At 74.4% G+C, this 57171-nt stretch carries 47 protein-coding genes and 1 riboswitch (2 of these 48 running past the window's edge); of the genes, 15 read left to right on the top strand and 32 right to left on the bottom strand.

Features of this window, described 5'->3' with window-relative positions:
- The 5 genes in view from AC1Q5D_RS09625 to AC1Q5D_RS09605 are tightly spaced (at most 2 nt apart) and all read right to left on the bottom strand, a layout consistent with a single transcriptional unit that may run on beyond the window.
- Window positions 1-88: the 5' portion of an ABC transporter substrate-binding protein gene (locus AC1Q5D_RS09625; RefSeq protein WP_481738375.1), read on the bottom strand. Its footprint begins 869 nt before the window's first position; 88 of the gene's 957 nt are visible here — the first part of the coding sequence; the start codon lies at window positions 86-88; its stop codon lies beyond the left edge, outside the window.
- On the bottom strand, window positions 85-792 hold the full coding sequence (locus AC1Q5D_RS09620; protein WP_481738374.1) for an ABC transporter permease: 708 nt from the start codon (window positions 790-792) through the stop codon (window positions 85-87). Before AC1Q5D_RS09620 ends, AC1Q5D_RS09625 begins: the two co-directional genes overlap by 4 nt.
- The gene (locus AC1Q5D_RS09615; protein ID WP_481738373.1) at window positions 789-1526 is read right to left on the bottom strand and encodes an ABC transporter permease; all 738 of its coding nucleotides are present in this window, start codon (window positions 1524-1526) and stop codon (window positions 789-791) included. The genes AC1Q5D_RS09620 and AC1Q5D_RS09615 overlap by 4 nt, the downstream gene beginning before the upstream one ends.
- A 2-nt stretch (window positions 1527-1528) precedes the next feature.
- Complete coding sequence (locus tag AC1Q5D_RS09610; RefSeq protein ID WP_481738372.1) at window positions 1529-2524, bottom strand: ABC transporter ATP-binding protein; 996 nt, start codon at window positions 2522-2524, stop codon at window positions 1529-1531.
- Entirely contained in the window at window positions 2521-3021 is a 501-nt protein-coding gene (locus AC1Q5D_RS09605) for an NUDIX hydrolase (RefSeq protein ID WP_481738371.1), read from the bottom strand. Before AC1Q5D_RS09605 ends, AC1Q5D_RS09610 begins: the two co-directional genes overlap by 4 nt.
- Window positions 3022-3087: 66 nt before the next feature.
- Between AC1Q5D_RS09605 and AC1Q5D_RS09600 the strand changes: the two genes are divergently transcribed.
- The 5 genes from AC1Q5D_RS09600 (at window position 3088) to AC1Q5D_RS09580 (ending at window position 8341) form a co-directional block, all read left to right on the top strand.
- Window positions 3088-3576 (top strand): Lrp/AsnC family transcriptional regulator, encoded by a 489-nt coding sequence (locus AC1Q5D_RS09600; RefSeq protein ID WP_481738370.1) that lies wholly within the window; start codon window positions 3088-3090, stop codon window positions 3574-3576.
- A 90-nt stretch (window positions 3577-3666) separates the two neighbouring features.
- Window positions 3667-5658 (top strand): hypothetical protein, encoded by a 1992-nt coding sequence (locus AC1Q5D_RS09595; protein WP_481738369.1) that lies wholly within the window; start codon window positions 3667-3669, stop codon window positions 5656-5658.
- Between the two features lie 106 nt (window positions 5659-5764).
- Window positions 5765-6202 carry a hypothetical protein gene (locus tag AC1Q5D_RS09590; protein WP_481738368.1) on the top strand — a complete coding sequence of 146 codons (438 nt, stop codon included), beginning with the start codon at window positions 5765-5767 and terminating at the stop codon, window positions 6200-6202.
- The gene (locus tag AC1Q5D_RS09585; RefSeq protein ID WP_481738367.1) at window positions 6199-7701 is read left to right on the top strand and encodes a sensor histidine kinase; all 1503 of its coding nucleotides are present in this window, start codon (window positions 6199-6201) and stop codon (window positions 7699-7701) included. The genes AC1Q5D_RS09590 and AC1Q5D_RS09585 overlap by 4 nt, the downstream gene beginning before the upstream one ends.
- Window positions 7679-8341 (top strand): response regulator transcription factor, encoded by a 663-nt coding sequence (locus AC1Q5D_RS09580; RefSeq protein WP_481738366.1) that lies wholly within the window; start codon window positions 7679-7681, stop codon window positions 8339-8341. Before AC1Q5D_RS09585 ends, AC1Q5D_RS09580 begins: the two co-directional genes overlap by 23 nt.
- A gap of 211 nt (window positions 8342-8552) precedes the next feature.
- Here AC1Q5D_RS09580 and AC1Q5D_RS09575 read toward each other — a convergent pair whose 3' ends face one another.
- From AC1Q5D_RS09575 to AC1Q5D_RS09560, 4 genes are all read right to left on the bottom strand, one after another.
- Window positions 8553-9224, bottom strand: coding sequence for a hypothetical protein (locus tag AC1Q5D_RS09575; protein ID WP_481738365.1), 672 nt, complete (start codon window positions 9222-9224; stop codon window positions 8553-8555).
- Between the two features lie 239 nt (window positions 9225-9463).
- Window positions 9464-10693, bottom strand: a complete 1230-nt coding sequence (locus AC1Q5D_RS09570) for a phosphotransferase (protein WP_481738364.1) — start codon at window positions 10691-10693, stop codon at window positions 9464-9466.
- Between the two features lie 5 nt (window positions 10694-10698).
- A complete protein-coding gene (locus AC1Q5D_RS09565; RefSeq protein WP_481738363.1) occupies window positions 10699-11592 on the bottom strand; it encodes a hypothetical protein in 894 nt (297 codons plus the stop codon).
- 103 nt (window positions 11593-11695) lie between these two features.
- On the bottom strand, window positions 11696-12313 hold the full coding sequence (locus tag AC1Q5D_RS09560; protein ID WP_481738362.1) for a GNAT family N-acetyltransferase: 618 nt from the start codon (window positions 12311-12313) through the stop codon (window positions 11696-11698).
- 54 nt (window positions 12314-12367) lie between these two features.
- Here AC1Q5D_RS09560 and AC1Q5D_RS09555 point away from each other — a divergent pair, with 54 nt between their 5' ends.
- From AC1Q5D_RS09555 to cpaB, 3 genes are all read left to right on the top strand, one after another.
- Window positions 12368-13036 (top strand): 5-formyltetrahydrofolate cyclo-ligase, encoded by a 669-nt coding sequence (locus AC1Q5D_RS09555; protein ID WP_481738361.1) that lies wholly within the window; start codon window positions 12368-12370, stop codon window positions 13034-13036.
- 90 nt (window positions 13037-13126) lie between these two features.
- Window positions 13127-13411, top strand: coding sequence for an FmdB family zinc ribbon protein (locus AC1Q5D_RS09550; protein ID WP_481738360.1), 285 nt, complete (start codon window positions 13127-13129; stop codon window positions 13409-13411).
- Window positions 13412-13504: 93 nt separating this feature from the next.
- Window positions 13505-14197 carry a Flp pilus assembly protein CpaB gene (gene cpaB, locus AC1Q5D_RS09545; RefSeq protein WP_481738359.1) on the top strand — a complete coding sequence of 231 codons (693 nt, stop codon included), beginning with the start codon at window positions 13505-13507 and terminating at the stop codon, window positions 14195-14197.
- Window positions 14198-14234: 37 nt separating this feature from the next.
- Here cpaB and AC1Q5D_RS09540 read toward each other — a convergent pair whose 3' ends face one another.
- The 6 genes from AC1Q5D_RS09540 to AC1Q5D_RS09515 all read right to left on the bottom strand — a co-directional run bounded on the left by AC1Q5D_RS09540 (window position 14235) and on the right by AC1Q5D_RS09515 (window position 23300).
- Window positions 14235-18461, bottom strand: a complete 4227-nt coding sequence (locus AC1Q5D_RS09540; RefSeq protein ID WP_481738358.1) for a DNA helicase — start codon at window positions 18459-18461, stop codon at window positions 14235-14237.
- A gap of 154 nt (window positions 18462-18615) precedes the next feature.
- The gene (guaA, locus tag AC1Q5D_RS09535) at window positions 18616-20202 is read right to left on the bottom strand and encodes a glutamine-hydrolyzing GMP synthase (protein ID WP_481738357.1); all 1587 of its coding nucleotides are present in this window, start codon (window positions 20200-20202) and stop codon (window positions 18616-18618) included.
- Window positions 20203-20228: 26 nt separating this feature from the next.
- Window positions 20229-20696, bottom strand: coding sequence for a DUF3817 domain-containing protein (locus AC1Q5D_RS09530; protein ID WP_481738356.1), 468 nt, complete (start codon window positions 20694-20696; stop codon window positions 20229-20231).
- Window positions 20693-21574, bottom strand: a complete 882-nt coding sequence (locus tag AC1Q5D_RS09525) for an SURF1 family protein (protein WP_481738355.1) — start codon at window positions 21572-21574, stop codon at window positions 20693-20695. Before AC1Q5D_RS09525 ends, AC1Q5D_RS09530 begins: the two co-directional genes overlap by 4 nt.
- A gap of 72 nt (window positions 21575-21646) precedes the next feature.
- Window positions 21647-22147: a PTS sugar transporter subunit IIA gene (locus tag AC1Q5D_RS09520; protein WP_481738379.1), complete on the bottom strand. Its 501-nt coding sequence runs from the start codon at window positions 22145-22147 to the stop codon at window positions 21647-21649.
- A gap of 4 nt (window positions 22148-22151) precedes the next feature.
- Window positions 22152-23300, bottom strand: a complete 1149-nt coding sequence (locus AC1Q5D_RS09515) for a GuaB3 family IMP dehydrogenase-related protein (RefSeq protein WP_481738354.1) — start codon at window positions 23298-23300, stop codon at window positions 22152-22154.
- A gap of 223 nt (window positions 23301-23523) precedes the next feature.
- Between AC1Q5D_RS09515 and AC1Q5D_RS09510 the strand changes: the two genes are divergently transcribed.
- Window positions 23524-26223, top strand: a complete 2700-nt coding sequence (locus tag AC1Q5D_RS09510) for an SH3 domain-containing protein (RefSeq protein ID WP_481738353.1) — start codon at window positions 23524-23526, stop codon at window positions 26221-26223.
- Window positions 26224-26486: 263 nt separating this feature from the next.
- Here the strand turns inward: AC1Q5D_RS09510 and AC1Q5D_RS09505 are convergent, their stop codons facing one another.
- From AC1Q5D_RS09505 to AC1Q5D_RS09465, 9 genes are all read right to left on the bottom strand, one after another.
- Complete coding sequence (locus AC1Q5D_RS09505; protein ID WP_481738352.1) at window positions 26487-27869, bottom strand: BtrH N-terminal domain-containing protein; 1383 nt, start codon at window positions 27867-27869, stop codon at window positions 26487-26489.
- A 64-nt stretch (window positions 27870-27933) separates the two neighbouring features.
- On the bottom strand, window positions 27934-29439 hold the full coding sequence (guaB, locus tag AC1Q5D_RS09500; protein WP_481738351.1) for an IMP dehydrogenase: 1506 nt from the start codon (window positions 29437-29439) through the stop codon (window positions 27934-27936).
- A gap of 115 nt (window positions 29440-29554) precedes the next feature.
- Window positions 29555-31711: an acyltransferase family protein gene (locus tag AC1Q5D_RS09495; protein ID WP_481738350.1), complete on the bottom strand. Its 2157-nt coding sequence runs from the start codon at window positions 31709-31711 to the stop codon at window positions 29555-29557.
- A 245-nt stretch (window positions 31712-31956) separates the two neighbouring features.
- Window positions 31957-33564, bottom strand: coding sequence for a chaperonin GroEL (gene groL / locus AC1Q5D_RS09490; protein ID WP_481738349.1), 1608 nt, complete (start codon window positions 33562-33564; stop codon window positions 31957-31959).
- A 63-nt stretch (window positions 33565-33627) separates the two neighbouring features.
- On the bottom strand, window positions 33628-33924 hold the full coding sequence (gene groES, locus AC1Q5D_RS09485) for a co-chaperone GroES (RefSeq protein WP_481738348.1): 297 nt from the start codon (window positions 33922-33924) through the stop codon (window positions 33628-33630).
- A 232-nt stretch (window positions 33925-34156) separates the two neighbouring features.
- Window positions 34157-35512 carry a hypothetical protein gene (locus tag AC1Q5D_RS09480; protein ID WP_481738347.1) on the bottom strand — a complete coding sequence of 452 codons (1356 nt, stop codon included), beginning with the start codon at window positions 35510-35512 and terminating at the stop codon, window positions 34157-34159.
- A complete protein-coding gene (locus AC1Q5D_RS09475; RefSeq protein WP_481738346.1) occupies window positions 35509-36009 on the bottom strand; it encodes a hypothetical protein in 501 nt (166 codons plus the stop codon). Before AC1Q5D_RS09475 ends, AC1Q5D_RS09480 begins: the two co-directional genes overlap by 4 nt.
- Before the next feature lie 38 nt (window positions 36010-36047).
- On the bottom strand, window positions 36048-37418 hold the full coding sequence (locus AC1Q5D_RS09470; protein ID WP_481738345.1) for a hypothetical protein: 1371 nt from the start codon (window positions 37416-37418) through the stop codon (window positions 36048-36050).
- A complete protein-coding gene (locus AC1Q5D_RS09465) occupies window positions 37418-37771 on the bottom strand; it encodes a DUF6507 family protein (protein ID WP_481738344.1) in 354 nt (117 codons plus the stop codon). The genes AC1Q5D_RS09470 and AC1Q5D_RS09465 overlap by 1 nt, the downstream gene beginning before the upstream one ends.
- A 120-nt stretch (window positions 37772-37891) precedes the next feature.
- Between AC1Q5D_RS09465 and AC1Q5D_RS09460 the strand changes: the two genes are divergently transcribed.
- On the top strand, window positions 37892-39139 hold the full coding sequence (locus AC1Q5D_RS09460; protein WP_481738343.1) for a class I SAM-dependent methyltransferase: 1248 nt from the start codon (window positions 37892-37894) through the stop codon (window positions 39137-39139).
- 403 nt (window positions 39140-39542) lie between these two features.
- Here AC1Q5D_RS09460 and AC1Q5D_RS09455 read toward each other — a convergent pair whose 3' ends face one another.
- Window positions 39543-40394 carry an endonuclease domain-containing protein gene (locus AC1Q5D_RS09455; RefSeq protein WP_481738342.1) on the bottom strand — a complete coding sequence of 284 codons (852 nt, stop codon included), beginning with the start codon at window positions 40392-40394 and terminating at the stop codon, window positions 39543-39545.
- A 346-nt stretch (window positions 40395-40740) separates the two neighbouring features.
- Between AC1Q5D_RS09455 and AC1Q5D_RS09450 the strand changes: the two genes are divergently transcribed.
- Window positions 40741-42396, top strand: coding sequence for a sensor histidine kinase (locus AC1Q5D_RS09450; protein ID WP_481738341.1), 1656 nt, complete (start codon window positions 40741-40743; stop codon window positions 42394-42396).
- Between the two features lie 327 nt (window positions 42397-42723).
- Here AC1Q5D_RS09450 and AC1Q5D_RS09445 read toward each other — a convergent pair whose 3' ends face one another.
- The 3 genes from AC1Q5D_RS09445 to AC1Q5D_RS09435 form a co-directional block, all read right to left on the bottom strand.
- Window positions 42724-45354, bottom strand: coding sequence for a helix-turn-helix transcriptional regulator (locus AC1Q5D_RS09445; protein ID WP_481738340.1), 2631 nt, complete (start codon window positions 45352-45354; stop codon window positions 42724-42726).
- 160 nt (window positions 45355-45514) lie between these two features.
- Window positions 45515-46576: a FecCD family ABC transporter permease gene (locus AC1Q5D_RS09440; protein WP_481738339.1), complete on the bottom strand. Its 1062-nt coding sequence runs from the start codon at window positions 46574-46576 to the stop codon at window positions 45515-45517.
- Window positions 46573-47604 carry a FecCD family ABC transporter permease gene (locus tag AC1Q5D_RS09435; RefSeq protein WP_481738338.1) on the bottom strand — a complete coding sequence of 344 codons (1032 nt, stop codon included), beginning with the start codon at window positions 47602-47604 and terminating at the stop codon, window positions 46573-46575. The genes AC1Q5D_RS09440 and AC1Q5D_RS09435 overlap by 4 nt, the downstream gene beginning before the upstream one ends.
- 136 nt (window positions 47605-47740) lie before the next feature.
- Here AC1Q5D_RS09435 and AC1Q5D_RS09430 point away from each other — a divergent pair, with 136 nt between their 5' ends.
- Window positions 47741-48739: an ABC transporter substrate-binding protein gene (locus AC1Q5D_RS09430; protein ID WP_481738337.1), complete on the top strand. Its 999-nt coding sequence runs from the start codon at window positions 47741-47743 to the stop codon at window positions 48737-48739.
- A gap of 513 nt (window positions 48740-49252) precedes the next feature.
- A complete protein-coding gene (locus AC1Q5D_RS09425; protein ID WP_481738336.1) occupies window positions 49253-50395 on the top strand; it encodes a glutamate--cysteine ligase in 1143 nt (380 codons plus the stop codon).
- 27 nt (window positions 50396-50422) lie between these two features.
- On the opposite strand, the gene AC1Q5D_RS09420 is transcribed toward AC1Q5D_RS09425, so the two are convergent.
- Window positions 50423-51679: a fatty acid desaturase family protein gene (locus AC1Q5D_RS09420; protein ID WP_481738335.1), complete on the bottom strand. Its 1257-nt coding sequence runs from the start codon at window positions 51677-51679 to the stop codon at window positions 50423-50425.
- Window positions 51680-51726: 47 nt separating this feature from the next.
- Window positions 51727-52791, bottom strand: coding sequence for a ferredoxin reductase (locus AC1Q5D_RS09415; protein WP_481738334.1), 1065 nt, complete (start codon window positions 52789-52791; stop codon window positions 51727-51729).
- Between the two features lie 93 nt (window positions 52792-52884).
- On the opposite strand from AC1Q5D_RS09415, the gene AC1Q5D_RS09410 reads away from it, so the two are divergent.
- Entirely contained in the window at window positions 52885-54072 is a 1188-nt protein-coding gene (locus AC1Q5D_RS09410; RefSeq protein WP_481738333.1) for a PucR family transcriptional regulator, read from the top strand.
- 51 nt (window positions 54073-54123) lie between these two features.
- On the opposite strand, the gene thiC is transcribed toward AC1Q5D_RS09410, so the two are convergent.
- Both thiC and AC1Q5D_RS09400 read right to left on the bottom strand, forming a co-directional pair.
- On the bottom strand, window positions 54124-55848 hold the full coding sequence (gene thiC / locus AC1Q5D_RS09405) for a phosphomethylpyrimidine synthase ThiC (protein WP_481738332.1): 1725 nt from the start codon (window positions 55846-55848) through the stop codon (window positions 54124-54126).
- A riboswitch (TPP riboswitch) is annotated at window positions 55845-55954 on the bottom strand. It overlaps the preceding gene by 4 nt.
- Window positions 55955-56000: 46 nt before the next feature.
- The gene (locus AC1Q5D_RS09400) at window positions 56001-56906 is read right to left on the bottom strand and encodes a D-alanyl-D-alanine carboxypeptidase family protein (RefSeq protein WP_481738331.1); all 906 of its coding nucleotides are present in this window, start codon (window positions 56904-56906) and stop codon (window positions 56001-56003) included.
- A 176-nt stretch (window positions 56907-57082) separates the two neighbouring features.
- Between AC1Q5D_RS09400 and AC1Q5D_RS09395 the strand changes: the two genes are divergently transcribed.
- Window positions 57083-57171 carry the start of a hypothetical protein gene (locus AC1Q5D_RS09395; RefSeq protein ID WP_481738330.1) on the top strand. Its footprint extends 535 nt past the window's final position, so the window shows 89 of its 624 coding nt (coding positions 1-89); the start codon lies at window positions 57083-57085; its stop codon lies off the right edge, out of view.

The following is a 57171-nucleotide window of genomic DNA, read 5'->3' as shown; positions in this document are numbered from 1 at the left end:
CGGAGCAGGCGGCGAGCGCGAGGGTGGCGGCCGCGCCGAGGGCGGCGAGCGCGGTGCGGCGGGTGGTGCGGGCGGGGGGACGGTTCATCGTTGACCTCCTGTGGTGGTGGCGAGTCCGGGTGAAACCAAGAGCCGTTGGACGATGGCCAGCGCCCCGTCGACGGCCATGGCCAGGCCGGCGATCAGCAGGGCGCCGCCGAGGACCTGGCCGTAGTCGCGGAGGGCGAGCCCGTCCATGAGGTAGCGGCCGAAGCCGCCGAGGTTGATGACGGAGACGACGGCGGCGGTCGCGATGACCTGCAGCACGGCGAGCCGGAAGGCGCCCATGAGCACGGGCAGGGCGTGCGGGACCTCGACGCGGGAGAGGACCTGCCACTCGGTCATGCCCATGGCCCGCGCGCCGTCGACGACGCTGTGCGGCACGGCGTCGATCCCGGCCGCGGTCCCGGCCAGCAGGGGCGGCACGGCCAGCAGCACGAGGGCCCAGACCGGCGGCATGACCCCCAGCGTCCCGGACAGCAGGATGAATAGGGTCGCGAGCCCGAGCGTGGGCAGGGCGCGCAGCATGCCGGCGAGCGCGACGGCGGCGACCCGGCCCCGCCCCGTGTGCCCGATGTACAGGCCCGCGGGCACGGCCAGGGCCACGGCGATGCCGACGGCCAGGCCCGTGAACCCGAGGTGCTCGGCGAGGCGCACCCAGATCCCCCCGGGGCCGGACAGCGTGCCGGGTTCGGCCAGCCAGGCGCCGAGGTCGGCCAGCGGCCCGGCGGGGAGGACGACGGCGGCGCTCACGGCCGGGGCCCCTTCGCGCCGGCGTCGGCGGCCCCGTGGGCCGCGGGCGCTGCCGGCGCGGCGGACACGGCGGCGCGGTCCCGCCCGGCGGCCCGCGCCCACGGCGTGAGCACGCGCTGGAGCACGACGAGCACCAGGTCCATGGCGACGGCCAGGATCAGGGTCGCGACGATGCCGACGCCGATCTCGAACGGGAAGTCCCGGCGCAGCCCGTCCATGAACAGGGTGCCCAGGGACTCGACGCCGATCAGGGCGCCGACGCTGACGAGGGAGATGTTGGAGACGGACACGACGCGCAGCGCCGGGAACAGCACGGGCAGGGACAGGGGCAGGTCCACGGCCGCGAACCGGCGCACCGGGCGGTAGCCCAGCGCGTCGGCGGCCCGCAGCACGGCGGGGTCGACGGATTCGAGCGCGTCGGCGGCGCTGCGCACGAGCAGGGCGACGGCGTAGATGGTCAGTGCGACCACGACGTTGGCCGGGTCGAGGATCTGCGTGCCGAGCACCGCCGGCAGGGCCACGAACAGGGCCAGCGACGGGATCGTGTACAGCAGGCCGGAGGCCTGGACGACCGCCCCGCGCGCCAGGGCGCGCCCGCGGCCGGGGCCGGGCCGGATGAGCCGGGCCACCGGCACGGAGACGAGCGCGGCCAGGACCAGCGGCAGGACCGCCTGCCACAGGTGCTCCCCGGCCAGCTCCACCACCCGGTCCAGGTTCCGGCCGAGCCACTCCACGCCTAGGCCTCCGCCCCGGCGGCGGCGGGCGCGGGGCCGTCCCCGCGCGGCAGGGCCTCCAGCACCGCGGCGGTGTCGATGGCGCCGAGCTCCCCGCCGGCCTCGTCCACGGCGACCGCCACCCCGGCCGGGGAGGCCAGCACGGCATCCAGCGCGCCGCGCAGGGACCCGGCCGCCCGGAAGCGGGGTGCCCCGGCGAGGGCGCCGCCGTCGTAATCCCCCAGCGGCCGCAGCGGCAGCTGCCGCGCGTCCACGAAGGACAGGGCGCGGAAGCCGCGGTCCCGGCCGACGAAGCGGGCGACGAACTCGTCGGCGGGGCGAGTGAGCAGTTCTTCGGGCGTGGCGAACTGGTGCAGCCGCCCGCCGGTGCCGAACACGGCGATCCGGTCCCCGAGCGTGGTGGCCTCGTCGATGTCGTGGGTGACGAACACGATCGTCTTGGACAGCTCGGCCTGCAGGCGCAGCAGCTCGGCCTGCAGGTCGGCCCGGACGACGGGGTCCACGGCGCTGAAGGGCTCGTCCATGAGCAGGATCGGCGGGTCGGCGGCCAGCGCGCGGGCGACCCCGACCCGCTGCTGCTGCCCGCCGGAGAGCTGCGACGGGTAGCGGGTGGCGAGCGCGGGGTCGAGCCCGACTCGCTCGAGCAGCCCGGCGGCCTCGGAGCGGGCGCGCCGGCGGGGCACGCCGTTCAGGCGCGGGACGGTGGCGATGTTGTCGGCGACGGTGCGGTGCGGCATGAGGCCGCCGGCCTGCATCACGTAGCCCATGGAGCGGCGCAGCACGTGCGGGGCGGTGGCGGCGACGTCGCGGCCGTCGACGGCGACCGTCCCGGCGGTGGGCTCGACCATCCGGTTGACCATCCGCAGGCTGGTGGTCTTGCCGCAGCCGGAGGGGCCGACGAAGACGGTGGTCTTCCCGGGCGGCACGGCCAGCGTCAGGTCCGCGACGGCGACGGTCCCGCCGTCGTACTCCTTGCTCACGGAGCGGAACTCGATCACGCGGCGCCCCCTCCCCCGCGGCCGGGCAGGCGCAGGGTGTGCTGGTGCTCGCGGTGCAGGCCGATGCCGGTGTCGACGCGCGTGGTGCGCTCGAGGCGGGGCACCTCGTCCAGGTCGAACCAGGCGGCCTCGGTGGTGGTGCCGTCCAGCTCGTGGGCCAGGGACCCGCCGACGATCTCCGCCGCGTAGTACACGCCAACGGTCTGCAGCGGCAGGCGCTGGCCGTGCAGGCGGCTGGTCGCGGGGACGTGCCCGTTGTCGACCCCGAGCAGCCCGGTCAGGCGGACGTCGAAGCCGGTCTCCTCCGCGACCTCTCGCACCGCCCCGTCCTCGATCGACTCGCCGAGCTCGATGCCGCCGCCCGGCAGCGTCCAGCGGGGCTTGAAGTCCGGCCGGCGCATGTCCCAGAGCGCGAGCAGGATCCGGCCCTCGCGGACGACGACGCAGTAGGCACCGAGGCGCGTGTCGAACCCCCGGCCGCCGTGATCGCTGCTCATTGCCCCAGACTATAGGGCGGCCGGAGCAAAAATCACCGGCCCGCCGCCCTGTGGTGGAATGTCCCCATGCCCGCCGCGCAGCCCCAGCCCCAGGTCCCGCTCGACGACGTCGACCGGAGGATCCTCGCCGAGCTGCTGGCCGACGCGCGCGTCAGCAACGCCGAGCTGGCCAAGCGCGCGGGCGTCGCCCCGTCGACCGCCCTGCTGCGGACCCGCTCGCTCGTGGAGCGCGGCATCATCGAGGGCTACCACGCCACGGTGTCCCTGCCCGCGGTGGGGCGCAGCGTGCAGGCGCTCATCGCCGTGAAGCTGCGCGTCCACGACCGGGACCGGATCGACTCCTTCACCTCGCGGATCCCGGGCCTGCCGGAGGTCCTGTCGATGTTCCACGTCTCGGGCGCCACGGACTACCTGCTGCACGTGGCCGTGCCGTCCACGGAGGCCCTGCGGGACTGGGTCCTGGACCACCTGGCCACGGACGAGGCGGTCGGGCACACCGAGACGACGCTCGTGTTCGAGCAGCTCAAGGGGCAGTCGGGGCCGCTGCTGCCGTAGCGGCCCGCGCGCCGTCCCGGTCCGGGGCCAAACCGTCGGGGCCAGCCACTAGGCTGGGTCGCATTCCAGGCCGCCCGCGACCCCGAGGAGGTGCCCGACCTGTCCGCCCTCGCCGAAAGGCTCCGCGGCATCCTCGCCGCCGCCCCGCCCAGCCCCTTCGCGGCCCCCTCCACGCCCCGCGGTTGGCTGGAGCTGGCCTACGAGCGCGCCTACGCGGAGGACCACGCTGGCGCCGCCCGGGCGGCCCGGGCCGGGCTCGACCTGGTGGCCGGGGACCCGGCCCTGGAGCCCGAAACGGCCCTGGCCCTGTGGGGCGTGGCCGCCTCGGTGCGCCAGCTCGACGGCGACGAGGCGGCGGCGCGGGAGTGCGCCGCGCGCCGCGTGGACCTGCTGCGGGCGATGGGGCGGACCGAGCAGGCCGACCTGGAGGAGCAGCTGGGCCCGCTGTTGTACCGCGAGCCGCGCCCGGAGGAGGCCGCGGTCCTGGAGGCCGCCGTCGCGACGCACGCCGCCGCCGGGACCGACGCCGGCGTCTTGGCCGACGCCCGCCTGCCGCTGGCCGTGGCCCGGTTCGAGGCCGGGGACGAGTCCGCGCTGGAGGACCTCCTCGCGTGCGCGGACGCCTACGCGGCCGCCGGCCGGACCGAGAGCGAGGCCGGAGCCCTGCTCTACGCGGCGCACGCCTACACGAAGGCCGGGAACTACCGCGGCAGCCTCGACGCGGCCGAGCGGCTGCTGGAGCTGGACGTCAACCGGGCGATGCGGGCGTCCGTGTGGATGGTGAAGGCGACCGCGCACACCGCAGTGGACGAGCCGATCAAGGCCGAGGGCTGCGCCGTGCGCTCCCTCGAGCTGTACGCGGCGGCCGGCGTGCGCCGCGGGGCCGTCAGCGCGGCGGCGCTGGTGGCGAACCTGGCCTCCGCCGGCCTGGACCAGGAGGCGGCGGTCCTCGCCTGGCGGATCGCGGTCGACCAGGCCGAGCGCGGCGAGTTCGACGAGACCTGGGCCGTGCGCCTCGCGCTGGGCAACCAGCTGCTCGAGGCCGGCGAGCACCTCTTGGCCGAGGAGGTCCTGGAGCGGCTGGCCGCCCACCTCGAGGGGGCCGGGCGCCCTGCGGACCGCGCCCGCACCCTCGTGACGCTCGGACACTGCTACCGGCACCAGGACCGCCCGGAGCAGGCGCGCCGCGTGTGGGACGAGGCGACGGCGGTGTTCGTCGCCGAGGACCTGCCCGGCGAGGCCGCCCGGACGCTCCTGGCCGCCGGGACGCTCGAGGCACAGCGGGCTGCCCGTGCGGACGCCGGGGCCGCGGACGAGGCGTCCGGCGGCGCGGGGCCCGACGATGTGGCACCCGACGGCGTGGCGCCCGACGGCGCCGGGGGGCCTGAGGCCGCGCCCGGCGCCGGGGACACGGCCGGGGACGGGCCCGAAGGCGGTCCCCTGGCCGAGGGAGCGCGGGGCCCCGAGGGCGGGCCGGGCCCGGCGCCCGGCCCCTCGCACACCGAGTACTTCGAGCGGGCCGTCGCCCTGGCCCGGGCGGCCGCCGAGTCGGACCCCGGGGCGCTCCCGCAGGCCCTGCACGCGCTCGGCCACGCCCTCTGCGAGGACGGGGACGCCGACGGGCTCGGCGTCCTCGACGAGGCGATCCGCCTCGCCGACGACCACGGCGCCGACTGGCACGCCGCGGACTTCCGGGACACGCGGGCCCGCGGCCTGTGGTCGCTGGGGCACGGCCCCGAGGCGGTGGCGGCCGCCCTGGAGGCCGCGGACCTCTTCCGCGAGGCCGACGACCCGGACGCGGGCGGCAACGCGGAGCTCTTCGCTGCGCACGTGCTCGCCGAGCTGCGCCGGGACGACGAGGCCGCGCGCCTGTTCCGGCTCATCGCGACCGAGCACAGCGACAGCATCGCCCACTTCTACGCCGCCCAGCGGGGACTGTCCGGCGTCCTCACCCGGATGGGCCTGCCCGCCCAGGCAAAGGAGGCGTCCGACACCGCCGAACGGGCCCTCCGCGAGGCCGGGGCCCCGCCCGCGGACCCCACGCTCCCGCCGGGGCCGTGGGACGCCGCCGGGGACGAATGACGCCCGGGGCGGCGGTCCGGAGGAACGCTCCGGGACCACCGGTCCGCCGCCGCACCGGCGCCGCTGCTCTCATGTTTGTCTCATGTCGCCGCCGGATAATGGTCGCATGTTGCCCCGTTCCGCGCGGTCGGTCCTGATGGCCGCCGTCGTCACCGCCCTGGCGGCCATCGGCGTGCTGCTGGCGTTCACGCTGGCCGCCCCGGCGCCGGCCGAGCTCGGCCCCGCCGTCGTCCAGACGGAGCCGCCCACCGACAGCGGCGGCAACGCGCCGATCGGGCCCGCCCAGCCGCCCACGGCGTCGTCTTCCGCCCCGTCGTCCGCGACGTCGACCACGGCGGCCCCGTCGCCCACGCGCACGCAGCGGCCGACCCGCACCGCGGCGCCGGCCCCGGCGCCCACCACCCGGGCGCCGGAGCCGCCGCAGACGGTCCGTCCCGCGCCCCCGGTGCCCCCGTCGTTCGACGATGACGACGACGAGGACGACGACCACGGACGCAACCGGGGCCGCGGCGGCGACGACGACAGCGGCGAGGACGACGATTGAGCCGCCCCGCCGCCCGGCGTCCGTGGCGCCTGCCCCGCCCCTGGCGCGACCGGCACCTGTCCGTCGGCGCCAGGATCCTCATGGCCATGGTGCTGCTCGCCCTGTTGACGCTGCTCGTGGCCGGCACGACGTCCTACGCCGTGCAGCGCGAGCAGGTCGCCAGCCGCGTCGACGCCACCCTGACCCGTTCCGCGCAGGAGTTCCGCAGGCTCGCCGAGGTCGGCGGCGACCCGGAGACGGGCGAGCCCTTCACGACCGCCGCGCGCCTCATCTACATCTCCATGCAGCGGACCCAGCCCGCACCCAACGAGGGGCTGTTGGCCCTGACGTCGGAGGGCGTGCGGTGGCATGCGACGACGTCCGTGCCGCTGCGCCTCGAGAAGGACAAGCAACTGGTCGCGGACCTGCTCGCCGCCGGCCCCCCGGACGCGATCGTCCTGCACAACCACACGACGGCGACCACGACCTACCGCATGGTGCTGATCCCGGTGCGGCTGGCCGACGACACGGAGCCGATGCTCTACGTGCTCGCGTACGACATGGACGCGGAGCTGAGCGAGCTGAACTCCACCTACGTGGTCTTCTTTGCGGCCGGCCTCGGCTCGCTGCTGCTCTCGGCGCTGCTCGGCTGGGTGCTGGTCGCGCGCCTGCTCCGTCCGCTGCGGCAGATGCGCCGCACGGCCGAGAGCATCACCGAGCACGACCTCGACGAGCGCCTCAGCGTCGAGGGGACGGACGACCTGTCCGACCTGTCGCGCACCTTCAACAACATGCTCGACCGGCTCCAGCTGGCGCTCGGCTCCCAGCGGCAGCTGCTGGACGACGTCGGGCACGAGCTGCGCACGCCCATCACGATCGTGCAGGGCCACCTCGAGCTGCAGGACAGCCACGACCCGGAGGACGTCCAGCAGACCCGGACCATCGCGCTGGACGAGCTGGACCGGATGGGCCTGCTCGTCGAGGACCTCGTCACGCTCGCGAAGTCGGACCGCGCGGACTTCGTGGTCCGCCGGCCGGTCGACCTGGGCCTCCTGCTGGAGGACACCCTGGGCAAGGCCTCCGCGCTCGGGGACCGGACCTGGGTCGTCGACGAGTGCCCCCACGGCACCGCGGACCTGGACCCGCGGCGCATCGCGCAGGCGCTGCTGCAGCTGTGCCAGAATGCCGTCAAGTTCTCCCCGCCGGGATCCACGGTCGCACTCGGGTGCTCGGCGGACACGGAGCGCGTCCGGATCTGGGTGCGCGACCAGGGCGTCGGCGTGGCCCCGGACGACCAGGCGACGATCTTCGACCGGTTCGACCGCGGCCGGAACGGCCGGCGCGCGGAGGGTTCCGGGCTCGGGCTGGCGATCGTGCGTGCGATCGCCACCGCCCACGGGGGCACCGCTGGCGTCGACTCCACGCTGGGCGTCGGATCGGTGTTCTACCTAGACCTGCCGCGGCACGCCGGTCCGCGGCCCAACCCGGGGGGTGCAGATGAGCCAGATTCTGATCATTGAGGACGAGGAGCGGATCAGCTCGTTCGTGGCGAAGGGGCTCCGCTCCGCGGGGTTCGAGCCGGCGACCGCCGCCACGGGCGCCGAGGGCCTCTTCCTGGCCCAGACCGGGGACTTCGAGCTGGTCATCCTGGACCTGGGGCTGCCCGACGTCGACGGGTTCGAGTTGCTGCGCAGGATCCGGGACGGCCACAACCACGTGCCCGTCATCATCCTCACCGCCCGCTCCAGCATCGACGACACGGTTGCCGGGCTCGAGGGCGGGGCGGACGACTACATGTCCAAGCCGTTCCGGTTCGAGGAACTGCTCGCCCGCGTGCGCCTGCGGCTGCGCCCGGACGCGAACGGGTCGGACCTGGACCGGCTCGAGCACAACGGGTTGGCCCTGGACCTGCGCGCCCGCCGGGTCACCGTGGACGGCCACGGCGTGGACCTCTCCGCGCGCGAGTTCGCCCTGGCGGAGGCCTTCCTCCGCAACCCCGGCCAGGTCCTGACCCGCGAGCAGCTGCTCTCCCGGGTGTGGGGCTACGACTTCGACCCGGCCTCCAACGTGGTGGACGTGTACGTCCGCTACCTGCGCAACAAGCTCGGCGCCGGGCGCTTCGAGACGGTGCGCGGCATGGGCTACCGGCTCGCCACCTAGGAGTTCCGCCGCCCGGGGAGGATGCGCCGCGGGCCCGGCGCACCCCGGCCCTCGGTCCAGACTGTGCCCCCGGTCGCCGGCGCGCCAAAAAACCCGGGCTCCGTTGGGGGGACGGAGCACCGGGTCCTTTGGGGATGGCCGGGGGGCGCGGTCGGAAGTGGGGGGCTTCCGGCCGCCTGGACCTCGGCCGTGGGTGGGGCTGCGGCCAGGCCTAGTCGCCCGACGGCGCGCTGGGCGCCGACTGGGGGCTGGGCGGTGTTGCGGGCGTGGCCGCGGAGACCGGCGAGAGGGGGCTCACCGGAGTACCGGGGGTTGGCGGCGTCGCGGGCGTCGCGGGCGTCGGCATCGTGGCGGGGGTCGGGGGCGTCGGGGCCGTGGCCGCGGAGCCGCTCGTGTTCGCCGAGCCACTCGTGTTCGCCGAGCCACTCGTGTTCGCGGAGCCACTCGTGTTGGTCGAGCCGCTGGTGTTCGCCGAACCACTCGTGTTCGCCGAGCCGCTCGTGTTCGTGGTCAGGGCCGACATGCCCCGCTGGGTGAACGCGGCCCGCTGCAGCTCCGACGGGCCGGGGTTGGACATCTGGACCCCGTCCTCCAGCCGCAGGTGGTCAGCGCCGTGGCGGCCGTGGTCGTCGGCGTGCATGTCGTCGCCGCCGTGGCCGTGGCCGCGACCATGCCCGGACTCCTCGCCGTGGCCGCGGCCATGCCCGTTCCCGTGTCCGGAGTCGTCGCCGCCTGCGGCCATGGGGCCCTGTTCGACGCCGGCGAGCACCCGGACGTCATCGTCCTGGCCGGCCGGGAAGACGGTCGCCACCGCGGTCCCGGCCCCGACGGCGAAGACGCCGACGGCCCCCGTGATGGTCCAAAAAGCCCGTTGGTTGCTCATGACGGCTCCTCCTGTGGGGCCCCGGGGGTCCGGGTGGGTTGGTCTGGTTCCACCAGTGTGGTGCGGCTGCATGAGACCAGCAGGAGAACAGCGTGAGAGTCCTCTCATCCGCGTGCCGGAGGGTTGCGGGGCCGGCGGGCAGACGACTCCCGGGGCCGCCGGGCGGCGCCGCGGCGGCCCCGGGGCGCCTGCGCGGGCGGCGCTAGCGCGGCGGCGGTGGGGCGCTGGCGGTTGCGCGCTCAGCCGAGGCGTTCGAGCAGGTGCTCGGCGGCAGTGAGGCGCCCCTCCGCACCGCGCCGCCACGGGCCCTCCCCGCCCGGCGGGCGCGCCCCGGCCACGAGGGAGACGGCGACGCCGGCGGCCCTAGCCCAGAGCGCCCGGCGGTCGACCCCCGCCTCGAACGAACCGCCGAAGTGGTCCAGGGCCTGGGGCACGCGCGTGTACCGGATGTCGACGGCCGGCAGGACGGCCACATGGCCCAGGAAGCACGCCAGGTCGTCGACCCTGTAGCCCGGGCCAACGGAGTCCACGTCCAGCAGGCCGGCGACCCGGGTCCCGTCCATGAGCAGGTTCGCCTCGTAGAAGTCCCCGTGGCTCGGCACGCGCGGGCCGCGGTCGGAGGCCTGGAGGACGCGCTGGATCGACCGCCGCAGCCGGTCGACGCGCCCCGCGTGTTCGGGCACCGTGGCCGCCGCGGCGGAGGCGTACCGGCCGAGCCGGTCGTTCCAGGCGGGGCGCTCCGGCAGCTCCAGTGCCTCCGCCGGGATGCGGTCGAGCAGTCCCGTCAGGTCGGCGGGGTCCACGCCGACGCCGCCGTCGCGCTGGATCAGCCGCGCCAGGCCCTCCCCGGCGACCTCGTCGAGCGCCAGCACGTCCTCGACCGGCTCGCCGAGCGGCCGCGGCACCGGTAGCCCGGCGTCCGCGAGCATGCGGTGGCGCCGGTGCAGCCCCGCGGCCAGGCCGGAGCGCATGACCTTGAGGTAGACGCGGCGCGTGGTCACCAGTGGTGCCGGGGTGGAGAAGTCGGCCGTCAGCACGGCGCGGCGCAGCGGGCGGTAGGCGACCATCTCCAGGTGGCTGATCGCCTCTCCCCGCCCCCACTCGCGCTCGACCCGCTCGGGGTTGGCGGCCAGCGGCAGGCCAGGAAGCTTGGGGTCGTGCGGGTGCTGCCACACCGTGACGGCCAGCGGGCCCCGCCCGGACTCCCCGGGGACCTCGATACGCACCGTGTCCGGGCCCTCGGGCAGGCGCTCGGTGGTCACGCCGAGAAAGGCCCCGCCGTCGGCCGCCGAGAGCTCGTAGAGCGCACTCACTCCGGCCCCGGGACGGTGCTGGTGCTGGACCTGGCGGGGGGCCGCAGCGAGGTCGCGCCCGGGCGGCAGGCCCGCGGCGGCGGCCAGCAGCTCGTCCGCGTGCTTGGCCAGGAAGGCCAGCTGCTCCGCCTCGGGCCAGTCGGGCCGCGCCCCCATGGACGCTAGGCCCGGCGACGCTGGAGGACCGCGTCCAGGTTGATGCCGCCGGGCACGGGCCGCGTGCTGTCGGCGGTGGGACGGGACCCGGGGCGTGCCGCGCCGGCCGCGGCGGTGTCCCGCTCGCCCGGACGCCCGGCTCCGCCCCCGGCCGTCGCGGGGGCCACCTCGGCGGTGCGCTCGGCGGCCTCCGCCGCGGCCGCGGCCTCGGCCTTGCGGATGCTGGTGACGGTCTGCGGTTTCTTGGGCTCCGGTGCGGCCAGCGGCTCCGGCTCGGGCCGTTCGGCCTTGGGCGCGTCCGCGTACGTGGGCCGGGGAACGTCGACGGGCCGCCACTCGGCCGGCCGGCGCGGGGCGGGCGGGCCGGCCGGCGCCGGCTCCTGCGTCCGGGCCGGTGCCTGGGCGGCCGCGTAGTGGCGTCCGGGCTGGGCGTCGAAGACCTCGGTCGCCCGCTGCCGGGGCCGGGGCGGCGCGGCCGGGGCCATGGCCTCCGCGAACGCGGCCTCCATCCGGGCCAGGCGCTTGCGGCGGCGGGCGCGGACGGCCAGGTACCGCAGGCCCACGAAGCTGGCGACCAGGACCGCCACACCCGTGAGGGGCACCGACGCGGGGACGGCCCCGAACGGGGCCAGGACCCCGCCCACGACGAGGGCCAGGGCGCCCGCCAGCCCGGCCGCGGCGACGGCGAGGCGGCCGTAGTTCAGCCGCAGGGGTGCCGGACGCGGCGCCGGCGCGTTCGTCGGACGAGTGGCCATCGTGTTCCTCCGTGGGCGGTTCTGGTCTGCGCGCCGGGGCCGGAAGGTCTCCGTCACCCATCGCAACAGGGTCGGGACAACGAAAACGATCAGCAGGGCCACCATGATGACGAAGAGGGCCGAACTCTCGATTTGGACGTCCACGGAATCGACGCTAGTGCGCCGCGGGGCACGCGCCGCGCATTGCTCCCGGTGTGTCCCGTAAATCCATGACCGTGTCCGTGGAATCCCTCCCTGAGGTGGGATTTCATGGGCGCTCGGCCCACCGGGCGAGCAGCCCCCCGGGCACCTCGTCGGACGTGAGCGCAAACGTCCGGTGGTCGGCCCAGACGCCGTTGATGTGCAGGTACCGGCGGCGGAGCCCCTCGTCCCGGAAACCGAGCTTTTCGACCACGCGGAGGCTGGCCGCGTTCTCCGGCCGGACGTTGATCTCCATCCGGTGCAGCCCGAGTTCGCGGAAGCAGTGGTCGGTGGCGAGCGCGACCGCCGCCGGCGCCAGGCCCCGCCCGGCGCGCCGCCGGTCGACCCAATAGCCGAGCGAGGCCGTCAGGGCCGACCCCCAGAGGATGCCGGAGACGGTGAGCTGGCCCGCCATGACGGGCCGCCGGGCCCGCGGCTCGCGGACCGCGATGACCCAGGGAAGCGCCAGCCCGTCGCGGGCCTGGCGGTTCAGCGACGCGACCATGCCGAAGTAGCTGGGCAGTCCCCCGGACGGGTCCGGCTGCGTGGCCTCCCACGGGCGCAGCCACTCGGCGTTGGCCCGGCGCAGCTCCATCCACTCGGACTTGTCGCGGTGGCGCAGCGGACGCAGGACCAGGTCGCCGTGCTCCAGCGTGGTCGGCCAGATCCGCTCTCCGTATCCCATGGGCCACAGATTAGCCCCGCCCGCCGCCGCCGGCCCCATGCATAGGATGGGGCCATGCAGACGCTGTCGAAGGAGTCGGCCCGGGACAGGTTCCGCGCGTTGCGCCGCGGCATGGCGCCGGAGCAACGCCAGGAGCAAATGGACGCCATCCAGGGGCACCTGGTGCCGTGGCTCGAGCAGCACGCGCGGGGGCGGACGACGACGGCCTTCCTCTCCTACGGGGCCGAGCCGCCGACGGGGCGGCTGCTCGAGGGCCTCTGCGACGCCGGATTCCGGATCTTCGTGCCGATCTGCGAGCCGGCGCGGCAGCTCTCGTGGACGGAGTGGTACCCCGGTGTGCCCATGGGCCGCAGCGCCTACGCGTCCATCGACGAGCCGGTCGGGCATCGCCACGGGGTCGACGTCATGGAGGCGGTCGACACGGTGCTCGTGCCCGCCCAGGCCGTGGCGACGGACGGCTCGCGCCTGGGCCAGGGCGGCGGCTACTACGACCGGTTCATCGCTTCCCTCGATCCCCTGCCGAACCGGCCGCGGCTGCTCTCCCTCGTCTTCGCCCACGAGTTCGTGGAGCAGGGGAGCTTCGAGACCGATCCGCTGGACCGGCGCGTCGACGGCGTCGCGACGCCCGACGGGCTGACGTGGTTCGACGGCGGCGGCCTCGCCTCCCGGCGCATGCCCCCCGACGCCGGTCGCACGGACGCGAGGGAGGCGGACGCCCTGTAGTAGAATTGGCACTCGGGGACACCGAGTGCCATGTGGACCGCAGGTTCCGGCCCGGGTGTCTCCCGACCCGAACGTTCCGGAAGGAAGCCCATGCCCACGTACTCCTACGCCTGCAAGGACTGCCAGCACGCCTTCGACATCGTCCAGTCCTTCTCCGACGACTCGCTGACGGTCTGCCCGGAGTGCCGGGGCGCGCTGCGCAAGAAGTTCAACAGCGTCGGCGTGGTCTTCAAGGGCTCCGGCTTCTACCGCACCGACTCCCGCGGGGGCTCGACCTCGGGCGCCCCGGCGTCGCCCGCCCCGGAGGCGAAGCCCTCCGGCGGCGAGTCCGCCGCCCCTGCCGCCGCGCCCGCGCCGGCGGCGGCGGCCAGCTAGCACCTCCCCTCCACAGGCGACCTCCCGCAGGGGCCGTCCACAACCAGGCGTTGTGGGCGGCCCCTGCGGCGTCCGGCGTGCGCTACTGGTGGCATGGCCCCCTGGTTCAGCCCGGTCCGCGCGCGGCGCGGCCCCCGCCCCGCAGTCCACCGGCGCACGCCGCGCGAATGGTTGGCGCTCTACCGCAGGCCCCTGGCCGCCGGGTGCGCGGCCCTCTCGGTCGCCGCGTGCCTCGCCGTCCTCGCCCCGGAGCGGGCCCCCACCCGCTCCGTGGTGGTCGCCGCCGCCGACCTGCCCGCGGGGTCGCTGCTGGCGGCGGGCGACCTCGACGTGGCCCGCGTCCCGGCCGGCGCCCTGCCCGGGGATACGTTCGCGGCCGCGGCCGAGGTGGCCGGGCGCCAACTCGCGGTGCCCGTGGCGTCGGGGTCCCCCGTCTACGGCGCCGGCCTGGTGGGCCCCGGCCTGCTCACGGGCACGGCGCCGGGCACGGTGGCCGTACCGGTGCGGCCCAGCGACGCGCAGGCGGTGTCCCTGCTCTCGCCCGGTCAGCTGGTCGACGTCGTGCTCAGCGAGGGCAACGGGTACGAGACGCCGTTCGCGGCCCGGCGCATCGCCCGGTCCCTGCCCGTGCTCTGGGTGCCCGCGGAGTCCGGCTCCGGCGGGTGGCTGGGCGGGGACGACTCCCCCGGCGTCGTGGTCCTGGCCGCCCCCGCCAAGGAGGCGGAGGCCCTCGCCGGGGCCGCCGGGCGCGGACGCCTCTCCCTCGTCCTCGTGGGCGCGGCGTGAGGGACGCCGCGGGCCCGCGCGGTGGCGCCCTGGAGGGCTACCCCCAGTGCGGCGGCCGCTGCTCGCGCAGCCAGCGGTCGCGGTCGCCGCCTCCGCCGGACTCCCCGTCGCCCCAGGCCTGCGGGTCGTCCTCGCGGGCGCGGCGCGGAATCAGGCTCTCCGCGAGGCGGCGCAGTCCGCCGCGCTGCTGCCCCGGCTCGTCCCGCGCGGGGTCCGAAGCGCCCTCGTCGCCATCGGCGGTTCCGCCGTCAGCGGCGCCGCGATCGGCGGAGGCGTTGTCGGTGGAGCCGGCACCGCCGGACGCCCCATCGGTGGAGGCGGGAGCGGTGGAGTCGGGAGCGGGGTGGGCCCCGGCGTCGCCGGGTGCTTCCGGAGCGCCGGCATCGGCGGCCGCGGCCTGGCGGCCCTCCGGCTGCCCGCCGTCCTGTCCGTCGCCGTCCGACTGCGCCTCGTCCTGCTGCGCCTCGTGCCGCTGCTCGTCGTGCTGGTGCCCCATGGCTGCTGCCTCCTGGCCTTCGGTCCCTGCATCGGCACCGGACGGCGCCGCACCGTCCAGCGGGCCCGCGGCGCGTCGGCCGGAGGCGGCGCTCCCGGAGCGGTCGGCCCGCTCCGGCTCCTCCTCGGGCAGGCCGAGGTAGGCGGCCATCGAGCGGGCGATGGCGGCCGGGTCGCTGAACACCTCGATGGTCCACAGCGGAACGTACCGCCAGCCCAGTTCCTCGAGGAGCTGCGGGCGCAGGCGGCTGCGCTCGCGCACGGTCATGGCGCGGTAGGTCTCCGTGCCGTCGGAGACCACGGCCAGCGGCGGCTTGCCCGTTCCGTCGGCGTTCGGCGCCTGGACCGCGAGGTCGAGGACGCCGCGGTAGTGCTGTTCGACGCGCGCGCCGCGCGCGTCGAGCCGCTGCTTGAGGTCGGCGACGAGCGGATCGGCCAGCGGCGCGCCCTCCCCCTCGACGCCGGAGCGGCCCGCGAGGACCCGGCCGACGAGGTCCATGAGGTGCCGGGCCCCGCCGGCGAGGCGGTCGCGGTCCAGGTCGGCCGGGCGGACGGCCGTGACGATGTGGAGCAGGTCCCGGGAGCGGGTGACCGCGGTGGCGAACAGCTCGTCGCCCCGGGAGCCGGACAGGGCCCCGAAGTCGTGGACGGTCTTGCCGTGCGGCGTGCGGCCGTAGCCGAGCGCGAAGATCACGGCGTCCCGGACGAGTCCGTGCGCGCGCTCGACCGAGGAGACCTGGAACGGCTCGGTGCGCTTCTTGAAGAAGTCGGTCGCCCACGGGTAGTTCGGCAGCTGCAGCTGGATGGCCTCGGCGATCCGGTGGGCGTGCCGCTGGTTGCCAGCCACCACGGCCAGCGACCGGTTCGGGCGGCGCCGGATGTGCCCGAACACGAGGTCGACGACGCGGTTGACCTCCGCGACGGTCGTCTCGACGGCCTCGCCGCCCGCGCCGGGCATGCCGGTGCCGTCGTCGACGTAGTCCACGGACAGCGAAGGCGTCCCGCCGGACAGGGCCCGGGCGGCCGGCAGGCGGTGCAGGGAACCCTCGTAGTAGGCCTTGCCGAGGGCCTCGGTGAGGCCCTCGTCGACGCCGCGGTAGACGTGCGTGAGCCGGCGCACCGGCAGGACGGACGCCAGGGACGCGAACGTGCTCACGGGCTCCACTGGCGGGCGGGTCGAGGCGGTCGGGTCCACGGAGACCTGGAACGGGCGGGGCGCGCCGAGCATCGTGTCCCCGAACGCGACGACCTGCGTCGAGCGGGAGATCGAGCCGATGGCCGAGCGCAGGGAGAGCGCGTCCGCGTCCAGCAGCAGGACCGCGTCGAAGCCCATCTCCGGCGGGACGACCGCCGGGATCAGCAGCGGCGAGCCGATCCAGAGGGGCACGAGCGAGTTCACGAGCCCGGTCCCGAGGCCCGCCAGGCCCTCGACGGAGGGCTCCCCGTCCTTGAGCACGGCGCGCAGGTCGCGGGACGCGGCGCGGTGGTCGGCGAGGGCGCCGCGCCAGCGCTTGGCCAGCAGCCAGCGCAGGCGCGCGGCCCCGGACTCGATGTGCGCGTCGTCCGCGGTCCGGTACTCGGCCTCCAGGCGGCGCAGGTGGGCCCCGTCGGACATGGCCAGGAAGTCGTCGCCGCTGATCATGGCCTCGAGCGCCGACTGCCACCAGGCGAGTTCGAGCTCCGCGGCAACCGCCTCGGAAGACACCTCGCGGTCGCCCAGGTCCTCGAGCAGCTCGGCCAGCCCCAGCTCGCGCAGCTGTTCGAGCAGCAGCGTGCGCTCCGGCAGGATGCCCAGCGAGCCGGCGTCGTCCACGAGCGACTGGATGCGCGCGATCATCCGCCCCACGGGCTGGCGCGTCAGGGCGTCCTTCTTGTCGCCCGGCGCCAGCGCGTCCTCGAGGCGGGCCAGCCGGGCGGCCGCGTCGCGGTAGGCCCGGTCCAGGTCCAGCAGCCCGGTCGGCACGAGGGGGTGCCGCTGGCTCGTGGCGTAGCGGCCCCACATGCCGCGCTGGACCTGCACCTCCTGCAGGGACTCGTGGAGGTCGGCGATGTGGACGCCGGGGCGCACGTACTCCTTGGCGACGCGGCGCAGCCGCGAGCGGGCGATGGAGCTCATCTCGATGCCCCGCTCGCGCCGCCAGGCGCCGGAGGCGGTGGCGCTGATGAGGTCCTCGACGGAGCGGTCGAAGATGTCGGGCTCGAACTTGTCCAGGCTCCCGCGCACGGCGACGAGCAGCTCGAGCTGCTCGCCCCACTCGACGAAGGTCTCGCCGAGCTTGATCTCCGAGTGCTCCGCGGTCCTGAGCATGTCCTGGTGCAGGCCGGGAAGGTCCGCGGCGAGGGAACGGGCCAGCTCCAGCGCGTCCTGGGTCTCCTGGCGGTGGCGCAGGCGGGCCCCGTACCAGGGGCTGGACGTGGTGGCGCGCGTGAAGGCGCCGACTTCGGCGGCACGCTGCAGCTTCTCGGCGGCCTCCTCCCGCGTGGCCAGCCGGTCCAGGACGCTGCGCTTGAGGCGCACCGTGGTCGCCGGCGCCGGGTCCAGGGACGTCAGGCGGGCCAGCTCCTGCATGGCCTGGTACGGCGAGCAGCCCCAGCGGCTGCGGATGCTGTGCAGGGAGTTCGTGTGGTCCAGGAGCGCGTGCCGGTGGCGGACGAGGGACTGGTGCAGCTTCTCCAGCTGCGGCTCCTCGGCGCGCTCGTTGCGCAGGATGGCGCGGGTCAGCTGGGTGCGCAGCTCGTCCGGGCCGAGCTCCGGGACCAGGCGCAGCGCCAGGGACCCGAGGCCGAGCTCGTCGAGCCGGGAGACGAACCCGTCGGCGGCCTGGCGGCGCTCGGCGACGATGAGGACGCGCTTGCCCTGGCCGGCGAGGATCGCGGCGGCGTTGATGGCCGTCTGCGTCTGCCCCGTCCCCGGGGGGCTGGCCACGGCGACGGACTCCCCCGCCTCGACGAGGTCCAGGACCTCCTGCTGGCTGGCGTCGGCGTCCAGGACCAGCAGCTCGTCGGCGGGCTTGCGCTCGTCGCTGCTCAGGACGGCGACCTTCGGCTCCGGAACCTCGGGCTCCCCGCCGGCGTCCCGCTGGAGCAGGCGCGCGATGACGGGGTGTTCGGGGTCCAGCCGGGCCGGGTCCGCCGGGTCGGCCAGGTCCGCGAACGTGGAGACCAGCAGGCCGTGCTGGATGACGGTGCCGGTGATGCCGGAGACCTGTTCGCGGAGGGTGTCCATGGCCTGGCGCGGGTCGAACCGGGCGGTCATGTAGGCGGCGGCGCCCAGGGCCTCGGTGTCGATGTCGAAGCGGTGGACCTCGCGGAAGTAGCGCACCAGGGCCGGGTTGACCTCGGAACGGCCCATGAGCTGCAGCTCGTAGTCGTCCTGGCCCTCGCGCATGAGCAGGGCGATCCGGCCAAGCATCACGGGGGCGCTGAACTGCTCGCTCCGGCCGTCCTGGAGGGCCCGCCAGGACGCGGTCCCGGAGGCCAGGTAGCCGACGTCGATGCCGCGGTCCTCGGAGAGCTCCTGGATGCGAGCACGGAGGGCCCGCGCCGTGCGCCGGGCGGTCGCGTAGTGGTCGGCGTCGCGCAGCAGCATGGACAGGCGGGTGCGCCGCCCGGCGAGGAACTGGGCGAGCCCGGAGGGATGCGCGTGGGTGATGTCGATGCTGTTGCTTGAGGAGCCGGCGAAGCGCAGCAGCGTGTCCGTGCCGGCCCCGGGGCCGAGCTTCTCCAGCCAGTCGGCCAGGGCCGTCTCGCTCTCGTGGGTCCCTCTCACGGAACACCGCCTTCCTCGCACTCGCAGGCCCCCGGCGGTCGCCGGCCGGGCACCGGTATCTAACGTACTGGACGCGGCCCGGCGACCGGGCCACAAACACGGGCGGGGAGGCCCGCCGCAGCGCTCCTCCCCGCCCTGGGGCCGCGGGTGCGGCCTACTCCCACTCGATGGTTCCCGGGGGCTTGCTGGTCACGTCGACGACCACGCGGTTCACCCCGTCGACCTCGTTGGTGATGCGGTTGGAGATGCGCGCGACCAGGTCGTACGGCAGGCGCGACCAGTCGGCCGTCATGGCGTCCTCGCTGGAGACCGGGCGCAGCACGATCGGGTGGCCGTACGTGCGGCCGTCGCCCTGGACGCCCACGGAGCGCACGTCGGCGAGCAGCACGACCGGCATCTGCCACACCTCGGTGTCGAGGCCGGCGGCGGTCAGCTCGGCGCGGGCGATCGCGTCGGCGCGGCGCAGCAGCCCCAGGCGGTCCTCCGTGACCTCGCCGATGATCCGGATGCCCAGGCCGGGGCCGGGGAACGGCTGGCGCTGGACGATCTCGGCGGGCAGGCCCAGCTGGGCGCCGACGGCGCGGACCTCGTCCTTGAACAGGGTCCGCAGCGGCTCGACGAGGTCGAACTGCAGGTCCTCGGGCAGGCCGCCGACGTTGTGGTGGCTCTTGATGTTGGCCGCGCCCTCGCCGCCGCCGGACTCGACGACGTCCGGGTACAGGGTGCCCTGGACGAGGAAGCGGACGGGCTCGCCCTCGTCCGCGGCCTCCGCCATGATCTCGGCCTCGGCGGCCTCGAACGCGCGGATGAACTCGCGGCCGATGACCTTGCGCTTCTCCTCCGGGTCGGTCACCCCGGCCAGGGCGGAGAGGAAGCGCTCCTGCTCGTCGGCGACGTGCAGCTTCGCGCCGGTGGCGGCGACGAAGTCGCGCTCGACCTGCTCGGCCTCGCCCTCGCGCAGCAGCCCGTGGTTGACGAAGACGCAGGTGAGCTGGTCGCCGATGGCGCGCTGCACCAGGGCGGCGGCGACGGCGGAGTCCACGCCGCCGGAGAGGCCGCAGATGGCCCGGCCCGTTCCGACCTGGGCGCGGATCCGCTCGACCTGCTCCTCGACGATGTTGCCGGTGGTCCAGTCCGGCTCCAGGCCGGCGCCGTTGAAGAGGAAGTTCTCCAGCACGCGCTGCCCGTAGACGGAGTGCTTGACCTCGGGGTGCCACTGGACGCCGAAGAGGCGCTTGTCCTCGTTGGCGAACGCGGCGACGGGCGCCCCGGCGGTGCTGGCCAGGACGTCGAAGCCGGCGGGGGCCTCGGAGACGGAGTCGCCGTGGCTCATCCAGACGTTCTGGCTCTCGGGCAGGCCCGCCAGGATGGAGCGGCCGGGTCCGGCGGCGGTCGCGTCGGTGGCGCCGTACTCGCGCAGGCCGGTCTTCGCGACCGTGCCGCCGAGCGCGTTGGCCATGGCCTGGAAGCCGTAGCAGATGCCCAGGACCGGCACCCCGGCCTCGAACAGGTCGGCGCCGACGCTGGGGGCGCCGTCGGCGTACACGCTGGAGGGGCCGCCGGAGAGGATGATGGCCGCGGGGTCCTTGGCCAGGATCTGCTCGGTCGAGTACGTGTGGGGCACGATTTCCGAGTACACGTTCGCCTCGCGGACGCGGCGGGCGATCAGTTGGGCGTACTGGGCCCCGTAGTCGACGACCAGGACCGGACGGTGGTCTGGGGTGTCGGATGCTTTGGTCACCGGACCAGCTTACGCGACCGGCGGGGTCAGTACCGCTGGACGGCCTCCGGGTGGGCGGCCAACTCCCGCTCCACCTCGCGGTGGACCTTGGCCTCCATGATGAATGAGAGCAACGGCACAACGCCGCCGAGGGCGATCGTGATGAAGCGGGCGAACGGCCAGCGCATCAGGGACCAGAGCCGGAAGTCGGCGATGAGGTACGCGACGTACATCCAGCCGTGCACGATCAGGATGATCGTGGACAGGTTCACGCCGCCCTCGAAGGAGTCCTCGGGCAGGAAGCCGAACCCGTTCGCGGCGCCCTCCGCCGTCGTGCCGCCCACGACGATTTCCGCGCCGAAGCCGTACTTGGCGACCATCTCGACGACGACGAGCAGCAGCATCACGCCGGTCGCGTACGCCAGGACCCTGTACATGGAGGCGGCGGAGGAGATCTGGGCGCGCGTGCCGGCGAACCGGCGCTTGCGGGGGGCGGGGCTGGGCTGCTGGGTCACTGCTGGTCCTTGCTGCGGGTCGTTCCGGCCCCGGTGGGGGCCGGCGGGGTGCGGTTCGGGTCGGGGTCGGGGGCGCCCGCGGATCCGGGGGCGTCGTAGAGGCGGGCGCGCTCGGCCGCCTCCGCGGCGTCCTGCTCGTCCTCGCGCTGGCGGCGGTAGTCGTCGACGACGAGGCGCCACCACAGGAACACGGCGAAGCCGGCGAAGACCACCCACTCGATGCCGTAGAAGACGTTGAGCCAGTTGACCTGGCGCTCCTGCGGCTGGGGCCCGACGTCGACCTGCACCAGGCCGGACGGCGCGGCGCCCACGTCGCGCCCGCCGGGCGTGTGGGCGTCGAAGGCGACGACGAAGCCGCTGTAGGAGTGCACGTCCCAGACGTTGATCAGCTGCGCCACGGACAGCGAGGCGAGGGCCCCGTCGGGCGTCGCGCCGTCGATGGGCGCCTCGGTCGGCAGCAGCCGTCCGGTCAGCTCCACCTCGCCCTCGGGCGCGGCGGGCGGCGTGGTCGGTTCGGGCTGCCAGCCGCGCACGACCGGGACCGCCGCGCCGTCGGGGGCGCCCTCGACGGCGAACGGGGCGACGACCCAGTATCCGGTCCGGCCGTCCTCGACGCGCTCGCGGACGAGGACCTGGCGGCCGGGCAGGAAGCGGCCGGTGGCGGTGACGACCTGGTCGGCCTCGGCGGCCATCATCGGCTGGCCGGGCTCGAAGTGCTGCGTCAGCGGGACCGGGGTCTCCGTGGCCGCGGGCGGCGGCGGGGCCTCCTGCCGGGACCGGTCGAACTGCCACTGGCTCAGGAGGACGAAGCCCGTGGCCACCAGCAGCGCCCCGACGAGGGCGAGGATCCACTGGGGCTTCAGGGCGGTCTTGAGCACCCATTAAGACTACGTCGACGGCCTGTAGAACACCGAATGGAACCATCCGCGGCCCCCGGTCGTTCGGGCGCCCTACACGTTGGTGAAGTCGACCGTGGAGTTGATGAGCCCGGCGATGGCGTCGGCGTCGTCGGCCCGGCGCAGCGACTCGCGGAAGGCCGGCTTCGCCAGCGAGCGGGCCAGGGCCGCGAGCACGCCGAGGTGCACCGAGTAGCTGGTCGCCGGCGTGGCGAGCAGCAGCACGAGCGACGCGGGCCCGTCCGCGGCCCCGTAGTCCACGGCGCGGCCGAACGCGGGGACGCCGACGGCGACGGTCGGCTCGGCGACGTGCCGGGTGCGGGCGTGCGGCATGCCGATCCCGCCGGGCAGGGCGGTCGCGAGCTGGTGCTCCCGGGCCCCGACCTCGCGCAGGAACGCCTCGACGTCGTCCAGGCGGCCGGCCGCGGCCATCCGCCCGGCCAGGACGCGGGCGGCGGCCTCCCGGTCGGGCACGTCCATGCGCAGCTCGACGAGGCCCGGGGCCGTCAGCTCCCCGAGGCCGTCGATCCCGAACGGGGACTCCGCGCCCGCGATGGGCCTAGGCCTTCGTGTACGGCGCGACGACGACGTCGACCCGCTGGAACTCCTTGAGATCGGAGTACCCGGTCGTGGCCATCGTCTTGCGCAGCATCCCGATGAGGTTGGACGTGCCGTCGGTGTGGCTGGACGGGCCGTAGAGGACCTCCTCCAGCGGACCGACCGTCCCCACGTAGGCCCGGTCCCCGCGCGGGGTGGTCTCGTGGTGGGCCTCCTGCCCCCAGTGCCAGCCGCGGCCGGGCGCCTCGTGGGCGCGGGCCAGCGCGGTGCCGAGCATGACGGCGTCGGCGCCCATGGCCATCGCCTTCACGACGTCGCCGCTGGTGCCGAGCCCGCCGTCGGCGATGACGTGCACGTACCGGCCGCCGGACTCGTCCAGGTAGTCGCGGCGGGCCGCGGCGACGTCGGAGATCGCCGTCGCCAGCGGGATGTGGATGCCGGACGCCCGGCGGGTGGTGCTGCTCGCGCCGCCGCCGAACCCGACGAGCACGCCGGCCGCGCCCGTGCGCATGAGGTGCAGGGCGGGCGTGTAGCCGGCCGCGCCGCCGACGATCACCGGCACGTCCAGCTCGTAGATGAACTGCTTGAGGTTCAGCGGCTCCTGGTTCTTCGAGACGTGCTCGGCGGAGACGGTGGTGCCGCGGATGACGAAGATGTCCACGCCCGCCTCCACGACGGTGCGGTAGTACTCCTGCGTGCGCTGCGGGGCCAGGGAGCCCGCCACGGTGACCCCGGCCTCGCGGACCTCGGCCAGCCGGGCGGTGATCAGCTCCGCCTTGATCGGCTCGGAGTAGATCTCCTGCAGCCGCCGGGTCACGGACGGGTCGTTGCGCGGGCCGCCGTTGGCGGTCTGGAGGCCGGCGATCTCGTCGAGCAGCTTCTCCGGCTCCTCGTAGCGGGTCCAGAGGCCCTCGAGGTTCAGCACGCCCAGCCCGCCGAGCTTGCCGAGGGCGATGGCCGTGGCCGGGCTCATCACGGAGTCCATGGGGGCGCCGACGATCGGGGTGTCGAAGCGGTAGGCGTCGATCTGCCAGGTGACCGAGACGTCCCGCGGGTCGCGGGTGCGGCGGTTGGGGACGACCGCGACGTCGTCCAGCGAATAGCCCCGGATCCCGCGCTTGGACCCGCCAATCTCAATCTCGTTAGTCACCGGGCCACCCTATCAAGCGGGCCGCCGGGACCCGGGAGGCGGCTCCTCAGCGCAGGCTCAAGGGAATGCAAGCATTCCCGCGCCGCGGCGCGCGCCTCCACCACCCGCCAGTAAAGTTGCTGTGGGCCGTCCGACGGGCGGGCCCGCTGGGGGTTGGACCGGGCGCGGTGCGCCGGGTGCCGAGCCGCGCGCGCCCCCGATCGCACTCGCACCCGGAGGTTCCATGAAGTACGCCCTGTCCGCAGGCGCCCTGGCCGCCGCGATCGTCGCCGGTCCCGCCGCCTTCGCCCCCGTCGTGGGCGCCGACTTCGCCCCGTCCGCCGTCGCGGCCCCCGCCGTGGCGGCCCCCGCGGTCACGCAGACCCGCTCGCTGGCCAACCCGCTGCGCGCCGGCACGTACCGCCTGACCTCGAACCAGGGCCCCCGCTGCATCCCGACGATCGGCGGATCGACCTACCACAACGGCGTCGACCTCGCTGCGACCGAGGGCTCGCCCATCTACGCGGCCGCCGACGGCGTGGTGCGCCGGACCAACCACGGCACCGACAATTCCTCGGGCTTCATCGTCATCGAATCCAACATCGGCGGCCGCACGTACATGCTGGCCTACATCCACATGTGGAACGCCACCACGCACGTGACGGTCGGCCAGACCGTCCGCGCCGGCCAGCAGATCTCCCGCGTCGGCAACTCCGGCCCGTCCACCGGCGCGCACCTGCACTTCGAGGTCTGGGACGGCGCGTGGATGAACTCGAACTCCCTGGACCCGGTGCCGTTCTTCAAGAGCCGCGGCGTCGACATCGCCGGCGGCGCGACCTGGGTGACCCCGTACACGACGCCGTCGACCTGCACCTACTACGCCGCGAAGACCACGGGCCTGTACTCGAGCGCGTCCTACTCCTCGACGCGGCTGAAGACCGTGTACCAGAACGCGCACATGACCGGCGTGCCGGGGCGCTTCGCGAACAAGATGGTCGAGGTGACGGTCGGCGGCACCAGGGGCTGGATCGACTGGTACGCCGTCGCCCCCCGCCAGGTGACCGCGACGACCACCATCCACTCCCGCAAGATCGAGCCCGCCGACTACCGCACCACCGCGAACCTGAACCTGCGCAGCGTGGCCCCCGGCGGCAGCGTCCTCGTCACCCTGCCCGAGGGCACGGTCGTGTCCGCGACCGGCCGCACCGGCCACGACGGCAACTGGTTCGAGGTCCGCGCCGGGTCGCGCACCGGCTGGGTCCACAGCGACTACCTCTCCCTCGTCGTCCCGCCGCCGGCCGCCGGCACCGCGTTCAGCACGCGGGCCAACGTCTACCTGCGGGACGCCGCGGAGGGCCGCGGCATCATGGTCATGCCCGCCGGGGCCGACGTCGTCGCCACCGGCGACGCCAACGACGACGCCAGCTGGATCGAGGTGACCGTGGGCGGCAAGACCGGCTGGGCCCCCGCCTACTACCTCAAGAAGGCCTCCCGGACCGCGGGCTTCGACGCCGGCTGGAACCTCACGACGACGGGCACCGTGTACCTGCGCTCGGCGGCCTCCTCCTCCAGCGGCGCCGCCGGCTACCTGCGCCGTGGCACCACCGTGGACGCGACGGGCCTGACGGCCCACTCCGGCGCGTGGGTGCAGGTCACCACCCGCGGCGGCACCACCGGGTGGACGACGGCGCAGTACGTCACCCGCACGACGGCGGCGACCCCCACGATCGCGGGCGCCCCGGACGCCGGGACCGCCATGACGACGACCGGCAACGTCTACCTGCGCGACGCCGCCGTCACCGGCGGCACCGTCGCGTACATGGGCAAGGGCACCAACGTCGAGGCCACCGGCCTGGCCGCCTACTCCGGCGACTGGGTGCAGGTGAAGCTGGACGGCAAGGTCGGCTGGACGGCCTCCTCGTACCTCAAGGAGGGCACGACGCCCGCCCCGGCGGCGACCCCGGCGTCGTCCACCTGGTACGCGACCACCGGCAACGTCTACCTGCGCGACAGGGCCGTGACAGGCAAGGCCGTCGCCTACCTGCGCTCCGGCGCCAAGGTCGCCGCGACCGGCCGCACCGCGCTGGGCGGCACGTGGGCCGAGGTCCGCTACGGCCAGAAGCTCGGCTGGACCTCCGCCTACTACCTCAAGGCCACGACGGCGCCGGCCTCGGCGATCCCGACCACCTCGGCCGCCCCGGTCCCCGCGGGCACGAAGGCCGGCCTGCGGTACACGACGACGAACAACGTCTACCTGCGCAGCGCCGCGAAGACCGGCAGCGTCGTGAAGTACCTGCGCCGCGGGACCGCCGTGGTGACCACGGGCCGCTACGCCGACTCCGGCCAGTGGCTGCAGGTGACGACCGGCGGCCGCACCGGCTGGACCGCGGCTCGGTACCTGAAGGCGTCGGCGACCTCCAACGGATCGGTCGAGATCGCCCCGGCGCAGCCCACCGCGGACGCCACCGCCCCGGCGCAGCCGACGGCGGACGCCAGCACCAGCGCGCCGGCCGCATCGTCGACGCCGGTCGAGGCCCCCGCCCCCGCGACGAGCTCGGCCCCGGCCGAGACGACCGCTCCGGCCGAGAGCTCCGCCCCGGCGACGTCCTCGGCCCCGGCGACGGTCTCCGAGTCGGCCACCGCGACCTCCGCGACGGCGTCCGCCTCCGAGTCCGCCGCGGCCACCACCTCCGCGGCGCCGTCCTCGGCGGACGCGTCGCCGGAGGCCCCGGCCGTCGGCGACACCCTGGAGCTCGAGCCGGGCACGGCGCTCTTCGCCGAGGCGCGCGACGGCGACCAGGAGCCGGTCCTCGTGCTGACGGAGGCCACCGAGGCCGTCGTCGCCGAGCCCGAGGACGGCGTCGTCGTCCCCGAGGGCTGGGTCCGCGTCACCATCGGCGAGACCACGGCGTACGTCGAGCTGGAGACCGCCGACCGCCAGTAGCCGCCCGGCTCCGCGCCGGAACGCCGGGACGCCCCCGGACCAGCCGCCCCTCGGGGTGGCCGGTCCGGGGGCGTTCCCGTTCCCGGGGCGCCCCGCCGCCGCGGCGGATCGGAGCGAACATGCGGTAACGGGCCCGGATCGTAGCGAAGATGCCGGAACCGCCGAAGATCGGAGCAAACCTGCGCCCATACGGCGGTTTTGCGTGCACCTTTGCTACGAAATTCTGGCGGCCCCAGGGCGGCACGGGGCGGCGAAGGCCCCCGCTACTTCAGGGCGTCGAGCGACTCCTGCAGGGCCACGGCGGCCCGCTCCTCGGCGTCGGCCAGCCCGGACACCAGGCCGGCCAGCTCGCGGAAGTGCTCCTGCGCCTCCGCGGGGTCCACGGACGGGTCCACGGCGCCGGCCAGGGCGTCCCACCGCGGCGCGAGGTCCCGGTACTGCCCGGCGGCGGCGTCGATCCCGGCCAGCCCGGGCAACTCCGCGGCCTCCGCGAGGAACGCCGCGTAGGCCCCGCGCATCCCGCCCGGGCCGCCGAAGCGGTCCTGACGCAGGAACCCGGCCAGCATGCCGAGCCCGCCGGCGAGCCGCTCCGGGTCGGCGAACAGCGCGGCCCACCCCTTCGTGCCGGGGTCGGCCAACCGCTCGGACCAGGTGCGGAGCCCGGCGACCCCGAAGTTCTTCGCGAAGTGCGCCGGGATCCTCTCGAGCGGCAGGGTTCCGAGCATCCGTCCGGCGGTCTCGCGGGCGGCGGCCACGGCGTTCGCGGCGAGTTCCTCCGCGGTCGGTCCCGTGCTGGAGGGCACCCACGCCTGCCAGTGCTTCTCGCGCTTGCGGGCGGCCCGCGCGGCGGCGAGCTGGCCGACGCGCATGAGGTGCAGCTGCGCGGCGCCGTCGTCGACGATGAGCTTGCCGGACTCGTCCTCGCCGAGCACGGCCACGTCGAGGGCCTCCTCGGCCTCGGGCCCGGACGCCTTCACCCACGGCAGGTTCGCCAGCCCGGCCCGGACCACGACGGCCCGGCCAGCGTCGAGCCCCTCGTCGAGGTGCCGGGCGGCGCGGTCGGCGCTGCCGGTGGTCTGCACGCGCACGCCGGCGCCACAGCGGGCCAGCAGGTTGTCGGTGAACGGCTCGGGGTGCGCTCGGGTCACGACCGTCGCCGTCGTCGTCTCGGCGTACTGGAACGTGAAGACCATGAACCCGATGCCGCCGGCCAGGCCGGCCAGCAGCTCCTGCGACATCGGCTCCCCGGAGACCGGGTGCACGACGCCGGCCTGCGTGAGCACGCGGTGCCACAGGTCCGCGTCGTGCTGCACCGTGTGGCCCGTGGCGGGGTACTCGGGCAGGTCTTCCGGCTCGGCCGGGACCGCGGACGACGGCGGAGCCCCGCCCCCGTCCGGCCCCGGTTCGTGCGGGTCCACGGGCCCTGGATCCGGGACGGGACGGCCGGGCGCGCGGCCCGTCCGGCCGGAGCCCGCCCGGCCGCCGGCGCCGCCGCTCCCCTTCCCGGAGGGAGCCCGGCCGGCGGGCGCCGCAGTCGTCCCCTCCCCCGCCCCGGCGAGGATGGCCTTGCGGGCCTGCGTGTACGTCTCGCCGGTGCGGGCCATCCGCTCGCGGGCGAGCTTCTGGACCTGTTTGGGCTGGGGCACTGCGTCTCCTTCGGGTGCGCGGCAGCCCCCGGCCGCGGCGCGGACGGGGGCTGCGCGGGGCGGGCTACCGGGAGCGGTAGTTCGGCGCCTCGACGGTCATCATGATGTCGTGCGGGTGGGACTCCTTGAGCCCGGCCGCGGTGATGCGCACGAACTTGCCCTTGGCCTTGAGCTCGGCGACGTCGCGCCCGCCCACGTAGAACATGGTCTGGCGCAGGCCGCCGACCAGCTGGTGCGCGACGGCCGAGAGCGGGCCGCGGTAGGGCACCTGGCCCTCGATGCCCTCGGGGATCAGCTTCTCGTCGGTGGGCACGTCCGCCTGGAAGTAGCGGTCCTTCGAGTAGGAGGTGTTCTTGCCGCGGGTCTGCATGGCGCCCAGCGAGCCCATGCCGCGGTAGGCCTTGAACTGCTTGCCGTTCATGAACACCAGGTCGCCCGGGGACTCGGCGGTGCCGGCCAGCAGGGACCCGAGCATCACGGAGTCGGCGCCGGCGACCAGGGCCTTGCCGATGTCGCCGGAGTGCTGCAGGCCGCCGTCGGCGATCAGCGGGACGCCGGCGGGGATCGCGGCCTTCGCGGACTCGTAGATCGCGGTGACCTGCGGGACGCCGACGCCGGCGACGATGCGGGTGGTGCAGATGGAGCCCGGGCCGACGCCGACCTTGATCGCATCCGCGCCGGCGTCGATGAGCGCCTGCGCGCCCTCGCGCGTCGCGGCCTGGCCGCCGATCACGTCGACGTCCTTCGCGGCCGGGTCCTTCTTCAGGCGCGCGATCATGTCCAGCACGCCCTGGGAGTGGCCGTTCGCCGTGTCGACGACGAGGACGTCGACGCCGGCGTCGACCAGCGCCATCGCGCGGTCGTACCCCTCGCCGAAGAACCCGACGGCGGCGCCGACGCGCAGGCGGCCCTCCCCGTCCTTGGAGGCCTCCGGGTACTGCTCCGCCTTGTCGAAGTCCTTGACGGTGATCAGGCCGCGCAGGACGCCGTCGTCGTCCACGAGCGGCAGCTTCTCGATGCGGTGCTGGCCCAGCAGCTCGACGACCTGGTCGCGGGAGACGCCCACCTTCGCCGTGACCAGCGGCATCGGGGTCATCTTCTCGTAGACCTTGGTGGTCAGGAACTCCTCGAGGGGCACGAACCGGATGTCGCGGTTGGTGATGATGCCCAGCAGCTTCTTGTCGGCGTCGACCACGGGCAGGCCGGAGACCCGGTAGTGGGCGCAGAGGCTGTCCAGCTCCTGCAGGGTGGCGTCCGGGGCGATCGTGACCGGGTCGGTGATCATGCCGGACTCGCTGCGCTTGACCTGGTCCACCTGGCGGGCCTGGTCGTCGATGGAGAGGTTGCGGTGGATGATGCCGATGCCGCCCTGGCGGGCCAGCGCGATGGCCATGGGCGCCTCCGTGACCGTGTCCATCGCGGCGGAGAGCAGCGGGATGTTGATCCGGATCCGCTTGGTCAGCCGCGTGGAGGTGTCCGCGTCGGAAGGGATCACGTCGGTCGGGCCGGGCAGCAGCAGGACGTCGTCGTAGGTGAGGCCTTCAAGGGCGAACGGGTTGAACTCAGTCACGGGGGACCTTTCGCGCTGCGGGAGGGGGTTGGATCTATCGTAGGACCTCCCGCAAGTCCGTCCCATGCCCCTGTGCGGCAGGCCACTTCCGGACTTCGTCACAGCGGCCCGGCGGCTACCAGTCCAGCGCCTTCTTGAGCCGCTCCTCGAACACCGCGGACGTCGTCTGGGCGTACATGCGGGTGATGTGGGAGCCGTCGAAGTAGATGAGGATGTTCCCGATCGCGGGCCGGCAGCGCCCGCCGGTGCACAGCTGGTCGGTCATGTCCAGGGTGGACAGGTGGGGCCGGCTCTGCGGGTCGAGCTCACCCAGCGGGGACACGGCCGCCATCAGGTCACCCGTCGGCCGCGAGCAGCGGTCCGAGTCCGCGCCCCACCGCGAGACGCACTCCGGGACCTGGAACGTGAACCGGGGCGTGTCGCGCATGGCGACCACCTGGATGCCCGCGTCCAGGAACGGGCGGATCCCCTGCTCGAACGCGGGGACCACCTGCTCCTCGTCGGCCGGGACGCCGGCCGGGGGCTGGCCGTGGAACGCGGTCAGCGTGCCGAGGGCGACCACGGCGTCGGGCTGGTGCTCGAGCACGTAGTCGGTGGCGGCGGCGTTGAACTCGTTGCAGTCGGCGGTCCGGGTCTCCGACGGCCCGCCGAAGCGGCAGGACGGCTTCGTCACCAGGACCCAGTGCCACCCGTTGCGCTCGGCCGCCGCCGCGAGGGCGCCGGTCCAGTGCTGGGCGTGCGAGTCCCCGACGACCAGGACGGTCTTCTTGGCCCCGGGGTCGCCGGCCTCCTGGCAGTGCTCGATCACCGGGTTCTCGGCGGCCCACTCGCCGGCGCAGTCGCCCCCGAAATTGGACCACTGGTCGTCGACCTGGCTCGGCAGCGGCAGCACGGCCGCGTCCGGGGCGCCCGTGTACTCGAAGCCGGGCTCGAGCGCGCGGGCGCCGGGGTTGTCGGCGCTCGTCTGGGCCTGGGCGCGGGTCTCGTAGGCGGCGACGCCGGCCTGCCAGCCGGACAGGGGCATGGCGACGACGGCGACCAGCACTGCGACGACGACGGAGAGGCGGCGGCGCCCGCCGGCCGGCCAGTGCCACGTCCGCAGCGGCGTCTCGACCGCGCGCTGCGTCGCCCAGGCCAGGACCAGGGACAGCCCAACGACGGCCAGGCCGCCGAGCAGCCCGGGCTCGGCGGTGTCGTTGGCGGTCAGCCACACGACGAGCAGCGGCCAGTGCCACAGGTACAGCGCGTAGGACATGTCGCCGAGCCGGGTCACCGGCTTGGCGGCAAGCAGCCGGTCCACGCCGAAGCGGCCGCCGGTCCTGCCGGCGACGATGATCGCGCCGGCGGCCAGGGTCGGCCACAGCGCGATCCAGCCCGGAAACGCGCGCTCGACCTGCAGCAGGACCCCGCACAGGAGCATCGCGGCCAGCCCGGCCCAGCCGAGGACCAGGCGGGCGGCGCGCGGGATCCGGGCCGCGGCGGGGGCGGCGATCGCCAGCAGCGAGCCGAGCGCGAACTCCCAGAGCCGCGCGCCGGTGTCGAAGTACGCCCAGGCCTGGTTCGTCGCCGTCTCGTGGACCGAGTAGGCCAGAGACGCGGCGAACACCATTCCGAAGGCGGCGGCGAGGACGGGCCGGAACCGCAGGGACGGGCGGCGCCGGCGCAGGGCCCGCCAGGCCAGGGCCGCGGCGGCGATGACCAGCGGCCACAGCAGGAACACCTGGCCCTGCATGGACAGCGACCAGAAGTGCTGGAGCGGGCTGGCCGTGGAGTGGTCGGCCGCGTAGTAGTCGACGGCCTCGCCGGCCAGCGTCCAGTTCTGGAAGTAGAAGAGGCTGGACCAGGTCTGGTCCATGACGGTCGCCCAGCGGGTGGGCGGCAGCAGCAGGTAGGTCAGGGCGAGCACGCCCAGCAGCGCGGTCACGGCGGCCGGCAGCAGCCCCTTGGCCCGGTTGAGCCAGTAGTGCCCGATCCGCAGCGGCCGCCCCGACTCCACCTTGTACAGGAAGGAGACAGTGAGCAGGAACGCGGAGACCATCAGGAACACGTCCACGCCGCCGGAGACCCGGCCCAGCCACACGTGGTAGACGACAACCATGAGGACGGCGAACGCGCGCAGCCCCTGGACCTCGGGGCGGTACGCGGGTTTTGCGGGGGCGGCGGAATCCGCGGAGCGCGCGGGGCCGGCGGATTGCCCGGGGTCGGCGACGGGGCCTCCGGCGGCGGGCCCGTGGCGCCCGTCGTGTGCGGTGTCGGCGCGGCCGAATCGCATGCTGGCCTTCCTGTCGCTGGTCCTTTCCTGTCCCCCGGCGGCGGGATCGGCCCACCCAAGCCCTCCATCCTACCAGCGGCCCCGCCCCGTCCCCTGGGCCGCACTCCCCCACCCCGCCCGCAGGGCCGCACTTCCCCACCCCGCCTGCGCCCGGGGCGTTAAACGCCGGCGGCGCCGGACCCCGCGAAGGGGCCCGGCGCCGCCGGTCGGTGCAGCCCGGGGGCTGCGGTCGGTCGGTCCGCAGCCTAGTGGCTGTGGCCGGCCTCCTCGTCCTCGGCCGGCTTCTCGGCGACCAGGGTCTCGGTGGTCAGCACCAGGGACGCGATCGAGGCCGCGTTGCGCAGCGCCGAGCGCGTGACCTTGACCGGGTCGATGATGCCGGCGGCCAGCAGGTCCTCGTACACGCCGGTCTTGGCGTTGAACCCGTGGTTGGCCGGGGACTCGGCCACGCGGGCCGCGACGACGTAGCCGTCCCAGCCGGCGTTCTGCGCGATCCAGCGCAGCGGCTGCACCAGGGCGCGGCGGACGATGCCGACGGCGGCCGCGGCGTCGCCCTCGAGCTTCGCCACCTCCGCGTCGGTGTCCAGCGCGGCGAGCGCGTCGACCAGGGCGGCGCCGCCGCCGGCGACGATGCCCTCCTCCATCGCGGCGCGCGTCGCGGAGACGGCGTCCTCGATGCGGTGCTTGCGCTCCTTGAGCTCCACCTCGGTCGCGGCGCCGACGCGGATGACGCCCACGCCGCCGGCCAGCTTCGCCAGGCGCTCCTGCAGCTTCTCGCGGTCCCAGTCGGAGTCGGTGCGCTCCACCTCGGCCTTGAGCTGCGAGATCCGGTCGTCGACGTCGGACTGGGCGCCCGCGCCGTCGACGATCGTGGTGTTGTCCTTCGTGACCGTGATGCGGCGGGCGGAGCCCAGCACCTCGGTGCCGACCTGGTCCAGCTTCAGGCCCAGGTCCTGGGACACGACGGTCGCGCCGGTGAGGATCGCCAGGTCCTGCAGCATCGCCTTGCGGCGGTCGCCGAAGCCCGGGGCCTTGACGGCCACGACGTTCAGCGTGCCGCGCAGCTTGTTGACGACCAGCGTGGACAGGGCCTCGCCGTCGACGTCCTCGGCGATGATGAACAGCGGCTTGCCGGCCTGCAGCGCCTTCTCCAGCAGCGGCAGGAAGTCCTGCACGGAGGAGATCTTGCCCTGGTTGATCAGGATCTGCGCGTCCTCGAGGACGGCCTCCTGGCGCTCCGCGTCGGTGACGAAGTGCGGGGACAGGTAGCCCTTGTCGAACTGCATGCCCTCGGTCACGACCATCTCGGTGGAGGTCGTGTTCGACTCCTCGATGGTGATGACGCCGTCCTGGCCCACCTTGGAGAACGCCTCGGCCAGGAGCTGCCCGACCTCCTCGTTCTGCGCGGAGATGGTGGCCACGTTGGCGACGTCCTCGCCCTCGACCGGGCGAGCGTTCTCCAGCAGGCGGGCCGCGATGGCCTCGGTGGCGATCTCGATGCCGCGCTTGATCTCGCCCGGGGCGGCGCCGGCAGCCACGTTGCGCAGGCCCTCCTTGACCAGGGCCTGGGCCAGCACGGTGGCGGTGGTGGTGCCGTCGCCGGCGACGTCGTTGGTCTTGGTGGCGACCTCCTTGGCGAGCTGGGCGCCCAGGTTCTCGTACGGGTCGTCGAGCTCGACCTCGCGGGCGATCGTCACGCCGTCGTTGGTGATCGTGGGGGCGCCCCACTTCTTGTCCAGGACCACGTTGCGGCCGCGGGGGCCGAGGGTGACCTTGACGGTGTCGGCGAGCTTGTTGATGCCCGCCTCGAGCGCCTTGCGGGCGTCGTCGTTGAAAATCAGCTGCTTAGCCATGATGCTCCTTGCCACAAGTGGCGGAGCCCCGGCTCAGGCGGCCGGGGCTCCACGCACGGGAAACTACTTGACGACGACGGCCAGCACGTCGCGGGCGGACAGCACCAGGTACTCGTCGCTGCCGACCTTGACCTCGGTGCCACCGTACTTGGAGTAGATGACCACGTCGCCCTCGTTCACGTCGACCGGAACGCGGTTGCCGTTGTCGTCGACGCGGCCCGGGCCCACCGCCACGACCTTGCCCTCCTGGGGCTTCTCCTTGGCGGTGTCGGGGATGACCAGGCCGGAGGCCGTGGTCTGCTCGGCCTCGAGCTGCTGGACAACGATGCGATCCTCGAGGGGCTTGATGGAGACCGACATGCGGTGCTCTCCTTTGCGTCAGTACCTATGGTTTCGGGGCCGTCGGGTGCCGTGCCAACCGTCGTCGCGGGTGCCGGCTGGCAAGTGCCTCGGGCTTTAGCACCCGGCGGGGCCGAGTGCCAAGACAGACTTTATGAGGTGGTTGGCACTCGGTCAAGCAGAGTGCCAAAGCGTGGCGGCACGAAGGGACGACGGCGGCGCCCCGGCCGCGGCCGGCCCCCGGCGGAGGGCCCTACCCCGCGGCCGGGCGCCCGAGGGTCGCGGCGCCGATCTCCTGCACGAGCACGTCCCAGACCTGCGCGGAGGCCACGGGCTCGAGGGTGGCGCCGCCGTCGTCCTCCGCGCCCACCGCGTAGTGGCCCGCCGCGCCCGCGTTGAGCCAGCTGCGCCGGAAGGGCGTGCCGTCGATCGACAGGCTCCACCCGAACCACGGCTGCGCGAACAGCCGGCGCACCGCGGGGCCGGAGTCCCCGGGCGCCTCCCGGTCGCCGTCGAGGCCGGCGGCGAGCCGGCCCGGCCCCAGCCGCGCGGACCCGGCGACCGACCACGCCGGCCCGAGCCCCGCCCACGAGGCGACGAGCGCCGGGACGCCGGGCAGCGGGGCGAGGTCGAGGCGGAGCATCCCGGGCGGGACGGGGCCGTGCGGGGCGTTGCCGTGGACGAGCTCGGGCGCCGAGGGCCCCGCGAGCACGACCGCCCGCCCGTCGCCCGCGTGCACGGACAGGGTCGAGTCGCGGCCGGCGTGCCGCGCGCCGACGCGGAGCGTGAAGTCGGGCGAGCGCCAGGCCTTGAGCATGACCTCCAGCGCCGGGGCGAAGCGGCCGTCGTCGAAGAGCAGGCCGGCGGCGGTGAGCTCGGCGACCGCGGTCCCGTGGCCGGTCAGGTCGAAGCGGCCGAGCCGGGAGCGGTGCGCCTGGTCGCGCAGGAAGTCGGCCGTGGCGGGCGAGACGAACGGGCCCTCGCCGCGGTGGGGCTGGGCGGCCGGCAGGCGGGAGAGGTCCTCGACGGGGTGCCCGGCGAGCTCCGTGAGCCAGGGGTCGTGGCGGGGCTCGCGGGCGCCGGAGGGCACGGGCGCCTCGGCGGGGGACGACGGCGGCGCCCACTGCACCCCGCCCGCCATGGCGGAGAAGGCCTCGAGCAGGTCGTAGGACATCTCGACCGGGGCCGTGCCCGTGATCTCGAGGGCGCGCCCGTCGCGGACGGCCAGGTAGCGGTCGACGACGAGGCTGAACCCCCCGCCGGCGTACGCGAGCCGCTGGCGGCGGGCCTCGACGCCGTCGAGGACGGTCTCGTCGTGCGCGATCAGGTGGCAGTCCGACAGCGTTTCGCGGGAGGAGGCGAGGGCGAACGTGGCGACGGCGGGCAGGGACCCGGCGTGGGCGGACTCGCGGACCACGAGGTTGGGGCGGAACTGGCCGTGCGGCATCTGGGGGTGCGCAACGGCCAGCAGGGCGCCCGCGGCGGGGACGCGCTCCCAGTCGCCGGGCACGGGCAGGCGGACCGGGCCGGCCTCCGCCGTCGTCCACCCCTCGGGCAGGCACGGGCCGCGGCCGCCGGGAAGCGGCGCGCCGGGCAGGCGCGGGCTCACGGCCGCTCCCCCGGGCGGCGCGCCCCGCCGGCGGCGTCGCCGTCCGGGCCGGGCCGGCCGCCGGGCTGGTTCTCCGGCCAGAGGTGGCGCGGGACGCCGAGGCGCCCATGCAGGTGCCCGCCCGGCTTCATGGCCTGGCTCAGCGGGTCCTCGCCGCGGCGGATCTCCCCGCGCGTGTCCTTGACCCACTGGGGCAGCAGGAACGAGGGCAGCCAGAACATGCCAATGAGGCCCACGACCAGGCACGGGAACGCGACCAGCGCGGCGAGCCCCGCCAGGGCGCCCGCCTCCTCCCCCGCCGCGGCGCGCCCCACCATGGCCAGGCCGAGGGTGGTGAACGCGAGGCCCAGGTACAGCCCGGCGAGCCCCGGCCAGCCCGGGAAGAACCGCTGCAGGGCGAGCCACGAGACGTACCGGCCCCGGTAGGCCTGGATGCCGGACACGACCAGCGCCAGGCCGATCGCGAGGGCGATGAGGGCCGCGAGCAGAGGGGACACGGGCGTCCTTTCGTTGGGGTGCGCGAATCGCGTGGAGTCTAGCCGAACAGGGCGTCCCAGCCGTCGGAGACGGCCCCGCCCAGGTCCTCCAGGGCCTCGCCGGCCTCCCCGGCCAGGTCCGCGGCCCCGTCGGCGAGCCACAGGGCGCCGTCGGCGATCGCGTCCTTCCCGCCCGTGGCGTCCAGGACCCAGGACACGCCGATGCCGATGCCGAAGCCGACGACGGTGCCGACCGGCCCGCCGATCGCCGTGCCGATGGCCGCGCCGGTCAGGCCGGCCGCGATGTCGAGGCCGACCTTCGTCGTGCCCTTGACGCCCGACTCGTACACGGCCCGGTTGTGGATCCGGTCCTCGGTCCAGTCCGGGTGCTCCTTGACGAGGTCGGCGTAGGCCTTGTCGTACTCCGCCTTGTACGTCAGGCCGGCCGTGACGAGCGTCAGCACGGGGCCGGCGCCCTTGGCGAAGCGCGTCCAGCCCTTGGAGTCGAGGATGTCGTCCCATGTGTTCTTCAGGTGCTGGTCCGCGCGCCACCAGGCCGGCCTGTTCTGGCTCGGCGGGATCCAGCGGTCCGGGTTGGCGTCCACCCAGGCCCGGTACTTCGCGGAGTTGCGGTAGAAGTACTCGTTGACCTCGGGCCTGGTGTTCAGCCACTGGCGCTCCAGCCAGCTCTGCGTGTGCGTGGCCGTGAGCCGCGTGACCCGCACCTCCTCCTGGACCAGGGCCACCATGGAGATGAACCGGCCCTCCGGCGTCGTGATGACCCGGCTCGGCACCCAGATCGTGGTGCGCTTCCACTCCGCGAACGCCATGGTGGTCGTGGTGGTCCGGGTGACGGTGACGTCCTCGAACTGGCTCAGCGACAGCCCGGCAGCGAGGACCCCGGAGGCGATGCCGGACTCCTTGGAGGTGATCGCCTGGACGAAGTCCGGGTCGGTGACGTCGACGTTGTTGATCGCCTTCGCGCAGCGGTCTGCCGCCGCGATGAGGTCCTCCTCGATCGCGTCGATCCTGCCCTGGATCTCGGCCTGGGAGCCGTAGCCGAACTCCGGGTTCCTGCGCGTCTCGTCGCCGGAGGAGGCGTTGGCGTGGAACGTGGAGATCCGCGCCTGGATCGCCGTGCGGCGGGTCTCGAGCGCCTCGACGTCGTCGGCGAACGCGTCCAGGTGCCCCTTGACGTTCGACGCCGCGACCTCGATCGCGGTCCCGTGCGCCAGGGGCAGGCCCATGGCCCCCATGATCTGCTCGCGGCCCGCGCCCTCCCGGTAGTGCGTCGCCACGGACGCCCACTCGTTGACGGCCTCGCCCACGGCCTCGTGGTACTTCTTGCCCCTGGATTCCAGGTCCTCGCCGGAGGTGCGCAGTTCGGTGGGGCTCGGCCAGCCGGAGAGCGCCTCGGTGTTGAAAGCCATCAGCGGACCGCCTTCGCGTCGTCGATCTCGAGCTCGGGGACGGCGACGGCGGCGGCCTGCGCGTCGCCCATCATCTCGGCGTCCCCGTTGAGGTAGGCCGTGGCGACGTCGCCCAGGGTCGTGCAGGCGTTGCCGATCCGGGTCTCCGCGGCCTCCGCCTGAAGGGCGAGCAGCCCGTTCCAGAACCCGGTGAGCGCGGTGGCCACCTGCGGCATCTTCGACGCGGCAACGCACGCGTCGAGGGAGTCGGAAAGGCTGTTGCGCCGGCCGGGAAGGTCGTCGGCCTGGCCCTCGACCTTCGTCTTGACGCCGCGCAGGCCCTCCGGCGACAGGTCGTAGTCCGCCAGCCCCATGCTTGTCCTTCCCTCCCCCGCCGTCGCCGGCGCTCTCCGTACGTACCAAGGCTAGTGTCACCGCCGGCCGGGCACGATGGGGAGAACTTCCCATGCCCGGCAGGCCGTACGCTGGGGACCATGCCCTCCCCCGCGCCCGCGACCGAAGACCTGTCCGCCGTCCTGACCCCGGAGGGCTTCACGCTCCTGAACTCCCTGGGCCCGGACGCCGCCGCGACCGAGGACGCCGCGCTCGCGCTGAACCTGCGGCTGCGCAAGGAGGGGCACCCGGCCGACCTGGCCACCGCCGTCGTCCACCAGGCGCGCCTGCGCGCCCTGGCCGCCGCGAAGCTGGGCCCGTTCGCCGCGCACATGGTCCTCACGCGGGCCGGGCTGGAGCAGGCCTCCCGGGTGTCCGTCGCGGCCCTGCACGCGCGGCGCTTCCGCGCGGCCGGGCTGGGCCGGGTCGCGGACCTCGGCTGCGGCCTCGGCTCCGACGCCATGGCCATGGCCGCCCTCGAGCTGGACGTCACCGCCGTCGAGCTCGACGAGACGACGGCGGCCGCGGCGACCGTGAACCTCATGCCGTGGCCGAACGCGCGCGTCGTGCACGGGGACGCCACCACGTTCGACACCACCGGCTTCGACGCGGTCTGGCTCGACCCGGCCCGGCGCACCACCACGACCTCGGGCACGTCGCGGATCTTCGACCCCGAGGCGTTCAGCCCGCCCCTGTCCTTCGTCGAGGCGCTCGCCGACTCCGGCATGCCCGTGGGCGTGAAGCTCGGCCCCGGCATCCCGCACGAGTCGGTGCCCGCCGGGTGCGAGGCCCAATGGGTCTCCGTCGACGGCGACGTCACCGAGGCGGCGCTGTGGTTCGGGCCGCTCGCGCGGCCGGACGTCCGCCGGGCCGCGCTGGTGGTGCGCGGGGGCGCCTCCGCGGAGCTGGCCAGCGCGGAGGAGTACGACGCCGGGGCCGCCGCGCGCGGGGACGTCCCGGTCGGCGGAATCGAGGGGTACCTGTACGAGCCCGATGGCGCGGTCATCCGCGCCGGCCTGGTCGCCGACGCCCTGGAGCGGGTCGGCGGTCACCTGATCGACCCGCACATCGCGTACTTCTGCGCCCCGGAGGCCGTCGAGACGCCGTTCGCCCGGGCGTTCCGGATCCTGCGCGTGCACCCCTACAACGTGAAGGCGCTCAAGGCCTGGGTGAAGGCAAACGGCATCGGCGTGCTGGACATCAAGAAGCGCGGGATGGACGTCGCCCCGGACGAGCTGCGCCGCATCCTGCTCGCCGGGACCGGGAAGAAGGCCCGGGGCAAGGCCACCCTGGTGCTGACCCGCGTCGGCGAGACCCGGGTCGCGGTCGAGGTCGAGCCGGTCCACTGAGCCCGGCGGCCCCTTCCACGCGGGATATCAATTCGGTCTACTGAGCCCACCAGCCCCTGCCACGCGGGGCATCTTGCCGGTCCACTCCCGCGCAGCGGCAAGGCCGCTCCAGCAGATCATGTCTGCCCCACGGCCCCCTCCCGCCCTTCCTCGACCACCCGACGCCCGGCCGAAGTCCCGATCGTTCGCACTTGTTGGCGATACGAAGGAATCGGTCTCAGTTGTCGGCGGCTTTCGGGAATCGTTCGAAGGTCATCCCTCCAGAAGGCCCAGATGCACTGGATATCTAAGAAGGATTCTGGAATCAGGACGCTACCTACGAACGATCCGTCCGCAGGGCCCGCCGGGCTGCCGGGCCGCGAGGTTGCGGCGAAGAAGGTGGCGAGGACTCGAGCTCCGCCCATCAGGCGGCGAGGCCCTCGGCCCGGCGGCGATTGAGCGCGTGTTCCAGCCGATCGAGGAATGCCTCCAGGCCCGTCGCGGCGAAGATCGTCCGATCGGCCCTGACCGTGATCCAGCCGATCCCCTCGAACGAGAAGTCACGGCGGATGTCCCGCCCCAATTGGTCCTCGGTGCCGTGGTGCCGCCCCTCGTACTGGATGGCGATCCGCAGGCCGCGGTATTGCAAATCGGGCACGACCGTCCTCCCGTCCGCCAAGGCCACCGGAACGTTGACCTCGGGCTCGGGGAACCCTGCGGCCACGATGAACTGGCGAAGCATCGACTCGGGCCACGAGTCCACCCGGGCCCGGACAAGACCCAGCGCCTCGCGCAGCACGCCGATACGGGCGATGCCCGCGCGGTGCTCGACCACATCGCGCATCTCACCGAGGCTCGCCAGCGGATTTCGGCCGACGACGGAGTCCGGTCTCGGTGGACCATCCGGACGCTGGAGCAGGGCATCCCCCGCGGCGACAAGCTCCTCGAGCGAGAGGCCCGATGCGGCCAGGTCCGTCCAGGTCCACGCCGGCGACAGCAGCCGGATGCCTCCTGCCTCGCGCCTGTCGCCCGGGCGGAAGGGCGCTCGGTGCCCGACGACCCGCCGTCGCACCGGAGTGGTGCCACGGTCCTTCTGCCGCGTGAGGTGGACCGGGAACCCGGGGTGGATCCTCGCCGGCAGCCAGATGCCCCACGCGTGGGCCGCGCTCGTGTGGCTGACGCAGGTGTCCGGGTCGAGTGCGCCGAAGGCCCGGTAGACGTCGAGGGGATCGACGGCCGCGTCCGACACCATCCGCACCCCGCGACTGGGCACCATGAGGTCAGAGTCCCCGCAGAGAGCCGGGTCCATCCCCAGGCGGAGCGCATCCGAGGCCGCGAACGCCGTCGGGCCAACGCGCCGCCGCCGCGGCCTTCCGGGGCGGCCCTCCATCCTCACCATGGCTTAAGGATGCTTGGACGGCACCGGACCCGCTGGCGCTATCCACAGGCACCCGCCCAACGCCAACAGCGCACGGTCCGCGACGATGGCGCGTATTGCACCACAGCCCGCAGGCCGTGCTTGGATAGAGCCACTGGCCAGGGCCGGGCGAGGAGGCCATTCGTGCCGCGTCGGCCCTGTCGGGGATCGCGCTCCATGCGAGAGACACAGGGAGGATCCGAAGATGTCCCTCACCCAGGGCACGTTCCACCTGCTCCTGAGCGGCAAGCCCTTTGACGATCTGTCCCTGCGCCGGAAGGTGTTCCTCAGCCAATTGCCGCTGACCGTCGCGGCGCTGGTCGTCGTCGCCACGGCCCTCGTGTTCTCCCCCGGGCCCTCACTGGCCGACCCGTGGTTCGTGGGCGGGGCCCTCGGCATCGCGGCGCTGACGGTGGCCGCGGCCGCCGTGCCGTGGGCGCGGACCCCGACCGGCTCGTATTGGATCCTGCCCCTGCTGGACCTGGTGGCGATCTTCTTCCTGGCCGGGGGCGCCTACCCGGTCCTGAGCGGCCTGGCCATGCTGACCGTCATCCCGGTGTTTTGGATGGCGTGGTCGGCCAGGCACCCGCGGACGACCGTCGTCCTAGGCTTCGCGGCGACGCTCGCCACCGGGTGGGGCAGGTACTGGCACGCGGGCCTGGAGCTGAACGCGGAGACCCTGGCCCGGCCGGTGGTGCAGGCCGTGATCGTGCTGGCCGTGGCCGCGACGGCGAACGTCGCCGTGGAGAGCATGATGGCCTCGGACCGCCGGCTCAGCGAGGCCCTGGCCGAGGCCAGCTCGCGGCGCGCCCTCGTCGACGCCGTGCTCAACGCGGCCAGCGTCGGCGTGGTCGCCGTGGACCGGGACGGGCACGACTTCCTGATGAACGACCACCAGCGCACCCACCACCTCCACGGCGCGCCCACGGGCAATGCCGACCCGAACGAGTCGCAGCTGCTGCTCTTCCCCGCGGGCCGGCAGGGCGAACCGCTGGCCGATCCGATCCCCGCGGAGGACCGTCCCGTCTACCGGGCCGTGCGCGGCGAGGAGTTCACCGACGAACTGGTCTGGATCGGCGCGCCGGGCCGGCAGACCGGGCTGGCGGTCTCGGCCCGCCGGCTCACGGACGCCGACGGGGCGTTCGACGGGACCGTCGTCGTGTTCAAGGACGTCACGGAGCTGATCGAGGCGAACCAGGCCAAGGACCGGTTCCTGGCCAGCGTGAGCCACGAGCTGAAGACGCCGCTGACCTCGATCCTCGGGTACCTGGAGCTGGTGGCGGAGACCCCGGGGCTCCCGCCGTCGGCGGCCCAGGCCACCCAGATCGCCGCCCGGAACGCGAACCGCCTGCTGCTGCTGGTCAACGACCTCTTGACGGCCGCCCGTGGAATGGAGCTCCACCGGCGGGACATCGACCTGATGGAGGTGGTCCGCGGCTGCGTCGACTCGTTCCGGGCCGGCGCCGGGGCCGCCGGCCTCGACCTGGTGCTGGAGGGGCCGGACCGCCTGCCCCTGCACGGGGACCCCGAACGCCTGGGCCAGGTCGTGGACAACCTCGTGTCCAACGCCGTGAAGTACACCTCGCACGGCGGGACCGTGACCGTGTCGGTGGCCGGGCCCGACGGCACGGGCAGGGCCACGATCGCCGTGGCCGACACGGGCGACGGGCTCACCGCGGCCGAGGCCGGGCACCTCTTCGAACGCTTCTACCGGACGCAGCGCGTCCAGCACTCCGGCATCCCCGGCACGGGCCTGGGGCTGCCGATCGCCCGGGAGCTCGTGGAGGCCCACGGCGGAACGATCAGCGTGGAGGGCCGGCCGGGGGTCGGAGCGGTGTTCCGCGTCGAACTCCCGGCCTAGCCGGACCGGCCCCGGACGCACGAAGGCCGCGGCGGCGCAGTTCGGGGGAGAGCGCGCGGCCGCGGCCTTCGTCTTCCGCGCTACCCGGTCGGGGGGACCGGCCGCGCGGGCAAGTCCGGAAACCGAGGTCCCGCCCTATCGGGGGGACTGGCTGGGACCAAGGTCCGGAAGTCGTGCAGCCCGTTGGGGGAACGGCGGCACCACTCCAGACTGCCCGTTCGGTTGGCTCCAGACCGCCGATGGTGGCATGTTCACCCGAATTTCACCCGCCGGGGTCACCCGATATGCACATCGCCCTGACAAATACCCGGGTCAATCGGGGGCTGACTAGCCGCTGCTCGGCGGGACCAGACCGCGCGCCGAGGCGCGGACCAGCGCCTCCGAGCGGGTGGAGACCCCGAGTTTGCGGTAGATGCCCTTCACGTGGGTCTTGACGGTGTTGATCGACAGGTGCAGGGCGTCGGCGACGTCCTGCAGCCGCTCGTGCTGGGTCAGGCCGGCGAGGACCTCGAGTTCGCGCTCGCTCAGTTCCGGTGCCGGCTCGGGGCCGGAGCCCGCCTCGGCGGGGACCGCGGCCGCGTTGGGCATCACCGTCGGGTCCACGTGCATCGCCTTCCCGGCGCGCCGGGCGCATTCGCGCAGCAGCTCCAGGTCCGACTCGGTGAGCATCAGCCACGGGGTGGCCAGCCCGTGCTCGCGGCACAGGGCCGCGGCCAGGAGGCCCAGCCTGCAGGCCTCCTCGCTGTCGCCGTGCCGGGCGGCCGCGACGGTCGCCAGCAGTTGCGCGCTCGCGGCCCACCGGGGCCAGGCGTCGCTGGTCTGCGAGACGAGCCGGGCCACGTCGTCGAGCGTGTCCGTACCGAGGTGGAGCTTCAGCCGCAGCCCGATGAGGAGCTGGACGAAGGCCCCGCGCGCGTCCGCGACGGCGTACCGCTCGGCGAGCGCGAGGTCGCCGGCCGCGAGGGCCACGAACGCGAGCCCGGCGCGGCGGTCGGCGTCGTCGAGGTTTATCCGCTGGACCGGCCGGGGGAAGCGCAGGTCCTGCGCGGTCGCCGCCAGGAGCGCCTGCGCCCGCTCCCGTCTCCCGTCGCCCTGCAGCACGGCGCTGACCCGGCACAGGAGGGTGGCCATGGTCACCGACCGGCGCAGCATGCGCGCGGTGCGCCCGGTGCCGATGGTCTCCAGGACCCGCGCCCCCTCGACGGCGCGCCCCTCCTCCGTGAGCAGCAGGGCCTCGCCGAGCCGCAGCGCCGTCCCGGGGTCGCCGTCCAGCCACTCCTCCGGCCACCCGGCGGCAACGACCTGCTCGAACGCGGCCCGGCACTCCGGCATCGCCCCGGCCAGGGCGAGGGCGAGCACGTTCAGGCAGGCGGCGCGGAAACGGGTCGTCGCCGTCGCCGAGCGGGCGGGACGCTCCATGACGCGCCGGACCAGGTCCGTCGCGACGTCGAAGTGGTCCTCGTGCAGCAGCAGTTCGGCGGCCACGAGCGCGGACACGTCCACGCTGGGCTGGTCCGCGGGCGCGACGGAGCCGAACTCCGCGATCGTCCGGGCCACCCGCATGGCGGTCTCGATCGAACGCCGGGTGTCCCCGGAGTAGCCGGCGACGACGGCGACGAGGGCGTCGAACACGCAGCGGCGGACGGGCTCGCGGCGCCAGGCCCGCGCCGTCTGCGGATCGGAGACGCTCGCGTACAGGCGGGCGAGCCGCTCGGAGTCCCAGTCCGTGAACCCGCGGTCGAACCAGTCGACCATGAAATCCATGTAGTCCACGAGGACGGCGCCGTCGGTGCCCGGTTCGACCCGCCGGCGCAGCGCCCACCAGCGTTCGGGCCGCATGACCTCGATCTCGCGGATCCGCTCGAAGAGGAACGTGTCCAGCTCGCGCGGCCCGAGCACGGGGAAGGCGGCGCGGGCGGCCGCCTCGAACTCGGCGTTCTCCACGGCCCATCCGGCCAGCCGGCGCAGCACGCGCAGGTTCTCGACCCCGACGCGCCGCTCGGCCAGGTAGCCAGCCCCGGCCCAGGCCCCCACGGCGCTGGCGCGCACGTCCCCGGCGACGGCGGAGAAGTCGATCGCGCCGCGGGCCAGCAGGGTCTCCACGGCGCGCGGCACGTCGGCGGGGTCCACGCCGAGTTCGCCGAGCCCGGCCACGATGGGCCGGCAGACGACGTCGGGGTCCGTGGAGCCGGTGACGTCGATGGCGCGCAGGACCAGCCCGTGCAGGACCGTCTCGCCCTTGACGCCGCCGGGGGCGGTCTCCGGGAAGATCCAGTCCCGTCCCAGGACCAGGCGCGCGAGGGTCAGCCAGACCTCCTCGTGGAGGGCCCGGGCCACGTGCTCGGCGTTGGCGGGGTCGAAGGCGCCGAGGTAGAGGCGGACCAGGCCGATCAGCCCCTCGGCGGCCCCCTGCAGCCGCCGGGCGAGCAGCTCGGAGTCGGGGAACCCTGCCACGACGACGAGCCGCCGGACGTCCTCGCCGTCGAGCCGGAACGCATCCGGGCCCAGCACGAGCGTCGGGAACGGGAAGGCGGAGGCGCCGAGCTCGAGCGAGGTCGGGTAGCGGGTCGGCACGATCATCCGCAGCCAGGGCGCGTGCAGGAGCAGGGCGGGCACGATCTCCTGGGTGACGCGCAGGGCCCGGGTGCGGTTGCGCTCCCACAGGCCCGCGTGGTCCAGGACCAGCACGGTGGGGACGGGCTCGGCGTCGCGGCCGAGCCGGTCGAGGACGGCGTCCGCGTCGAGGTCCTCCTCGTCGGCGTCGATCCACGCGTAGCGCACGTCCGAGTCGGCGGTCGCCCTGCTGCGGACCCAGTCCGCGACCAGCGTGGTCTTGCCCGCCCCGGCGGGCGCGCGCAGGATCGTGAGCCGGTGGGTGCCGTCGAGCTCGTCCATCAGCCCGGGCCGCGGCAACAGCGGCGCGCGGACGTCGGGAAGGCGGTCCAACAGGTGCCGCACGCCCCTCACCTTCTCCCCCAGATAGCCACGTGTCAACAAATTGTCGACTCCCCCGGGCTGTCTTACGGTAGCAACGCGGCGTCATGTTCGGGGGATCCCGCGTCATATGTGACGAGGCACACCACGCTACAAAGGCGCGCCGAACCCGCCGGCCGCCCGCTCAGGCCCGCCGGCGCACCCGCTGCTGCCGCAGCACGAGGAACACCAGGTACGGCGCGCCGATGACCGCCGTCGCGATCCCCGCGGGCAGCGGCGACGGGAACAGGTTCGCCGCGGCGAGGTCGGCCAGGAGCACGAACAGCGCCCCGACCAGCGCGGACGCGGCGACCGGCGGCAGCACGGAGCGGGCCAGCAGCCGGGCGATCTGCGGACTGGCCAGCGCCACGAACGCGACCGGTCCGGCCAGCACCGTCGCCGCGACCGCCAGCAGCGTGGCCACGGCAAGCAGGCCCAGCCGCACCACGTTGGGCCGGACGCCCAGCGCCAGCACGGTGTCCTCGTCCAGCGCAACCATCCCCAGCTGCCGCCGTGCCAGCAGCCCCGCCGCCAGTCCGGCGAGGATGGGGACCAGCACCGCGACCACCTGGTCCCAGTCGCGGCCGTTGATCGACCCGGACATCCAGGTCAGGGCCTGCGCCGCGCTGACCACGTCCCCCAGCGTGAGCATCCAGTTCGTCAGGGCCATGGCCAGCCCCGAGAGCCCGAGCCCGACGATGATCACGCGGTTCGACTCCAGGCCGCTGCGCCACGTGAGCAGGTAGACGGCCGCCGCCGTGGCGAACCCGCTCAGGGCCGCGCCGGCGGGAAGGCCCAGCGTGCCGGCCACCCCGGAGATCCCGCCCGCGGTCCCCGCGAGCGCGAGCACCGCCACCGCGCCGAACGACGCGCCGGACGTGATGCCGAGGATGTCGGGGCTGGCCAGCGGGTTGCGGGCGACGGTCTGGGTCAGCGCGCCGGCGGCGCCGAGCGCCAGCCCGGCGAGGACGGCGGAGGCCGTGCGCGGGGCCCGGAACTCGAGCACGGCCAGCCCGGTCCGCGGGTCCGGGGCCGCGCCAAAGAGCGTGGCGAGCACGTCGAGCGTGGGGATCGGGGTGCCGCCGACGGCGATGTGCCAGGCGGCGGAGACGACGACGGCGGCGCCGAGCACGCCGGCCACCACGCCGGCGCGGGCCGCGCGGCGGCGGGCGGGGGTGCCCTGCACCAGGCGCACGGGCGCGCTCACAGCTTGACCAGCTTCCGGCGGCGGGCGATGTGGACGAACAGGGGCGCGCCGAGGATCGCGACGACGACGCCTACGGCCAATTCCCCCGGGCGGGCGACGACCCGGCCCAGGGTGTCCGCCACGAGCAGCAGCACTCCCCCGGCGGCGGCGGACGCCGGGACCAGCCAGCGGTAGTCCGCCCCGAACATCCAGCGCACGGCGTGCGGGACCACGAGCCCGGCGAACGCGATCGGTCCGGCCATGGTGACGGCGGACCCGGCAAGCAGCACCAGCGCGGCCAGGCCGACGCCGCGGGCCCGCGCCGTGGAGACGCCGAGGGAGTTCGCGGCGTCCTCGCCGAGCGCGAGCGCATTGAGCTGGGTCGCGTTGAGCCAGGCCAGCAGCGCCCCGGCCAGCAGGGCCGGCCACAGCTGCTCCACGACGCCGCTGCGCCCGGCGACGGAACCGACCTGCCAGAACCGCAGCGTCTCCAGGGCGGCCTCGCTCATGAGCACCACGCCGGAGACCAGCCCCGCGCAGAGGGCGGTCACGGCCGCGCCGACGAGCACCAGGGTCGTCGGGGAGGCGCCCTTGCGCCCGGCCCCGGCGACGGCGAAGACCAGCGCGCTCGCCGCCAGGGCCCCGGCGAACGCGAGCCCGGCCTGCGCCGGGACGGCCAGCGGACCGAGCGCCGCCGTCGTCGCCACGATGGCCAGCGCCGCGCCCTGGTTGATGCCCAGCAGCCCGGGCTCCGCGATCGGGTTGCGCGTGTGCCCCTGCGTGATGGTCCCGGCCACGCCGAGCGCGGCGCCGGCGGCGAGGGCGGTGACCGTGCGCGGCACCCGCAGGCCCAGGATCGTGTCGTCCATGACGGTGCCGGTGGGCGTGAGGACGGCGTGCCAGACCTCGCCGAGCGTGGACGGCGCGGAGCCGACGGCGATGCTGGCGAGCGCGGCCGCGCCGAGCAGGAGAAGCAGGACGACGGCGGAGCGCGCCCGCGCGGGGCCGGCGCGGCGGGCGGCGGCCGGGGCGGGGGCTGGGTGGGCCATGGGGCTCCCTTGTGGGTGGTGCGGGTCGATCGTGACGCATTACGCGACGTTGACGGTGCGTAATTGTCGGGGCTTGCTAGAGTCTACCGAGCGAGTCAGGTAAGGCTCGCCTAAGCACCGTTCTCGAGAGGCTCCCATGAAGATCACCCGCTTCCTCCAGACGGCGGCCGCCGCCTCCGCCGTCGTCCTCACCGCCGCCGCGTGCGGCGCCGGCACCGGCGCCGGCTCCGAGGAGTCCGCCGCCGCCGGCGAGGGCTTCCCCCGCACCATCGAGCACTTCAAGGGGTCCACGGAGATCCCGGAGAAGCCCGTGCGCATCGCCGCGCTGGACCCCTCCTACGTCGACGCGGCCCTGCTGCTGGACGCCGAGGTCGTTGCCTACACCGAGTACCGCCAGGGCGCCGAGCCGTTCGCGGAGTACCTGGGCGACGTGTCCGAGCACACGGACGAGGCCGTCAACGTCGGCACCATCGCCGAGCCGAACCTCGAGAAGGTCCTCGAGGCCGACCCCGACCTGATCATCTCGGCCGACGTGCGCCAGGGCGCCATGTACGACCAGCTGAACAAGATCGCCCCGACCGTGTTCTCCGAGTCCACCGGCCCGACCTGGAAGGAGAACGTCGTCCTCCTTGGCGAGGCGATCGGCGAGAAGGAGAAGGCCGAGCAGCTCGTCGCGGACTACGAGGCCCGCGCCAAGGCCGTCGGCGACGAGATCAAGGCCAAGAACCCTGACGCCACCTACTCGCTGCTCCGCTTCGTCGGCGAGGACACGGCCCGCCTGTACTCCTCCAACTCGTTCCCCGGCGACATCATGGCCGATATGGGCATCCCGCGCCCCGAGGGCCAGCCGGACACGCAGGACTCGATCTTCGTGCCGCTCTCGGCCGAGCAGATCCTCAAGGCCGACGCCACGTTCATCATGGAGTCCACCTGGAACCCCGGCGGCTCCGAGGGCGAGGCCTCCGTGGCCCAGCAGAAGCGCTTCGAGTCCAACCCGCTGTGGGACCGCCTCGAGGGCGAGATCGTGGAGGTCGACGACGACGTCTTCCTGGCCTCCGTCTCCATCCAGGGCGCCAACGAGGCGATCACGCAGATCGCCGAGCACTTCGGCGTCGACCCGCACCTGGAGAAGTAGGCCCGCGCACCGCGCACCCACCGGCCAGGAGCCCGGGGACGTCCCGTTCCGTCCCCGGGCTCCCGCGCGTCCGGACCCCCACAAGCCGTCCCGCCGGAGATCGTTCGCACTTGCCGCTGCCCGGCAGCCGATCGTTCTCAATTAATCCCGGAAAACCCGAACCGTTCTGAGGTATTCGGCCCAGACGGCCCGAAACCCCGGTTGACCTAAGAACGATTCGGGCGATCTAGGAACGATTCCGGCTCGGCCGGCAACAACTTCGAACGATTCGGCGCTGTGGCCGGCGCCCCGACCGCCTCGCCCGGCGGCCCATCGCCTCGCCCGGCGGCCCATCGCCTCGCCCGGCGGCCCACCACCTCGCCCGGCACCCCGGCGCCACGGAGCGGCTCCTCCGGCGCAGCCCGCGCGGCCCGTGGCGGAGCCCGGGGACGTCCCGTTCCGTCCCCGGCCTCCCACCTGCGCGGGCGTCGATAGACTGTCCGGGTCCGCACCGCCGACCCCGGGGAGCCAGCAGTGACCATCGATTTCGCCCGCTCCGCGCAATCCAGCCTCGGCGTCGAGTGGGAGATCGCCCTGGTAGACCAGCACACCGGGGACCTGCGCTCGGTGGCCCAGGAGGTCCTGCGCGGGGTGAACCTGCTCCACGGGGAGCTGAACGAGGACGACGAGCACCCGCACGTGAAGCAGGAACTGCTGCTGAACACGGTGGAGATCGTCACCGACGTCTGCGGCAGCGTCGCCGAGGCCAAGGACCAGCTGGCCCGCAGCCTCGGGGTCCTGCGCGAGGTCACCGACCCGCTGGGCGTTGAGCTCTACTGCGCCGGATCGCACCCGTTCGCCACCCCGCGCCTGCAGCCGGTCACGGACAAGGAGCGCTACGCCAAGCTGATCGACCGCACCCAGTGGTGGGGCCAGCAGATGGTGATCTACGGGGTGCACGTGCACGTGGGCCTGGACCGCTGCGCCAAGGCCCTGCCCATCACCGACGGCCTGGTGAACTACCAGCCCCACTTCCAGGCCCTCTCCGCCTCGAGCCCGTTCTGGGCCGGCGAGGACACGGGCTACGCGAGCCACCGCGCCCTGATGTTCCAGCAGCTGCCGGCTGCGGGCATCCCCTTCCACTTCCCCACGTGGTCCGACTACGAGCGCTACGTCGCGGACATGCTGCACGTGGGCGTCATCGACGACATCTCGGAGATCCGCTGGGACGTGCGCCCGGTCCCCCGCCTCGGCACCGTCGAGATGCGCATCGCGGACGGGCTGAGCAACCTGCGGGACATCGGCGCCATCGCCGCCCTGACCCAGTGCCTCGTCCACGACATGTCGGCCCAGCTCGACGCCGGCAAGACCATCGAGGTCATGCCGCCCTGGTTCCGGATGGAGAACAAGTGGCGGGCCGCCCGCTACGGCATGGAGGCGATCATCATCCTCAACGCCGCCGGCGACGAGGCGCTGGTGACGGACGTGCTCGAGGAGGAGCTGAACCGGCTCGAGCCGGTCGCCAGGGAGCTCGGCTGCGCCGACGAGCTGGCGGACGTCGAGCGGATCATGCGCGGCGGCGCCGGCTACCAGTGGCAGCGGCGCATCGCCAAAGCCCACGACGGGGACCTGCGGGCCGTGGTGCAGGACAACATCGCCCGCATGCGCACGGCGTAGGCGGGGGCGCGCCCCCGCCGGCCGCCCCTACGGCAGCGCCAGGCGGAACACCTTCCCCCACGCGGAAGCGACCTGCTTCGGCAGCGGGCCGGTGTTGTACGGCAGGCCGTAGCGTTCGCAGATGTCCCGCACCTTCGGCGCCACCTCGGCGTACCGGTTGGACGGCAGGTCCGGGAACAGGTGGTGCTCCACCTGGTGGGACAGGTTCCCGGTCATGAAGTGCATGAACTTCGAGCCGGAGATGTTGGACGAGCCAATCATCTGCCGCACGTACCAGTCGCCGCGGGTCTCCCCCTCGACCATCTCCTCGGTGAACGTCTCGGCGCCCTCCGGGAAGTGCCCGCAGAAGATCACCGCGTGCGCCCACACGTTGCGCACCGCGTTCGCGGCCAGCGTCCCGGTCAGCGCGCCGCGCCCGGAACCGGTGAGCAGCGCGGCGGCCGGGGTCGCGGCGTAGTCCTTGGCGAACTGCTTGGCGGCCTTGAGCCCGAGCGCCTTGAGGTCGCGCGCCAACGCCGCCTTGGACTTGTTGCCCTTGCGGACGTCCTCGAGCTCGAGGTCGTACAGCGCGATGCCCCACTCGAACACGGGGGCCAGCAGCGCGTTGAACACCGGGTTGAGCACGTTGACCGGCTTCCACGGCTGGTCCGGGTCCATGCGCAGCAGGTTGTAGCCCACGTCGTTGTCCTTGCCGACGACGTTGGTCCACCGGTGGTGCAGGTCGTTGTGCGTGTGCTGCCAGGACCGGGCCGGCGTCACGAAGTCCCACTCCCAGGTGGTGGAGTGGATGTCGGGGTCGCGCATCCAGTCCCACTGCCCGTGCAGGACGTTGTGGCCGATCTCCATGTTCTCGATGATCTTGGCCGCGGCCAGCATCGCGGTCCCGGCCACCCACGCGTACTTGTTGCGCCCGGCGGCGACCAGGGTGCCGCGCCCGGCGATCTCGAGTCCGCGCTGGAGGCGGATGACGCGGCGGATGTAGGCGGCGTCGTCGGCCCCGCGCCGGGCCAGCACGGCGTCGCGGACGGCGTCCAGCTCGCGGCCGAGCTCGGCGACCTGCTCGTCGCTCAGGTGGGCGGCGGCCGGCGGGCGCACGCCGGGGCTCCCGGCCGCGGCGAGCGCGCCGGGGCGCGGCTTGGAGGGCACGACGGCGGAGCCGGCCTCCTCCGGGGCGGCGGTTCCGCGGGCGCGGTCCGGGCCCTGGGCGTCGTGGGACGCGACGGCGGCGTGCCCGGCCTGGTCGGCGCCCGGGGTGTGGCGCGGCCGGTGCGAGGTGGTGGTCATGTGGCTCCTGAGGTCGGGGAAAGTCGGTGGCGGCGGGAGGCGCCGCGTCAAATATCGAGGGCGACCGGGCCGGCCGCCGCGGACACGCAGGTCTGGACGAGCTCCCCCGGCTCGCCGTGGACCTCGCCCGTGCGCAGGTCGCGGACGCGGCCGGAGCGCAGCGGAACGAGGCAGCTGTGGCAGATGCCCATGCGGCAGCCGCTGGGCATCAGGACGCCGGCGTCCTCGCCGGCGTCGAGCAGCGGGGTCGCCCCGTCGGCCTCGGCCTGGCGGTCGGAGGCCTCGAAGTCGACGGCGCCGCCCTCTCCCCCGGCCCCCGCCAGCTCGGTCGTGAACCGCTCGATCCGCAGGCCCGGCCCAGCGCCGGGGCCGCCGGCGCCGTCCCACAGCGCCTCGGCGGCGTCGAGGAACCCGGCGGGTCCGCACGCGTAGGCGGCGCGGTCGCTCCAGTCGGGGCACAGGGCGGCGACGGCGTCCGGGGTGGACAGGTCCAGGCGGCCGGCGTCCGCGGTGTAGTGGTGGTGGACGCGCAGGCCGGGGAACTGGTCGGCCAGCTCGCGCAGCTCCTCGCGGAACAGGGCGGTCGCCGGGGTGCGCGAGGAGTGGATGAGGACGACGTCCGCGTCCGGGCGGGCCGGCACCAGCGTGCGGACCATCGACATGACGGGCGTGATGCCGCTGCCCGCGGTGAGCATCAGCAGGCGGCGCGGGTGCTCGGGGAGCGTGAAGTCACCCTGCGGCGGGGCCAGGAACAGGACGTCTCCGGGGGCCGTGTCCCGGACGAGGGCGCGGGAGACGCTGCCGACGTCGGTGACGGTGATGGCCGGGTCCCGCCCGGCGGCCGTGGCGAGGGAGTAGGAGCGCCAGTGGCGCACGCCGTCGACCTCGACGCCGATGCGGGCCCACTGGCCGGCCTCGTGCGGGTTCCACCCGCGGCCGGGGCGGAAGGAGATCGTGGCGGAGTCGGGGGTTTCGGCGACCACGGAGGTCACGACCCCGCGCAGCTGCCGCGCCGAGTAGACCGGGTTGACGAGTGACAGGAAGTCCTCGACGCGGAGCGGGGTGGTGAACAGGGATGCTGCGTGGGCTAGCGGGCGCAGCTTGGAGAACATGTTCCCACCCTATGGCCCCGCAGATCAGGTTTCTCCGCGCCCGGCCTACAATCGAGTCGGGAAAACTATCGCCGGGAAACAAATGGGGGCCTCATGCCGCAGAACCAGTCCGCCGCCTACGAGCCTCCGTGGCTGTCCCTGCCGCGGGAGATCCCCGCGGCCCTGGCCCCGGTCGTCCCGGACGTCGTCGAGGCGATCATCGCCACCGTGCCCAACGTGGTCCCAGCCTACGCGCTGCCGATCGAGGGCCGCTTCGGCCGCGGGCTGCGCCGGGGCGTGGCGGGCGCGCTGGCCCAGTTCCTGGAGCTGCCCGGCACCCGCCGGCCCGCCCTGTCCTCCGAGACGGAGCTGCTGGTGGCCGGGCTCGGCAGCGGGGAGTTCCGGCAGGGCCGGAGCATGGATGCCCTGCTCGCCGCGTACCGCACGGGCGCCCGCGTGACGTTCCGGCTGTTCGCCGACGCGTCGATGCGGCGCGGCCTGGGCCCCGAGGTGGTGGCGACGCTGGGCGAGTCCATCTTCGCGTACATCGACGAGCTCTCCGCGGTCAGCGCCGCCGCGTACGCGTTCGAGCAGTCGGAGCGGGCCGGCGAGCTGGACCGGCGCCGGCACGAGCTGCTGGAGCTGCTGCTGGCCGGCCGGGCCGACGAGCCCGCCCTGCGCCGGGCCGCCACCACCGCGGACTGGGTGCTGCCCGCGCGCCTCGCCGTCGTCGTCGTCCCCCTGGAGCGCGCCGGCGGGCTGCGGCTGCGGCTGGGCCAGCGGGTCCTGGTCGTCGAGCGCGAGTCCGACGCCGTCGCCGTCGTCCCCGTGCTCTCCCCCGTGACGGCGCGGGCCGAGCTCGCCCGCGCCCTGGAGGGGCGGCGCGCGGTGGTCGGCCCCGGGGTCGGCTGGGAGCGGACCGCGGACTCGCTGCGGTTGGCCGTCCTGGCCGCGTCGCTCACGCCGCCCGGGGACGGGCCGGACGAGTCGCCGTTGTGGGCGTCGGACCACCTGGCGGCCCTGGTGCTGGGGGCGGAGCCGACGGCGGTGGCCGAGCTGGCCGCGCGCCGGCTGGCCCCGCTGGAGGACCTGCGGCCGGCCCAGCGCGAGCGGCTCGCGGAGACGCTGCTCTCGTGGCTGCGGCACTGGGGGCAGCGGGCGCCGGTCGCGCAGGAGCTGGGCATCCACGCGCAGACGGTCGGCTACCGGCTCACCCAGCTGCGCGAGCTGTTCGGGGACGCGCTGGAGGACCCGCAGGCGCGGTTCGAGCTGGAGCTCGCGCTGCGGGCCGGGCGCGCGTAGCGGCCCGCGGCCGGCGCGGGGCGCGCCGGCCGCAGGCCCCGTCCGGTTCGGTCAGACGACCGTCGGCGCGGGCAGGTAGACCTTGCCGCCGGCCGCCCGGAACTCGGCGGCCTTGTCCCGCATGCCGGCGATCGCCTCCTGCTCCGCGGCCCCGCCGAACTGGTCCCGGATGTCCTGGGAGATGCGCATCGAGCAGAACTTCGGGCCGCACATCGAGCAGAAGTGCGCGGTCTTGGCGGGTTCGGCGGGCAGCGTCTCGTCGTGGAACGCCTCGGCCGTCTCCGGGTCCAGCGACAGCGCGAACTGGTCGCGCCAGCGGAACTCGAAGCGCGCCTTGGACAGGGCGTCATCCCGGGCCGTCGCGCCCGGGTGCCCCTTGGCGACGTCGGCGGCGTGCGCGGCGATCTTGTACGTGATGACGCCGGTCTTCACGTCGTCCTTGTTCGGCAGGCCGAGGTGCTCCTTCGGCGTGACGTAGCAGAGCATGGCGGTGCCGTACCGGGCGATCTCCGTGGCGCCGATCGCGGACGTGATGTGGTCGTAGCCCGGGGCGACGTCGGTGACGAGGGGGCCGAGCGTGTAGAAGGGCGCCCCCTTGCACAGCTCCTGCTGCCGCTCGACGTTCTCCCGGACCAGGTGCAGGGGGATGTGGCCGGGCCCCTCCACCATGACCTGGACGTCGTGGGCCCAGGCCCGCTCGGTGAGCTCGGCGAGCGTGTCCAGTTCCGCGAACTGGGCGGCGTCGTTGGCGTCCGCGATCGAGCCGGGCCGCAGCCCGTCGCCGAGGGAGAACGCGACGTCGTAGCGGGCGAAGATCTCGCACAGCTCGTCGAAGTGCGTGTAGAGGAAGTTCTCCCGGTGGTGCGCCAGGCACCACCCGGCCATGATCGAGCCGCCCCGGGAGACGATGCCCGTGACCCGGTCCGCCGTGAGCGGCACGTAGCGCAGGAGCACCCCGGCGTGGATGGTCATGTAGTCCACGCCCTGTTCGCACTGCTCGATCACCGTGTCGCGGAAGATCTCCCAGGTCAGCGCGTTGGCCTCGCCGTTGACCTTCTCGAGGGCCTGGTAGATGGGCACGGTCCCGATCGGCACCGGGGAGTTGCGGATGATCCACTCGCGGGTGGTGTGGATGTCGTCGCCCGTCGACAGGTCCATGACGGTGTCGGCGCCCCACCGCGTGGCCCACTGCATCTTGTCCACCTCCTCGGCGATGGAGCTGGTGACCGCGGAGTTGCCGATGTTGGCGTTGATCTTGACGAGGAACGCCTTGCCGATGACCATCGGCTCGGACTCCGGGTGGTTGACGTTCACCGGGATGATGGCCCGGCCGGCGGCGACCTCGGAGCGGACCAGCTCGGGGTCGCAGTTCTCCCGCAGCGCCGCGAAGCGCATCTCCTCGGTCACGACCCCGGCCCGCGCGTAGTGCATCTGGGTCGCGGTCCGGCCCGCGCGGGAGCGCAGCGGCACCGGGCGTTCGCCCTTCCATTCCTCGGACGCCTGGCCGCGCCGGAGCGCCGAGCGGCCGTCGTCGAGCAGGTTGCGCTCCCGTCCCCGGTACTCCTCGACGTCGCCGCGGCCCTCGATCCAGTCCCGCCGCAGGGGCGGCAGGCCGACGGTCGGGTCGCTGCCCGGACCCTCCGTCCGGTAGACCCGCAGCGGGGGGTTCGGCGCGCCGCCGGGGCTGTCGCCCAGGCGGATCTCCGTGACGGGGACGCGGAGGCCGTGCTCCGGGTCGTGGGCGTGCGCGATGGCGTGCTGAGCGGATGTGCTCATGATGGGGTTCCTCTTCCTTCGCCGGCATGACCCGGGCAGGTTCGACGGTCGCAGGCTGCATCAGCCCGATCTCAGCCCCTGCAGTGGGGCTCCCGTGTGGACGCCATCGACCCTAGCATCCCGTGACACCCGTCACGGGATGGCCGGCCGGGCTACGCCGGCGGCTTCCCCGACAGCGCCGTCCAGGGCACCCAGCCGACCATCGTCCCGTAGCGGACTTGGTGCCAGCCGCGGGCGACCTTGCCGGTGGCCAGCGTCCGGTGCCCCCGGGGCACGATCGTCACCAGCCGGTACTGCGTCCCCGGCCACGCGCGCACGGTGGCGTCGACGGTCGCGTAGCGGGTCGCCGGGGTCGGCTCGGCGCCCCCGTAGTGGTGCTCGAGCGTGGGCGTGCGCTGCGCCTTCATGGCCTTGGCGATCGTGGTGCCCACGTACCGGTAGTGCCACGGCTCGTACCGGTACCCGGTGACGGGGGCCTGCCCGTCCGGGTAGCGCAGGATGAAGCCGTAGTTGTGGGCGTTGTACCGCATCCACGACACGACCCCGGCCGGGGTGGCCACGTCGATTGCCAGCCCGGTCTGGTGCTCGGAGGTCCCCGGCTGCGCGGAGACGGTGTTGGTGTAGACGTGGCCCCAGCGCTCGACGTAGCTCGTGTAGAGGTTCTGCTGGTACGTGTACGAGCGGTACGACGACGTGATCCGCAGCCCCACCCCGTCCCGCTGCGCGGCCGCGGCCATGAGCCGGAACGCGTACGCGGCCTGGGGCTGGAGCTGGTGGCTGCCCTGCGCGGTGCGCAGCGCCGGCGCGAACCGCACCGGGACCAGCGGGTGCTGGCGGTTCACGAGCACGCCGGGCTGGCTGGGGTCCCGCTCCACGGCCGCGGCCGTGGTGGTGGTCGTGGCGGGGACGACGGCGGCGGCCTGGAGGCCGGACGCGGTGGACGACGGCGGCGCCGCCGCGGCCGGAAGCGTGCCGGCGGTGAGGGCGAGGCCCAGGGCGGCGGCGGCCAGGAGGGTCGCCGGGCGCCTGCGCGCGGGCGTGGGGCGGGGGAAGCGCATGCGTCCATCGTCCCTTATCCGGTCCCACATGGGAACCGGCCCTGCGGATGTCCTTGCATGACCGTGCGCATGTCGTGCGCGTCCGTGGCCGTACTCTTGTCCTTGACACAAAACCGTCCGGACGCCGGGCGGGATTCGGCGGCCCGGCGTGCCGGGCCCGGGAGGAAGGCACCTTCGTGGGGGCAAACAACCAGTCGCACCGGCGGGTCGCAGCAGCCACCGGCGTGGCGATCGCCGCGATGATCGGCCTGTCGGCGTGCGGCGG

Source organism: Arthrobacter paludis (assembly GCF_056782315.1).
This window is presented reverse-complemented; position numbering and strand designations above follow the sequence as displayed.

Excerpts from the sequence above, each read along its gene's own strand:
- AC1Q5D_RS09605 (WP_481738371.1), bottom strand. The coding sequence starts at position 3,021 with ATGAGCAGCGATCACGGCGGCCGGGGGTTCGACACGCGCCTCGGTGCC.
- AC1Q5D_RS09600 (WP_481738370.1), top strand. The coding sequence starts at position 3,088 with ATGCCCGCCGCGCAGCCCCAGCCCCAGGTCCCGCTCGACGACGTCGAC.
- AC1Q5D_RS09590 (WP_481738368.1), top strand. The coding sequence starts at position 5,765 with ATGTTGCCCCGTTCCGCGCGGTCGGTCCTGATGGCCGCCGTCGTCACC.
- AC1Q5D_RS09580 (WP_481738366.1), top strand. The coding sequence starts at position 7,679 with ATGAGCCAGATTCTGATCATTGAGGACGAGGAGCGGATCAGCTCGTTC.
- AC1Q5D_RS09575 (WP_481738365.1), bottom strand. The coding sequence starts at position 9,224 with ATGAGCAACCAACGGGCTTTTTGGACCATCACGGGGGCCGTCGGCGTC.
- AC1Q5D_RS09570 (WP_481738364.1), bottom strand. The coding sequence starts at position 10,693 with ATGGGGGCGCGGCCCGACTGGCCCGAGGCGGAGCAGCTGGCCTTCCTG.
- AC1Q5D_RS09560 (WP_481738362.1), bottom strand. The coding sequence starts at position 12,313 with ATGGGATACGGAGAGCGGATCTGGCCGACCACGCTGGAGCACGGCGAC.
- AC1Q5D_RS09555 (WP_481738361.1), top strand. The coding sequence starts at position 12,368 with ATGCAGACGCTGTCGAAGGAGTCGGCCCGGGACAGGTTCCGCGCGTTG.
- AC1Q5D_RS09550 (WP_481738360.1), top strand. The coding sequence starts at position 13,127 with ATGCCCACGTACTCCTACGCCTGCAAGGACTGCCAGCACGCCTTCGAC.
- cpaB (WP_481738359.1), top strand. The coding sequence starts at position 13,505 with ATGGCCCCCTGGTTCAGCCCGGTCCGCGCGCGGCGCGGCCCCCGCCCC.
- AC1Q5D_RS09510 (WP_481738353.1), top strand. The coding sequence starts at position 23,524 with ATGAAGTACGCCCTGTCCGCAGGCGCCCTGGCCGCCGCGATCGTCGCC.
- AC1Q5D_RS09495 (WP_481738350.1), bottom strand. The coding sequence starts at position 31,711 with ATGCGATTCGGCCGCGCCGACACCGCACACGACGGGCGCCACGGGCCC.
- groL (WP_481738349.1), bottom strand. The coding sequence starts at position 33,564 with ATGGCTAAGCAGCTGATTTTCAACGACGACGCCCGCAAGGCGCTCGAG.
- groES (WP_481738348.1), bottom strand. The coding sequence starts at position 33,924 with ATGTCGGTCTCCATCAAGCCCCTCGAGGATCGCATCGTTGTCCAGCAG.
- AC1Q5D_RS09470 (WP_481738345.1), bottom strand. The coding sequence starts at position 37,418 with ATGGCTTTCAACACCGAGGCGCTCTCCGGCTGGCCGAGCCCCACCGAA.
- AC1Q5D_RS09465 (WP_481738344.1), bottom strand. The coding sequence starts at position 37,771 with ATGGGGCTGGCGGACTACGACCTGTCGCCGGAGGGCCTGCGCGGCGTC.
- AC1Q5D_RS09460 (WP_481738343.1), top strand. The coding sequence starts at position 37,892 with ATGCCCTCCCCCGCGCCCGCGACCGAAGACCTGTCCGCCGTCCTGACC.
- AC1Q5D_RS09455 (WP_481738342.1), bottom strand. The coding sequence starts at position 40,394 with ATGGTGCCCAGTCGCGGGGTGCGGATGGTGTCGGACGCGGCCGTCGAT.
- AC1Q5D_RS09450 (WP_481738341.1), top strand. The coding sequence starts at position 40,741 with ATGTCCCTCACCCAGGGCACGTTCCACCTGCTCCTGAGCGGCAAGCCC.
- AC1Q5D_RS09435 (WP_481738338.1), bottom strand. The coding sequence starts at position 47,604 with ATGGCCCACCCAGCCCCCGCCCCGGCCGCCGCCCGCCGCGCCGGCCCC.
- AC1Q5D_RS09430 (WP_481738337.1), top strand. The coding sequence starts at position 47,741 with ATGAAGATCACCCGCTTCCTCCAGACGGCGGCCGCCGCCTCCGCCGTC.
- AC1Q5D_RS09420 (WP_481738335.1), bottom strand. The coding sequence starts at position 51,679 with ATGACCACCACCTCGCACCGGCCGCGCCACACCCCGGGCGCCGACCAG.
- AC1Q5D_RS09415 (WP_481738334.1), bottom strand. The coding sequence starts at position 52,791 with ATGTTCTCCAAGCTGCGCCCGCTAGCCCACGCAGCATCCCTGTTCACC.
- AC1Q5D_RS09410 (WP_481738333.1), top strand. The coding sequence starts at position 52,885 with ATGCCGCAGAACCAGTCCGCCGCCTACGAGCCTCCGTGGCTGTCCCTG.
- thiC (WP_481738332.1), bottom strand. The coding sequence starts at position 55,848 with ATGAGCACATCCGCTCAGCACGCCATCGCGCACGCCCACGACCCGGAG.
- AC1Q5D_RS09400 (WP_481738331.1), bottom strand. The coding sequence starts at position 56,906 with ATGCGCTTCCCCCGCCCCACGCCCGCGCGCAGGCGCCCGGCGACCCTC.